Here is a 55,835-nt window from a genome sequence, read left to right as displayed (position 1 = left end):
CCGACGAGGGCCACGCAGTCCTCGCCCTCGCGCGGCGCGCAGTGCGGCAGCCAGCGCACCCAGTTCCACTCGTGCCCGGCGTTCTGGTCCGCGGACAGCACGACGATGGCCAGGTCGCGGGGGCTGTGCAGCGCGGCGGCCTGCGCGACCAGCCAGCGGGCCAGGGCGCGCGAGGCGTGCCGGGGCCCGGTCAGGCCGATGACGCCCAGCTCGGTGAGGGGCAGCACCACCGGGACCTGCCGGGCCTTCGGGACCCGGATCCCGTTCCCGCCGTGGGAGGACGGCTCCTCGGGCCCCGCCTGCCCGTCTCCGGGGCCGCCCGCCGCCTCGGTGTCCCCGGTCAGCTCGATGCGGGCGGGCAGGTCGGCGAGGCCCACCCGCAGGTGGAGGACGTCGGGGTCGTCGCGGCGGCGCTCCCACAGGCGGCGCCGCGGGCCCGTCGCGGTGAGCAGGACCTCGGCGGGGTCGGGGTGCAGCGCGCGGCGCTCGGCCTCGTCCTCGCGCCGCAGCCGCTCCAGCTCGCCGTCGAACTCGCCCGCCTTGCGGTGGTACTCCTTCAGCGACTTCTTGTAGGACTTGCGGCCGTGCATCCGGTCGCCGAGCCACTCGCCGAGCGTCATCACCGGCCAGGCCAGCGCGAACAGCGCCCACCACCACTGGCCGAGCCCGAACGCCATGGCGAGCCCGAACGCCGAGAACAGCAGCGCGCCGAAGAGCCGGAGCCGCTCGCGCGGGTTGCGCTCGGGACGCTTCGGGACCTCCAGCGTCCGCGCCCGCCGTGGCCGGTTCAGCCGCGGCGGCCGGTTGAACGCGAGGCCGCCCTCGGGCAGCGGCTCCAGATGGGTGTCGGGGGCGGCGCACGGCGCGAGGGCCAGCACGCTGGCCCCCACCGTCAGCAGCGCGCCCATCGGCCACGCCGTCTTCGCGCCGAGAGGCGTCCCGTCCAGCACGACCGCCCCCTGCATCGTCAGGGCGGACGCCTCGACCTGGACGGCCGCGCGCTCGACCGTGAGCCGCAGGGACCGGGCCGGGACGGACGGGTCGTCCAGCACCACGTCGACGTCGTGCCCGGACCCGATCGTGCAGACGCCGAGCCCCAGCCGGTGCACGGACCCGGCCGCGGGGCCGCCGACGACGCGCACCTCGACCAGCCCGGTCGGCTCGGTCAGCACGGTCGCGGCGGCGCCGCGCCGCTCGACCGCCACGACGGCGCCGTCCCGCAGCTCCTTCACCGCCAGCGCCTGCGGGTCCAGCATGCGGCCGTCCATCCAGAGGGCCTTGCGCGCGCCCCTGGACAGCAGCGCGTCCTTGGAGAAGCGCGGCGCGGGCACGGCGGGACGGCCGTCCAGCGTGGCGGCGAGCGTCTGGGCGACGCCGTCGACGGTGGCCTCGGAGTCGAGGTTCAGCACGACGTCGCGGGGGCCTCCACCGGTCAGTGCCGTGAACGAGATCCGCATCCGAGCCCTCCGACGTCCTCGGGACAACCGGGCCTAGCTTAATTACCCGCCCCCTCCGCCATCCGGGAAGCCGACACGACCGTCTTCAGGGCGTCGTCCAGCGGCGTCGGAGCCATCCCGAAAGTCGACTCGAACGCCGAAGAGTCCAGGATGTAGGGCTTGTCGAACTGGTACCGGGTCTCCCGCAACTCCCGGAGCATCGGCGAGAGGTACCCGGCCGCGTGGAAGACCGCGCGGGGCACCTCGCGGATGCGCGGCGCCGGCGCCCCCGCGATCTCGCACAGCCGCTCGCCGACCTCGACCGTGGACACCGCCGGGCCGGTGGGGACGTGCCAGGGCCGTCCCCAGGCGCGCTCGTCCGTCCCGGCGATGGCGAGGGCCTCCGCGACGTCCGGCAGGTACGTCCACGCGTGCGGGACGGACGGGTCGCTGAAGTACGGGACGCGCCGGCCCGCCAGCAGCGGCTTCACGAACCGCGACTCGCCGATGTACGCCTGGTCGGTGCTGCGCGGCCCGTAGTAGTCGGATCCGCGCAGCTCGGTGACCCTGGCGCGGCCCGCCTCGTGCGCGGCGAGGGCGTCCTTCCACATCTTCGCCCGCACCCGTCCCTTGGTGCCGGTCGCGGCGAGGGGCAGGTCCTCGGTCATCGGCCCGTCCACCGGCCCGTACCCGTACAGGCAGCTCAGCGTCACGAGGACGGCCCCGGTGTCCTCGGCGGCCCCGAGGAAGGACGCGGCCATCGGCGGCCAGTCCTGCGCCCACCGGTGGTACTGCGGGTTGACGCAGTTGTAGAGCGCGTCGGCCCCCTTGGCGATCCGGGTGAGGCGCTCCCGGTCGGCGACGTCCGCCGCGATCCGCTCGACCCCGTCCGGGCCCGACCCGGACCGCGTCACGACGGCCACGTCGAGCCCCCGCCCGGTCAGCAGTTCGGCGAGGTGCGTCCCGACCTGCCCGGCTCCGACGATCACGTGCTTGCCCATCATGCTCTCCTTGCGATGCAGTGCTCCGTTACGAGAGCAATGCTCTCCATAGAGAGCGATGTTGTCAAGAGCAGTGCTCTCGCGATAGCTCGCCGCTCTTGGATGAGCGCGGCGCTCTGCTAGCCTCCGGGGAGACGGGCAGAGCGAGGGGGCGGCCGGAGACCGTCCCCGAGGAGGTGGGCATGGGCGCGGGGCAGACGGCGCGCGAGCGGGTCCGGGCGGAGCTGGTCCGGGAGATCACCGAGATCGCGAGGCGGCAGCTCGCCACCGAGGGCGCCGCGGGGCTGTCGCTGCGCGCGGTCGCCCGCGAGATGGGCATGGTGTCGTCGGCGATCTACCGGTACTTCCCGAGCCGCGACGACCTGCTGACCGCGCTGATCATCGACGGATACAACGCGGTCGGCGAGGCCGTCGAGCGCGCGGACGCGAAGGCCGGAGCGGAACGCCACGGCGGACGCTGGCTCGCCGTGTGCAGGGCCGTCCGGGAGTGGGCCCTCGCGCACCCGCACGAGTACGCGCTGCTCTACGGGTCGCCGGTGCCCGGCTACAAGGCCCCGGAGGACACCGTCCCCGCCGCCATGCGCGACACCGTCGTGATGTCCCGGATCGTCTCCGAGGCGCACGCGGCCGGCGCGCTCGACCCCGCCGGGCCCTGCCCGCCGCCCCCGCCCGCCAGCGCCGAGGACATGGCCCGCGCACGCGCGATGCTCCCCATGGACGTCCCCGACGACGTCATGGCGCGGGCGTTCACCGCGTGGGCCGCTTTGTACGGGACCGTCAGCTTCGAATTGTTCGGCCAGTACAACAACGTGATCGAGGAACGGGCCGCCTATTTCGACCACACGATGACCCTGCTCGCACGCCTCGTCGGCCTGGAGCCGTGACCCGGCGGGGCTTCCGGACCGTCCGGGCGGGGGTCAGTGACAGATGTGACTGGTGGTAAGTAGTCATGTGATCCGTGAATTCGCAGGTCATCGCCGTCTGCTCGGATATGGAGGCGCTTGGCTCCCGCGAATCCATTGACGCGGCCTCTCCACCCCCGCGAGCATGGATCGCTCGAAGACGCGGACTCCGGTGGGACGGGGCCGCGTCAGGGCGGGAAGGAGCGCGTGGGCAGCGCGATGAAGGCCAACCAGTCGACCATCTCCGGCGGCGGCACGGCGGGCTCGTCCGGTGGGACGGGACTCGGACGGTCGGGGCTCGGCACCTCGGGCGGGCAGCGGCTCCCCGCGTCGTCGCGCGAGCGCAAACCGGCGCTCGCCGCGCTCGCGGTGCTGCTGATCCTCGGCGGCGCCCTCGCCAGCGCCTACCTCGTGATGGCCAGCGGCGAGCGGGTGTCGGCGATCCGGATCGCCCAGCCGGTCGCGGCCGGGCAGCGGATCCCGGCGAGCGCCCTCGAAGAGGTGCAGATCGGCGACACCGGCATCCAGTACCTCAAGTGGACCGAGCGGGCGAAGGTGAGCCGGTACTTCGCGGCCGTCCCGCTGGTCAAGGGCGCGCTGCTGACCAACTCCATGATCAGCCCGGCCGACGCGCCCGCCAGCGGCCGGCTCGTCGTCGGGCTCGCTCTCAAGCCGGGCCAGATGCCCTCCGGCGACGTCTCGCGCGGCGCGCACGTCACCCTCTTCGCGGTCGGCGGCGGGACGGGCGGCGGGCCGCGCGCCGGGACCGTCCTCGCGCGGGACGCGGTCGTGCTGAACGTCGGCGGCGGGGACGACGGCGGCCCGACGCGGCTGCGCTCGGAGCAGACGAGCGTCGACGTCGCCGTGCTCCCGACGGACGCGGCGCGGGTGACGCAGGCCGCCTCGGCCGGGACGGTCGCGCTCGCGCTGATCCCGCCCGGTACGAACGTCTCGGTGCCGCCCGCGGCGCCCGAGGGGCCGGACGGCGGCGGCGTCCAGCCCGTCCCCGGAACCGGCACCCCGGGCCCAGGCACGGGCGGCGGTAACTGACGGTGGCACTCATCGCGCTCGCGGCCGACAAGGGGGCGCCGGGCGTCACGACCGCGGCGGTCGCGCTCGGCGCCGTGTGGCCGCGTCCCGTGCTGGTCGCCGAGTGCGACCAGGCGGGCGGCGACCTGGTCTACCGGCTGCCCTCCGCCCAGCCCGACGGCGACGCCGACGGCGGCACGCTCAACCCCTCGCGCGGGCTGCTCAGCCTCGCCGCCACGGCCCGCCGCGGGCTGCGCCCCGACCAGGTCGCCGAGCACTGCCAGCGGCTCGTCGGCGGCCTCGACGTGCTCGTCGGCGTCACCAACGCCGAGCAGGCGCAGGCGATGACGTGGCTGTGGGGGCCGCTCGGCCGGGCGTTCGCCGGCCTCGCCCCCGTCGACGTGATCGCCGACTGCGGGCGGCTCGGCGCGGCCAACCCGCTGGTCGACCTGATGCACGAGGCCGACCTCGTCGTCCTGCTCACCAGGGCCACCCTGGAGCAGGTCGCCCACCTGCGCGAGCGCGTCGCCGCGCTGACCGCGGAGCTGCGCGGCGGGCCGCCCGTCGGCGTGCTGGTGCTCGCCGACCCGCGCGACTTCCGCGGCTCCATCGCCGAGGTCGACCGGATCCTCGCGGGCGTGCGCGGCCGCGCCTCCGACGCCGCGCAGGGGCCCCCGCCCCCGGACGTCACCGTCCTCGGCGGCCTGGCCCTCGACCCGAAGGGCGCCGACCTGCTGTCCGGCAGCTGGGGCGGACGGCTGGACCGCTCGCTGCTCATCCGGTCGGCGCGCGAGGTCGCCGCCGACCTGACCGGGCGCCTGCCCGCCGCGCCCTCCGCCATGCCCCCTGCCGGGCACCCGGGGGCGCCGCCCGCGGGGAAGGCCGTCCCGTCCCCGCCGGGAAGGCCCGAGCAGCCACCGCCGCCGGGACCGCAGCCACCCCCGCAGCAGGCGCCCCACGTGCCCGCGGGCGGCGGGCCCGAGGAGGGGAGGCGCTAGATGGACCACGCTCTGGTCAAACGTCTCCGCCAGGAGGTCGGCGACCGGCTGGCCCGGCAGCGCAGGCTGGACGCCGCCAACGGGCTGCCGCCGATGTCCGGCGAGGACGAGCGCCAGTTCGCCCGCGCCCTGATCGGCCAGGTGCTGGAGGAGTACGCGCGCGGCGAGATCACCTCGGGGCGCCGGCCGCCGAACGCCGAAGAGGAGGAGGCCCTCGCCGCCGGCGTGCACGCGGCCCTGTTCGGCGTCGGCCGCCTCCAGCCTTTGCTGGAGGACCCCGAGGTCGAGAACATCGACATCAACGGCTGCGACCGCGTGTTCCTCGGCTACGCCGACGGCCGCGAGGCGATGGGCGAGCCCGTCGCCGAGAGCGACGAGGAACTGGTCGAGCTGATCCAGATCCTCGCCGCCTACAGCGGGCTGTCCTCGCGCCCGTTCGACACCGCGAACCCGCAGCTGGACCTGCGCCTCCCGGACGGCTCGCGGCTGTCGGCGGTGATGGACGTGACCGTCCGGCCCGCGCTGTCGATCCGCCGCGCCCGCCTCGGCAAGGTGTTCCTCGCCGACCTGGTCGGCAACGGCACGATCACGCAGGAGGTCGGGCACTTCTTCCGCGCCGCGGTGCACGCCCGCAAGAACATCATGATCGCGGGCGCGACCAACGCGGGGAAGACGACGCTGCTGCGCGCCGTCGCCAACGAGATCCCGCCGCACGAGCGGCTGATCACCGTCGAGCGCGCCCTCGAACTCGGCCTCGACGCGTTCCCCGAGCTGCACCCGAACTGCGTCGCGTTCGAGCAGCGGCTGCCGAACTCCGAGGGCCAGGGCGCGATCTCGATGGCCGAGCTGGTCCGCCGGTCGCTGCGGATGAACCCGTCCCGGGTGATCGTCGGCGAGGTGCTCGGCGACGAGATCGTCACGATGCTGAACGCGATGACGCAGGGCAACGACGGGTCGCTGTCGACGATCCACGCCAACTCCTCGGCGGAGGTGTTCAACCGCGTCGCCACGTACGCGATCCAGTCGGAGGAGCGGCTGCCGGTCGAGGCGACCCACATGCTGATCGCGGGCGCGATCGACTTCGTCGTGTTCATCGAGAAGCGCAACGAGTACGCCTCCGGCGGCCGGCTGCGCCGCTACGTGGCCAGCGTCCGGGAGGTCACCGGCGTGGACGGGCGCGTGCTGTCCTCGGAGATCTTCGCGCTCGGGCCCGCCGGATACGCCGTGCCCGCGGCCCCGATCGCGTGCATCGCCGACCTCGTCGACCACGGCTACGACCCGGCCGCCGGGGGTGCCTGGTGAGGCGCGGGGGTGGTGGGTGATGTTCGCGCCGGACGTGATGCTCGCCGTCGTCACCGGCGCCGCGGTCGGCGGCGGCCTGCTGCTGCTGATCGTCGCGCTGCGCGGGCTGCCGCCGCGCCGCGGCCCCGCCCGCGGCCGCAGTCGCGAGGACCTGATCCGCACCCTCACCACCCGTACCGCCGTCGCCGTCATCGTCGGCAGCGTCGTGCTGATCGTGACGCGCTGGCCGATCGCCGCCGCCGGCACCGGCGCGCTCGTCCTCGCCTGGAACGGCCTGGCGGGCGGCGCCGCCGAAGAGCGCAGGGGCATGGCGCGGCTGGAGGCCCTCGCCGCGTGGACGGAGTCGCTCCGCGACACCATCGCCGGCGCCGTCGGGCTGGAGCAGGCCATCCCCGCCTCGCAGCGGGCCGCCGCGCCCGCCCTCCAGCAGCCGCTGCGCAACCTCGTCGACCGGCTGCACACCCGCGTCCCGATGCCGGAGGCGCTGCGCCGGTTCGCCGACGACCTGGACGACCCGTCCGCCGACCTGGTGATCGCCGCCCTCATCCTGAACGCCAAGCTGCGCGGCCCCGGGCTGCGCGACATGCTCGGCGCCCTCGCGAACTCGGCCCGCGCCGAGCTGGACATGCGGCGCCGCGTGGAGGCCGATCGCCGCGCGACCCGGCGCAGCGTCCGGATCGTCGTCGCCGTCTCCGTCGGGACGGCCCTGGCGCTCGCCGTGTTCAACCACTCCTACGTGGAGCCGTACGACGACGTGCTCGGGCAGCTCGTCCTGTGCATCGTCGTCGCCCTGTACGGCGCCGCGTTCCTGTGGCTGCGCCGCCTGTCGCGGTACGAGATGCCCGGACGGTTCCTCAGCGAGCCGCGCGGGGCCGCCCAGCCCGGCGTGCCGGGCGAGGTGCCGAGCACCGTCGCGGGCTGGCAGGGCCCGACCGCCGAGGGCGGTGGCGCGACGTGAACGGCGCGATGATCGCCGGCGCCGTCGTCGGCTTCGGCCTGTACGTGCTCGTCCGGGCGCTGTTCCCGTCGCGTCCGGGCCTCGCCGCGCGGATGGCCGCGCTCGACGCCGCCCGCCGCCGCGACCTGGAGGAGCAGCGGGCCGGGACGGCCTCGCCGACGCTGGAGCGGGTCGGCGGGACGCGGGCGAAGATCGGACGGGAGCTGGCGCGGGTCTGCGAGGCGCGCGGCTGGCGGCTGCGGTCGGTCCGCGCCGACCTGGCGATCACCGAGCGGTCGCTGGAGGCGTTCCTCGCCACGAAGTTCCTGCTGCCCGCCGCGGCGCTGCTGTTCATCCCGCTGATCGTCGCCTACTTCACGCTGCTCGGGCTCGGCTCGTCCGTCGCCGTCCCGGTGTGGATCTGCGTGCTGTTCGCCGCCCTGTTCTTCTTCTTCCCCGACATGCAGCTCCGGCAGGAGGCGCAGTCGCGCCGGCAGGACTTCCGGCATGTCGTCGGCGCGTTCCTCGACCTGGTCTCGATGAACCTCGCGGGCGGCCGCGGCGTCCCCGAGGCGCTGATGACCGCCTCGAACGTCGGCGAGGGCTGGGCCATGCACCGCATCCGCGACGCCCTGTCCAACGCCCGCATCACCGGCCAGACGCCCTGGCAGGCGCTCGGCGGGCTGGGCGAGGAGGTCGACATCGCCGAGCTGCGCGACCTCGCCGGCGCGCTCGCGCTGGTGTCCGACGACGGGGCCCAGATCCGCAAGTCCCTCGCCGCCCGCGCCGCGTCGATGCGCAGCCGCGAGCTGTCGGACCTGGAGGGCAAGGCGGGCGAGCGCTCCCAGTCGATGCTCATCGCGCAGCTGTTCCTGTGCGCCGGCTTCCTGATCTTCCTCGCCTATCCGGCCCTGATGCGGGTGCTCGCCTCATGACCGCGATCCGTCCCCGCCGAACCACTCTGGAGGTGTCACGATGAGTCCGCTCAATCCCCTGAACGACCCGGCCGTCGTCTACTTGCGCGCCCTGCTCGGCACCCGGCTGGCGCGATTGCGAGACGAGGAGGAGCGGTGCCGCGGTGCGTCCGCGATCGAATGGGCGATCATCACCGCGATCCTCGCGCTGATCGCGATCACGATCGGGGCGGTGATCCAGAAGAAGATCCAGGACAAGGCCAACAGCATCAACACGGGCTGACCGCGGTGCGGCCCAGGGAACCCGGCGTCTCCTCCGACGCGGGTGCTTCGTCGATGGAGTGGGCGCTGCTCACTCCGGTCCTCATCCTGATGATGCTCGCCGCGGTGCAGTTCGCCATGGTCTTCCACGCCCGGCACGTCGCCCTCGCGGCGGCGCAGTCGGGCGCCCGCGTCGCGCGCACGTCCCCGGTCGGCGGCGGCTGGGAGGGCGCGGCGACCGCGAAGGCGTCCGGCAGCGTGCGCGAGATCGGGCCGAACCTGCTCGGCGGGCTCCAGGTCCGGGCGGGGGAGGAGAACGACGAGCGCTGGGTCGAGGTCAGCGGCGAGGCCGTCCAGGTCGTCCCGTTCATGAGGTTCCACGTGTCGCAGCGCTCACAGGGCCCGATCGAGTGCTTCCGTCCCGACGTCGGTTCCGGGACGGCCTGCCAGCGGGGGGCCGGCTGATGAGGGTCCGCGTGCCGCGTCCCGCCGCCGACGGCGGTTCCATGTCCCTGGAGATGGTCCTCGTCACGCCCATCTTCGTCGCGTTCCTGCTGTTCCTCGCGGGCGCCGGGCGGATGGTGGACGCCAAGAGCCAGGTGGACGGCGCGGCCCGCGACGCCGCCCGCGCCGCGTCCATCGCCCGCAGCGCGGGAGCCGCGCAGAGCCTCGCCGCCGACACGGCGTCCGCCGGGCTGCGCGGCACCGCCTGGTGCTCGGGCGGTCCCTCCGTGCAGACCGACGTGTCCCGCTGGGGGCCGGGCGGCAGCGTCGGCGTCACCATCACCTGCGACGTCGACCTCGGCGACCTCGCGTTCATCGGGCTGCCCGGCAGCAAGCGGCTCCAGGGCCGCGCGATCGCGCCCGTCGACACCTTCACCTTCCGCGGGACCGACGGCGAGCAGCCGGGGGACGCGCCATGACGGGCCCACGCACCGCGCCGGGGGCGCGGGCCGCCGGCGACGGCCGTGACCGGGGCACGATCGCGATGTACACGGTGCTGTTCACCCCGGTCGTCATCCTGCTGGCCGGGCTCCTCGTGGACGGCGGTCTCGCCATCCACGCCCGGCAGCGCGCCGCGGACATGGCCGAGCAGGCCGCCCGCGCCGGGGCGAACCAGATCGACACCGACGTGCTGCGCCAGACCGGCGAACCCGTCCTCGACCCGGGCCGGGCCCGCGCGGCGGCGTGCGACCTGCTCGCCTCCTACAGCGACCAGGTGACCGGGTCGCAGTGCGACGCCGACGAGCAGGAGGTCGCCGTCAGCGTGCGGATCAGCGTACGGCCCCAGCTGCTCGGGATCATTCCGGGCTTCGGCGAGTTCCAGCTGACCTCCAGCGCGACCGCCCGCCCCGTTACGGGCGGACCGGGAGGAATCAACCCGTGAGCATCAGCGAGAACAGATCTACCATGAGGACGACGTCCAGGGACCGGAGAACGGCAGGGGCGCGATGGTGACGCGGCAGGGGCGCAGGACACCCGTCCGGGTGAGAAGGCAGCGCAGCGCGGGCGACGTACTGGCCGGGATCGGGGCGCTCGTCCTGCTCGCCGCGCTGATGGCCGGCGTCCCGTTCGCGCTGCTGACGATCTTCGGTTCGCCGCTGCCGGACCACGTGCCGTCGGCGTCCGACCTCACGCACAAGGTGGGACCGGGCTCGCTCATCGCGATCCTCGTGGTGCTGGTGTGGCTCGCCTGGATCCAGCTCGCGGCGTGCGTGGTCGTCGAGGTGTACGCGGGGATCCGCGGCGTCGGCGTCCCCGCCCGGGTGCCGCTCGCGGGCGGGACGCAGTCGCTCGTGCACCGGCTCGTCGTGGCCGCGCTGCTGCTGTTCACCGCCACCACAGCGATCATGCCGGCGCTCTCCGGCGGCGGGCTGTCCCAGCGCCCGCCCGTCGTGCAGATGCAGCCGCAGTCGCAGGAGTTCCACCACATCCCCGAGGCGCCGGAGCGTCCCGCCGCCGCCCCGGCCGCCGAGAACCTCGCCGCGCATCCGGCGGAGAAGGCGGCCACCACCAAGATCTACCGGGTGCACCCGCCGGAGGGCCGGCACCACGAGTCCCTGTGGGAGATCGCCGAGAAGTGCCTCGGCGAGGGCCGCCGCTACAACGAGATCTACTCCCTCAACAAGGGCCACATCCAGCCGGACGGGACGCGGCTGACGATCGCGAGCCTGATCCGTCCCGGCTGGATCCTGGAGATGCCCGCGGACGCCAAGCACGCGCAGGTCATCCCCACCAAGGACCTCCACGACTACTTCAAGCACGGGCACGCCGTCCCCGACGCGCCCGCCAGGCCGAGCCCGGCCCCGCCCACGGCGCCGAAGCCCACCCCGCCGGCGCAGCAGACGCCACCGCCGCAGCAGGCACCGCCGCAGCAGGCACCGCCGACGCAGCAGGCGCCACCGTCCCATCAGGCGCCGCCCACGCACCAGCCGCCCACGCACGAGGCGCCGCCGACGCAGCCGCCCGCCTCCCAGGCTCCGCCGGCCGTCCCGCGGCCGTCGGCCCCGCAGACCCCGGCGCCGCAGCACACCGAGCCGAAGACGCCCGCGCCGGAGACGCCCGCGCCGGAGAAATCAGAGACCGCGCAGCCGCCCGCGCACGACGGCGGGACGGAAAGGCCCACGGGCGAGACCGGCGGCACGTTCGACGTGAGCTGGCCGCACGGCCTCGCGGCGGCGTCGCTGCTCGCCGCCGGGGTGCTCGGCGCGCTCGGCCGGCGGCGCCGCACCCAGATGTGGAACCGCGCGTTCGGGCACATGATCGTCCGGCCGGAGGGGGCGGCCGCCGAGGCGGAGCGCGCGCTGCGGATCGGCGCCGACGACGACGCGGCGCGGCTGCTCGACCTCGGGCTGCGGCACATGTCCAAGTCGATGGCGGCGGGCGGGCGCGCCCTGCCGACCATCTACGGGGTGCACCTCGGACACGGCAGCCTCGACCTGTGGATCGCGCCCGCCGACCGGAACCCGCCCGCGCCCTGGCAGGCGTTCGACGACGGGCAGGTGTGGCGGCTGAGCGCCGACGCGCTGCCGGGCCTGGAGGCCTCCGACCTCGTCGACGTCCTCGCCCCCTACCCCGGCCTGGTCTCGATCGGCACCAACGACAACGGCCGCATCCTCGTCGACCTGGAGGCCGCGCACGGGCTGATCGCGCTGCGCGGGCCCGAGGACATCCGCCGCGCCGTGCTGTCGGCGGTCGCGCTGGAGCTGGCCACCAACCGCTGGTCCGACCACATGCGGATCACGCTCGTCGGGTTCGACGCCGAGCTCGGCGAGGGCCTGGCGGAGATCGCCCCGGACCGTGTCCGGTCCGTCCCGACGCTGGAGGACGCGCTGCCCGAGCTGGAGGGGCGCAGCGAGGAGGTGCGGCAGGCGCTCGCCGCGTCCGGCGTCGACTCGGTGCTCACCGGGCGCTGCCGCGGCGTGTTCGGCGAGGCGTGGATGCCGCACTACCTGATCATGGCGGACCAGCCTCCGGAGCGGGAGGCGGACCGGCTCGTCGCGCTGGCCCGAACCGGCACCCGGATGGCCGCCGGCTACCTCGTCCCCGGGGACGTGCAGGGCGCCACCTGGACGTGGGACGCCGACGCCGCCGGCCGTCTGCAGGCGGGCGTGCTCGGCTTCGACGTCGAGGCGCAGCTCGTCGGCGACGACGACTACCGCGGCGTGTTCGAGCTGTTCCGGACGGCCGCGCGGCTGGAGCCGGTGGAGCTGCCCGGCCTCGCCGGAGGCGAGGAGCCGCCGACCGCGCAGCAGTCGTCGGTGGAGGTCCGGCTGCTCGGCCCGATCGAGGTCGAGGCGCCGGGGCCGATGGACGAGTCCCGCCGCGAGCTGTGCACGGAGCTGCTGGTGTACCTCGCGGCGCACCCGGAGGGCGTCCACCCGACGGTGCTGTCCGGCGCGGTCTGGCCGCGCGGCGTCAGCACCGGGGTCCGCGACGCGTGCGTGGCCCGCGTGTCGGACTGGCTCGGCCGCGACGCCCGCGGCCGTCCCAACCTGTACTACGACGACCGGGGCCGGATCCGGCTCGGCTCCGAGGTGCGCGTCGACCTGAACGTGTTCCGCTGGCTGATCTGGCGGTCCGCGGCCGAGCCGGCGTCCGAGACCGCCTACATGGCCTACGCGCTGGACCTCGTCCGCGGCCCGCTCCTCGCCGACCGGCCGCGCGGGCGGTACGCCTGGCTCGCCGACCACGACCTGGAGTTCGAGGCGCCCGCGCGGGTCATCGACGTCGCGCACCGCCTCGTCGTGCTGCGGCTGGAGGAGGGCGACCCGCGCGGCGCGGTGAGCGCGGCCCGCGCCGGGCTGCGGCTCGCCCCCGAGGACGAGGGCCTGTGGCGGGACCTGCTCCGCGCCACCCACGCGACCGGCGACGTCGCGCAGGTCCAGGTGGCCGTGGACGAGCTGCGCGGCCGCGTCGGCCGGGATCCGCTGTTCGACGGGCTCCAGCCGGAGACGGAGGCGCTCGTCGAGGAGCTGCTCCCCGACTGGCACCACGTCGGTTCGCGCTAGCCGGTCCGCGCTAGCGGTACAGGCCGGTGCCGCCCAGGGAGTAACGGCCGGGCTGCGGATGCACGCACAGCCCGGCCGGGCGCCCGCCGACCCGGACGGACTGGACGACCCGCCCGGTCCGGGTCGAGACGGCGTAGACGAGCCCGGCGGGGTCGGCGAGCCACAGCGCCGTCCCGTCCGAGGAAACCCCGCCCGGCGCCGGTGATCCGCCGCCGGGCAGCGGCCAGCGGGCCGTGACCCGCCGCGACCCGAACTCGACGGTGGTGACGGCGCCGCCGCCCACGACGAAGAGCCGGTGCGCGTCCCTGCTGATCGCCAGGCCCCGCGCGCCGTGCCCCGTCCGGACGAACCCCACCAGGGCGAACCGGCGGGCGTCCACCAGCCACACTCCGCCGCGGCGGGCGTCCGCGACGTAGAAGGCGGACCCGTCGGGGGAGAGCCGCAGGTCGCCGGGCCGGGCCCCGTCCGGCAGCCGGACCGTGCCGGTCACGGCGCGGCCCGCCAGGTCGACGCGGGCGAGCAGGCCGGCGGCGGTGCACGTGGCCACCAGGGACGCGCCGTCCGGGGTGAAGTCGGCGTGGCCGGCCGCGCACGGCAGGGGCGCCGATGCCCGCGGCGCCATGGTGCGCGGGTCGCGCAGGTCGATCCGGTCCGGACGGCGCGCCAGGACCAGCGCGTCGCGCCCGTCGGGGGAGAAGTAGAGCCTGGTCGGCGCGGTGACCCCGACCGGGCGGCCCCGCCTCCCGCTGCGCGGCCCGAGCGGGACGAGCAGGCCGTTCACGCGGTCGGTGGCCCACAGCCGCCGCAGATCCCACGACGGCGCCACCCCCGCCGCCGTCGCCCCGGTGTGGAACCGGCCGACGAGCCGGAGCCCGGCGGGGTCGAGGACGTCGATGTACGGGCCGTTCGGCACGTACAGCCGCGGCGGCAGCCCGCGCGCCGTCGGCGCGAGCATCCCGGGGCCGGTGGCGGCGTAGACGCGTCCGCCCGCGGGCGCGACGGGCACCCCGCCCGGCGGCGCCGACTCGGACGCGCGCGGAGCGGTGCCGCCCGGGTGCGCCGGCAGGTAGGGCGCCGGCCCGCCGAGCCCGACGACCGGGCCGTCCGGGGCGCCCTCCCCGGGCCGGTAGAAGGGGACGGGCGACTCGCATCCGGCCAGGCCGGTCAGCGCGAGGACCGCGGCAAGCGGCAGCGCGACGGCCCGTGATCGTCCCTGGTGAGGTTGCATGCGAAGGTCTCCCCCTGTCACGGCGGGGACCTTACCTAGGGACGACGCTCGGTATCCGGCTCATTGCCAAACGCGTTCTCTGCGGCGGCGGTAACGCGGTATCGGCTAGTCGGACTTGCCGATGCCTATGCCGAACTCGCGGTAGACGCGCTCCCAGAAGCCGTCCCGCAGCCAGGTGCGGGCCTCCTGGTAGGGGCGCAGCGAGCCGCCGAGCTCCTTCTCCGCCTCGATCAGCAGCTCCTTGTCGATGACGGGCGGCAGGATCGGGCCGGGCAGCAGGTCGCGGATGTTGTCCCGGCCCCGCTCGAAGATCCACTTCTGGGCGACGTGCTCGCCGATCTCCAGCATGTGGTCGCGGTCGGGGCCGAGCTTGCCGTCGGACGGCGCCGCCGTGGCGGAGTTCAGCGACGCGGCCACCGTGGCGGGCGTGGCGGCGCCCGGCACCGGGACGGCCGCACGGGCCGCCGCGGGCGTCGGCTTGACCGACGGGGGACGTCCCGCGAACACCTGCGACGGCGACGGGACGGGGCTGGAGCGCTGCGCGGCGGCCGCGGCGTCGCGGACCGCGGCGGCGGAGCCCGGCGCGGGCGCCGGCAGCACCTTGGCCTTGGTGAAGTACGGGCGCAGGAACTCGGCGGGCAGCACCTCGACCGTGTCGGACTCCCACACCAGCCACTCGGCCTGGTTGGAGCCGTGCGTCGGCTCCACGCCCCACAGGTGCACGCGGACGCCGTAGCGCTGCGCGGCCTCCACGGCGGGCAGCATGTCCTCGTCGCCGGCCAGCAGCACCGCGTCGGTGATCGCGCGGTGCCGGGCCAGGGCCTCCAGGTCGGCGCGCAGCTGGGCGTCAACGCCCTTCTGCTGTCCCTGCGCGTTCAGGTTGCCGAGGCGCAGCTTCACCAGCGGCAGGTTGGCGATCACGCGCTGGTCGACGGTCGGCTGGCGCTTCGGCGCGGCGTCGAACCAGTACACCCGGAGCAGTTCGCCGCGCCGCTGCTCGTCGGCGTGGTCGGTGAGCGCCTTGATCAGCTTCTCGGCGGCGACCCGGTACTCACGCCGCGAACCACAGCCGAGCAGCAGGGCCCCGGAGGCCGCGTAGAGGTATCCCGCGTCGACGAAGATCGCATATCGCGCGGGCTGTGGGACGTACTCCGAGGTGGCCATGGCCTTCCACCCTATTCGTGCGGAGCGCCCCGCCGGGTGCGAACCACGGTTACATGTCGCGGGGCGCCCCGGCGAGGCCCGCGTCGGGCGTCAGCGCGGCAGGCCGCTCGCCTTCCACGCGCCCGGCCCCCGCGGCCTCGGCCCGCCCGCGAGGGTGGCGCGGACGAGCCGGGAGCGGTCGGCCCAGCGCGACGGCGCGGGCGGGGCCGCGCCGTCCGGGGACGCGGCGGCCGCCCTGGCGCGGGCGGTCAGCACGGCGACGAGCGCCGCGACCTCCTCCGGCCCCGGGTCGCCGCGGACGACCCGCAGGAACGGCTTGCTGTCGGCGGTCACGAGATCTCCCACCTTCCGGGCGTGTTCCCGCTAGAGCGGGATGTTCCCATGCTTCTTGGGCGGGAGCGTCTTGCGCTTCTCCCGCAGTGCCCGCAGCGCCCGCACCACCTGCCCGCGCGTCTCGGACGGCTTGATCACGTTGTCGATGTAGCCGCGCTCCGCCGCGATGTAGGGGTTGGCGAGCGCGTCCTCGTACTCGGTGATCAGCTCGGCGCGGCGGGCGTCGGAATCGTCCGCGGCGGCCAGCTCGCGCCGGTACAGGATGTTGACCGCGCCCTGCGCGCCCATCACGGCGATCTGCGCGGTCGGCCACGCCAGGTTGATGTCGGCCCCGAGGTGCTTGGACCCCATGACGTCGTAGGCGCCGCCGTAGGCCTTGCGGGTGATGACCGTGACGAGCGGGACGGTGGCCTCGGCGTAGGCGTACAGCAGCTTCGCGCCGCGCCGGATGATCCCGTTCCACTCCTGGTCGGTGCCGGGAAGGAAGCCGGGGACGTCCACGAAGGTCAGCACCGGGATGTTGAAGGCGTCGCACGTCCGGACGAACCGGGCGGCCTTCTCGGAGGCGTCGATGTCGAGCGTCCCGGCGAACTGCATCGGCTGGTTGGCGACGATGCCGACCGAGTGGCCCTCGACCCGGCCGAACCCGACGATGATGTTCGGCGCGTACAGCGCCTGGACCTCCAGGAACTCGCCGTCGTCCAGCACGTGCTCGATGGCGGTGTGCATGTCGTACGGCTGGTTCGGCGAGTCGGGGATGAGGGAGTCGAGCTCCGCGTCCACCTCGGAGGGGTCGACGGGCACGTCGAACGCGGGCGCGTCGGACAGGTTGTTCGACGGCAGGTACGACAGCAGCGCCTTGACGTACTCGATCGCGTCGTCCTCGTCCGACCCCTGGTAGTGGGCGACCCCGGAGCGCGCGTTGTGCGAGTGGGCGCCCCCGAGCTCCTCCATGGTCACCTCCTCGCCGGTGACCGTCTTGATGACGTCCGGCCCGGTGATGAACATGTGGGACGTCTGGTCCACCATGACGATGAAGTCGGTGATCGCGGGGGAGTACACGGCCCCGCCCGCGCACGGTCCCATGACCAGTGAGATCTGCGGGATGACGCCGGAGGCGTGCACGTTCCGCTTGAAGATCTCCGCGTACAGGCCGAGCGCGACCACGCCCTCCTGGATCCGCGCGCCGCCGGAGTCGTTGATGCCGATCACCGGGCAGCCGGTCGTGACCGCGTGGTCCATGACCTTGCAGATCTTCTCGCCGAAGACCTCGCCGAGGGAGCCGCCGGAGACGGTGAAGTCCTGGCTGAAGACCGCGACGGGACGTCCGTCCACCGTGCCGTGCCCGGTGACGACGCCGTCGCCGTAGGGGCGGTTCTTCTCCATCCCGAAGTTGGTGGAGCGATGCCGCGCCATCTCGTCGAACTCGACGAACGAGCCGGGGTCCAGGAGCGCGTCGATCCGCTCCCGGGCCGTCATCTTGCCCTTGGCGTGCTGCTTCTCCACGGCGCGCGCCGAGCCGGCGTGCACCGCCTCGTAGCGGCGCCGTTCCAGATCCGCGATCTTTCCCGCCGTGGTGTGGATGTCGTAGTCCACCGGGGGTTCAGGGGCTTCCGTCGCCATGCGCGCCAGGGTAACCGCCCGCTGATACCGCGCTCGCCGCCGGGGCCCGCTGACCGGGACGGACGCGGGCCCGGGGGAGGCGCGGCCCGGTGGGCAGGCGCCTCGCGGCCTCTCGTTACCCTTGGGCGGGTGGCTACGAAGACGCGAGACAACCTCCGGCAGGACATGCCCGAACCGCTGCGCCGCGACGTGCGGCTGCTCGGCGCCATGCTCGGCGACTCCCTCGTGGAGTACGGCGGCCAGGGGCTCCTGGACGACGTCGAACGGCTCCGCCACGCGGTGATCGCGGCCCGCCGCGGCGAGACGGGCGGGGACGAGGTCGCCGCCCTCGTCGACGCCTGGTCGCCGGAACGCGCCGGGCAGGTCGCCCGCGCGTTCACCGTGTACTTCCACCTGACGAACCTGGCCGAGGAGCACCACCGCATCCGGACGCTCCGGGAACGTGACACCGGCGGCACCGTCGCCGGGTCGGTGGCCGCCGCGGTCGAGGAGATCCGCGCCGGGGGCGACGGCCGGCTCGACGCGGTCGTCGAGGGCCTGGAGTTCCGGCCCGTCTTCACCGCCCACCCCACCGAGGCCCGCCGCCGCGCGGTCGTCACCGCCATCCAGCGGATCAGCGACCTGCTGGCGCGGCTGAACGGCGACCCCGGCGCGAGCGAGCGCGAGGAGATCGAGCGCAGCCTCCGCGAGGAGATCGACCTGCTGTGGCGGACCGCGCTGCGCCGGGTCTCGCAGATGGACCCGCTGGACGAGGTCCGCACCGCGATGGCCGCGTTCGACGAGACGATCTTCCGGGTCGTGCCGCACGTCTACCGGTCCCTCGACCGCGCCCTGGAGGGCGACGCCGCCGGCGAGACCCTCGGCGCCCGCCCCCCGAAGGCCCGCCCGTACCTGCGGTTCGGCAGCTGGATCGGCGGCGACCGCGACGGCAATCCCCACGTCACCGCGCAGGTCACCCGGGACGCCGTCATGATCCAGGCGGACCACGTCCTGCGCGCCCTGGAGGCGGCGTGCGCCCGGATCGGCCGGGAGCTGACCGTCCACGAGTCGACCACCCCCGCGTCCGGCGACCTGCTGAACGCCCTCGCCGCCGCCCGCACCGCCCACCCGCGGCTGGTCGGGGGGACGGCCAAGCGCTCGCCCGGCGAGCCGCACCGCCAGTTCCTCCTGCACGCCGCCGCCCGCATCTCCGCGACCCGCGAGCGCGACGCCGACCTCGCCTACTCCTCCCCGGAGGAGCTGCTCGCCGACCTGCGCACCGTCCAGGACTCCCTCGCCGCCGCGGGCGCCCCCCGGCAGGCCTACGGGCGCGTCCAGCAGCTCATCTGGCAGGTCGAGACGTTCGGCTTCCACCTCGCCGAGCTGGAGATCCGCCAGCACTCCGAGCTGCACGAGAAGGCCCTTGCGGAGGTCCGCTCGGGAGGCCCGCGCTCGGAGATGACCGAGGAGATCCTGGAGACGCTCCGGGTCATCGCCTGGATCCAGCAGCGGTTCGGCGTCCGCGCCTGCCACCGCTACATCGTGTCCTTCACCCGCTCCGCCGAGGACATCGCCAACGTGCACGCCCTCGCCGAGACCCTCGGCGGCGGCGCCCCCGTCCTGGACGTGATCCCGCTGTTCGAGACCGGCGAGGACCTGGAGCGCGCGCCCTCCGTCCTCGACGGGATGCTGGAGATCCCGGCCGTCCGGCGCCGCCTGGAGGACACCGGCCGCCGCCTGGAGGTCATGCTCGGCTACTCCGACTCCGCCAAGCAGCTCGGCCCGACCAGCGCCACCCTGCGGCTGTACGACACGCAGGAGGCCCTCGCCGCGTGGGCGGCCCGGGGCGGCGTCACCCTCACGCTGTTCCACGGCCGCGGCGGCTCCCTCGGCCGCGGCGGCGGGCCCGCCAACCGGGCGATCCTCGCGCAGGCGCCGGGCTCGGTCGGGGGCCGCTTCAAGGTCACCGAGCAGGGCGAGGTCATCTTCGCCCGCTACGGCCACGCCGAGATCGCCAAGCGGCACGTCGAGCAGGTCACCAGCGCCGTCCTGCTCGCCTCGACCGACGCCGTCCAGGACCGCGCCCGCGAGGCCGCCGCCCGCTTCCGCCCCCTCGCCGACAAGATCAGCGAGGCGGCCAGGGCCGCGTTCCGCGCCCTCATCGAGACCGAGGACTTCGCCGTCTGGTTCGCCCGGGTCAGCCCCCTGGAGGAGATCGCCCAGCTGCGCATCGGCTCCCGCCCGGCCCGCCGCAAGGCCGCCCGCGGCCTGGAGGACCTGCGCGCCATCCCGTGGGTGTTCGCCTGGACGCAGACCCGCGTCAACCTCCCCGGCTGGTACGGCCTCGGCAGCGGCCTCGCCGCCGTCTCCGACGACGGCCGCGACCTCGCCGAGCTCCGCGAGGCCTACGAGGCGTGGCCGCTGTTCAACACCCTCCTCGACAACGCCGAGATGAGCCTCGCCAAGTCCGACCGCGCGATCGCCGAGCGCTACCTGGCCCTCGGGGAGCGCCCCGAGCTCTCCGAGACCGTCCTGACCGAGTACGACCGCACCCGCCGCCTCGTCCTGGCGGTCACCGGCCACGACCGCCTCCTGGAGAACCGCAGGGTCCTCTCCCGCGCGGTCGAGCTCCGCAACCCCTACGTGGACGCCCTCTCCCACCTGCAGTTGCGGGCCCTGAAGGTGCTGCGCGCCGGCGTGCAGGACGACGCGGAGCGCGCCCACCTGGAGGAACTCCTCCTGCTGTCGGTCAACGGCGTCGCCGCCGGACTCCAGAACACGGGATGACGATGATCAGACCGGCCGCCCAGCCCGACCGCCCCCGCATCGAGGAGATCGTCGAGGCGGCCTACGCCCCCTGGGCCGAGATCATCGGCGCGCGCCCGATCCCCATGGACGCCGACTACACGACCCTGATCGCCGCCGGCCGGGTCTTCGTGACCGACTCCGGGGACGGCCTGATCGTCCTGATCCCCGAGGACGGCACCCTCCTGATCGAGAACGTGGCCGTGGACCCGGCCCGCCACGGCCAGGGCGTGGGCCGCACCCTCCTGGCCTTCGCCGAAGACCACGCCCGCGCTCTGTCCCTACCAAGCCTGCGCCTCTACACCAACGAGCTGATGACCCCCAACATCGCCCTCTACGAGCGCCTCGGCTACCAGGAGACGACCCGCGAGGACATAGGCGGCCGCAACGTAGTCCACATGGCCAAAGACCTCGCCCCGAACCCCGACTGAAGGCTCCCGGCGCGGTCGCACGGCCCGTCGAGCCGGGCGACCGCAGCGACACGACACGAACCCGCACGGGCACGAGAACCCGCACCGTGGCGTGAGGATCGCCCGGCTCGTGACGGGGGTTCCAGGGGGTGCCCCCTGGGAAAAGGCGTCTAGCCGCCCCAGTTGGGTTTGCGCTTTTCGTTGAAGGCGGCGATTCCTTCGCGGCGGTCGGCGGAGAAGGCGGCCGTGCGCCAGGCGTTCTCTTCGAGCTCGAGGGCGGTGTCCAGGGTGGTGCCGCCGCCCAGGCGCATGGCGCGCTTGGCGGCGCGGACGGCGGTGGGGGAGTTGCGGGCGATCACCTGGGCGATGCCGAGGGCCTCCTCGCGGGCGGTGCCCGCGGGGACGCGGCGGTCGGCGAGGCCGTAGGCGAGGGCCTCCTCGATGCCGAGGCGGCGGCCGGTGAAGACCAGGTCGGCGGCCCTGCCGGGGCCGAGGCGGCGCAGGGCGAGCTGGGTTCCGCCGCCGCCGGGCACGAGGCCGACGCTCACCTCGGGGAGGCCGAACACGGCCGACTCGTCCGCGACGATCATGTCGGCGGACAGCGCGAACTCGCAGCCGCCGCCGAGGGCGTAGCCGTGCACGGCCGCGACCACCGGCTGCGGGAGGTTCAGGACGCCGCCGAACGCGGCGCGGAAGACGGGGCGCTGCGCGAGGATCTCCTCGTCGGTCATCGCGTTGCGCTCCTTGAGGTCGGCGCCCACGCAGAACGCCTTCTCCCCGGCGGCGCTGAGGACCACCGCGCGGACCACCGCGTCCGCCGCGATCTCGGCGCACGCGTCCGCGAGGCGCCGGGCCATCGCGGTCGACAGGGCGTTGAGGGCCTCGGGGCGGTCCAGCACGATCTCCGCGACGTGCCCGTCGCGCCGCAGCGTCACACCATCCATAGGGGGCACCCTAACGAGCGCGGCCGCCGCGGCCGGACGCCGGTCCCAAGATCGAATTCGTCATGGGGTTGGATTGGTGGTGTGAGCGAATCACGGTATGGGGATCTCGGCCGGCCGCCGTTGCACGAGGCGGCGCTGCGGCGGGCGCTCGTGCGGGAGGGCGGGCTGTGGCGGGACGTCCGCGTGGTGGAGGAGACCGGATCCACCAACGCCGACCTCGCGGAGCGGGCGCGGGAGGGCGCGCCGGAGGGGACCGTGCTGGTCACCGAGCTGCAGACGGCGGGCCGCGGGCGGCTCGGGCGGACCTGGACGGCGCCGCCGCGGTCGGGGCTGATGTTCTCGATGCTGCTGCGCCCTCGGCTGCCGGTGGCGCGGTTCGCCTGGGCGTCGTTGCTGACGGGCGTCGCGGTCGCCACCGCCCTCCGGCGGATGACCGCCTGGTCGCAGGCGGGGGAGGGGTTCCTCGGCGACGGCGGCGGCGACGGCGGCGGCGAGGCCGGTGACGCCGCGGTGGACGTGCGCCTCAAGTGGCCGAACGACGTGCTGGTCGGGGACCGCAAGCTCGCCGGGATCCTCGCCGAGATGGTCGACGACGGGCTCGTGGTGGGGGTGGGGCTGAACGTGGGGCTGCGCGAGGAGGAGCTGCCGGTGCCGACCGCGACGTCCCTCGCGATCGAGGACGCGCCGCACAGCGACCGGGCGCCGCTGCTGCGCGCGATCCTGCGCGAGTTCGGCACCTGGTACCAGGAGTGGACGGCGCTCGGCGGTGATCCGGAGAGCAGCGGGCTGCGCACCGCGTACCGGGACCTGTGCTCGACCCTCGGCCGCGAGGTGCGCGTGGAGATGCCCGGCGGCGAGCGGCTGACCGGGACGGCGCGGGACGTGGACGAGGCGGGGCGGCTCGTGGTGGCCGGACCGGACGGCGACACGGCGGTCAGTGCGGGCGATGTGGTGCACGTCCGGTGAACGGGACAGGACGATCCGGCATCCGGCCGTTGACGTTGATGCTGATCTGCGACGATATGTGCGGGTACCGATCCACGACGCCGCCGCCACGGCCCACGGCGGCTGCGGACTGAGGGGCGGATGATGGCGGCCGGATTGCCGGATCCGAAGGAGATCGAAGAGCTCCTGCTCGGAGGCGAGCTGCGGTACAACCGCGTCGAGGCGGTCCGCCTGTCCGGGGTGTCCCGGGACTTCGCCGGCCGGATCTGGCGGGCGTTCGGCTACCCGTCGATGCCGGACGAGACGATCGCCTACACCGAGGGCGACGTGGCGGCGCTGGACCGCCTCCGCAGGCTCGTCGATGACGGGGTCCTGGACGAGGACGGCGTGATCCGCCTGGTCAGGGCGTTCGGCCAGACGATGACCAGGCTCGCCGAGTGGCAGGTCAACCTGCTGCGCAGCATGCTGACGCAGGACCTGACCGAGACGCCGTCGGCGCAGGCGGTGGACACGGTGGTGGACATCGCCGAGAAGCACATCGGCGACTTCGAACCGCTGGTGCTGCACGCCTGGCGGCGGCAGCTCGCGGCCGCGGGGACGCGGGCGCTGGCCGCGGCGGCGAGCCGGGAGAACGGCGATTCCGCGGGCCGGCCGATGACCACGGTCGGGTTCGCGGACATGGTCTCCTTCACCCAGGTCAGCCGGGAGCTGGAGGAGATCGAGCTGGCCCGCGTGGTGGAGTGGTTCGAGGAGACCGCCGCCGACATCATCGCCTCCTGCGGCGGCCGGCTGGTGAAGACGCTCGGCGACGAGGTGCTGTTCAGCGCGGGCACGCCGGAGATCGGCGCGGAGATCGCGCTGACGGTGGCGGCGGCGATCCAGGACGAGACCGAGGTCCCGGACGTGCGGGTCGGCGTCGCCCACGGGCCCGTCCTGCCGCTGATGGGCGACGTGTTCGGCACGACCGTGAACCTCGCGGCCCGGCTCACCTCCCTCGCCCGGCCGGGCGCGGTGGTGATCGACGCCGAGCTGGCGGCGTGCCTGGAGAAGGCGCCGGGCTACGAGGTCACGCGGATCGTCAAGCGCCCGGTGCGCGGCCTCGGCATCGTCCAGCCGTACGTGCTGCGCAGGAGCGGTGGGCGGACGACGTAGGGCTCAGACGGGGCTCGGGCCGCCCTCGCCGGGCGAGTCGGTGAGGCGCTGCAGGTAGTTCTGCTCGCCGAGGGCCTGGACGAGGCTCAGCTCGGTCTCCAGGTAGTCGATGTGCTCCTCCTCGTCGGCGAGGATGTCCTCGAAGATCCGGGCGGAGGTGACGTCGCCGCGCGAGCGCATGAGTTCGATGCCGGGCCGCAGCCGGGCCACGGCCTCCATCTCGACCTCCAGGTCCGCCTTGAGCTGCTCGACGATGGTCTGCCCGATGCGCAGGGTGCCGAGCTTCTGGTAGTTCGGCAGGCCCTCCAGGAACAGGATCCGGTCGGTGAGCCGCTCCGCGTGCCGCATCTCGTCGAAGGACTCGTCGCGGGTGTGCTTGGCGATACGGGTGAAGCCCCAGTTCTCCTGCATCTTGGCGTGCAGGAAGTACTGGTTGATCGCCGTGAGCTCGGCGGTGAGCTGCTCGTTCAGCAGAGCGATGATGTCGTTGTCGCCTTCCATGGCCCCATGCTTCCATGCCGGACCGGATCCGGGACAGTACCTATTCGCACACAGTGCGTTCCGATATAGAAACGGACGGTAAGGAAAGGGGTGCTCAGGCGGCGGTCGAGGAGGCGGGGTCGCTGCCGCCCACCCCGTGCACGACCTGCGCGGGAGCGGGAAGCGGCGAGCTCGCGAGGGGCGCCTCGGGGACGGCCGCCAGGGCGTGCGGGCCACCGGCCAGGGCGTCCGCCAGGGCGGTGGAGTCGCGGTACTCGCTGACCATCGCGTGGATGCGCTTGGTGCACAGCCCGCAGCCCGGCTTGAAGCCGCAGGCGGCCTTGACGGCCTTGGCGGTCGTGCAACCGCTCGCCATGCAGCCGTGAACGTCGTCCTCCGTGACGGCGTTGCAGATGCAGACGTACATTCCGGTGGGAGACCTTCCGTGCGGCTCGTCGTCTTCGCAGCGTGCCCCACCGGCACCGGTAAGGGCGCCCTCATTAAGGTAAGGCTCCCCTAACGTAACCCACTGATGTCCGTTCTGGCCAGTGGGGTCCTGATCGGTGTGATCTATCCCCTAGGGGGAAGAGCTTCGGGGGTGCGGCCGGCGGTACGTGCGCGGTCGGGCGCGCGGCGCCGCACCCTACGAAGGGCGGAACAATTGGCTCAGGTTTGGCCGGGTGACGCCTACCCCCTGGGGGCCCGGTTCGACGGCGCGGGGACGAACTTCGCCGTCTTCTCCGAGGTGGCCGAGAAGGTGGAGCTGTGCCTGTTCGACGGACCGGCGGGCGACGGTGAGGAGACGCGGCTGACGCTGCCGGAGGTGGACGCCTTCGTGTGGCACGGCTACCTGCCGGGCGTCATGCCGGGACGCCGGTACGGGTTCCGCGTGCACGGCCCCTACGATCCGCCGCGCGGGCTGCGCTGCAACCCCGCGAAGCTGCTGCTCGACCCGTACGCGCAGGCCGTCGAAGGACAGGTCGACTGGGACGAGGCTTGCTTCGGGTACGACTTCGGCGACCCCTGGTCGCGCAACGACGCCGACTCGGCGCGCCACACGATGCGGTCGGTGGTGGTCAGCCCGTACTTCGACTGGGGGGACGACCGCCCGCCCCGCACCCCCTACCACGAGACGGTGATCTACGAGGCGCACGTCAAGGGGCTGACCGCCCGGCATCCGGACATCCCGCCGGCGATGCGCGGCACGTACGCGGCGCTCGGCCACCCGGTGATCACCGACCATCTCCGCTCGATCGGGGTGACGGCGGTCGAGTTGATGCCCGTCCACCAGTTCGTCCACGACGACGCGCTGACGAGCCGGGGGCTGCGCAACTACTGGGGCTACAACACCATCGGCTTCTTCGCGCCGCACAACGAGTACTCCTCGTCCGGGCACCGCGGCGAGCAGGTGCTGGAGTTCAAGGCGATGGTGAAGTCGCTGCACGCGGCCGGGATCGAGGTGATCCTGGACGTCGTCTACAACCACACCGCCGAGGGCAACCACCTCGGGCCGACGCTGTCGTTCCGCGGCCTCGACAACGCCTCGTACTACCGGCTCACGGAGGACGACGCCCGCTACTACATGGACACCACGGGCACCGGCAACAGCCTGCTGATGCGCAGTCCCCACGTCCTGCAGCTGATCATGGATTCGCTGCGGTACTGGGTGACCGAGATGCACGTGGACGGGTTCCGCTTCGACCTCGCCGCGACGCTGGCCCGCGAGCTGCACGCGGTGGACCGGCTGTCGGCGTTCTTCGACCTCGTCCAGCAGGACCCGGTGGTCTCGCAGGTCAAGCTGATCGCCGAGCCGTGGGACGTCGGGGAGGGCGGCTACCAGGTCGGCAACTTCCCGCCGCTGTGGACGGAGTGGAACGGCCAGTACCGGGACACGACGCGCGACTACTGGCGCGGGCAGCCGGGCACGCTGCCCGACTTCGCCTCCCGGCTGACGGGCTCGTCCGACCTGTACGCCGACGACGGCCGCCGCCCCATCGCCTCGATCAACTTCGTGACCTGCCACGACGGCTTCACGCTGCACGACCTCGTCTCCTACGACGGCAAGCACAACGAGGCCAACGGGGAGGGCAACCGGGACGGCACCGACGACAACCGGTCGTGGAACTGCGGCCACGAGGGCGCGACGGACGACCTGGACATCATCTCGCTGCGCGAGCGGCAGAAGCGCAACTTCCTGACCACGCTGTTCCTGTCGCAGGGCGTGCCGATGCTCCTGCACGGGGACGAGATCGGCCGGACGCAGCGCGGGAACAACAACGCCTACTGCCAGGACGGCGAGCTGTCCTGGGTCGACTGGACGGGTCTGCGCGACGACACGTTCTTCGACGAGCGCGGCCCGCTGCTCGACTTCGTCCGCCGGTTGTCCGCACTGCGCACCGAGCATCCGGTGTTCCGGCGGCGCCGCTTCTTCCGCGGCGGCGACGACGGCTCCAAGCGCACCCGCGAGGGGACGAGGCCCGAGGATCTGCCGGACCTCGTCTGGTTCACGCCCGGCGGAACGGAGATGACCGGCGGGGACTGGTCCGCCGGCTTCAACAAGTCGCTGACCGTGTTCCTGAACGGCGACGCGATAGGCGAACCGGACCGGCGCGGACGGCAGGTCAGGGACGCCTCGTTCCTGCTGCTCGTCAACGCCCACGACGGGGACCTGGCGTTCGCGCTTCCGCCCGTGCTGTACGGGCAGATGTGGATAAAAGTGCTCGACACCGCCGACCCGCTGCTCGCCGAGGAGGAGTCGCCCGTCGTGAAGTCCCGCGAGAACGTGCCGGTCGGCGCCCGCTCCATCCAGGTCATGCGCCGGGTCTGAGGCAGGGATGACGCAGATGGACGACGACACGCAGACGGAGGGCGCGCCGGCGGACGACGGCACGCAGGCCGAGCCCGTCCCCGAGGAACCGCTTCCCGTCGCCGAACCCCCCGAGGAAACCGTGTCCGAGGACCACAGGCCCGAACGGGCGGAGACATCCGAACACGTGGACAGGGGCGTCCCGGAGGAGGACGCCCTCGCCGCGCCGCCGACCGGCACCTACCGCCTCCAGCTCCGCGGGACGCCCGAGGAGCACTTCGGATTCGCCGACGCCGCGGCGCTCGCCCCCTACCTGGCGGCCCTCGGCGTGTCGCACGTCTACCTGTCGCCGGTCCTGCAGGCCGCGCCGGGCTCCACGCACGGCTACGACGTCGTCGACCACTCCCGGCTGTCGGAGGAGCTGGGCGGGCCCGAGGCGTTCGGCTCCATGGTGACCCGGTTCCGGGCGCACGGCCTGCGGGTGCTGGTGGACGTCGTCCCGAACCACATGGCGATCCCGGAGCCGGCCGAGCTGAACCTGCCGTTCGCGGACGTCCTGGCGGAGGGGCCGCGGTCGCGGTTCGCCGGGTGGTTCGACATCGACTGGGAGGCGGGCGGCGGGCGGATCGTGCCGCCCGGCGAGGGCGAGCCCAACTACCGGCGCTTCTTCGACATCTCCGGCCTGATCGGGCTGCGGCAGGAGGACGCCGAGGTCTTCGAGCGCACGCACGCGCTGCTGCTGAACCTGGTCCGGGACGGCCTGGTGGACGGGCTGCGCGTCGACCATCCCGACGGGCTCGCCGACCCGCGCGGCTACCTGCGGTGGCTCTCCGAGGCCGCCCCGGACCGCTGGCTGCTCGTCGAGAAGATCACCGAGGGGGAGGAGCGGCTGCCGCCGGACTGGCCGTGCGCGGGCACCACCGGCTACGACGCGCTCGGAATGATCGGCGGGCTGTTCCTCGGCCCCGCCGGGGAGAAGCCGCTGACCGACTACTACGTGTCGCTCACGGGCGCCCCGGCCGGCTTCGAGGAGGTCGAGCGCGACGCCCGGATGCACGCCGCCACGCACAGCCTCACCCCCGAGATCGGGCGGCTCCAGCGCGTGCTCGACCGGGTCGTGGGCGAGCGCCGTCCCGGCCTTGAGCGGGCGCTGGTCGAACTGCTGGTCGCCATGCCCGTCTACCGCGCGTACGTCGTGCCCGGGGAGGACGCCCCCCAGCAGGCCGTGGACATCGTGAACGAGGCCGCCCGCCGTGCGCGCGCGCACCTGCCGGAGGACATGCACGGCGACCTGGAGGTCATCGTGGATCTGGCCCTCGGCCGCGGTGAGCGCACTGACGCCGAGTTCATCGTGCGGTTCCAGCAGACGTCGTCCCCGCTCGCCGCCAAGGGCGTGGAGGACACGGCGTTCTACCGGTGGAACCGCATGGCCGCGCTGAACGAGGTCGGCGGTGCGCCAGGGCGGTTCAGCGTCGGCCAGCCCGACTTCCACTCGTTCTGCATACGGCTTGCCCGCGACTGGCCGTTGACGATGACGACGCTGTCCACCCACGACACCAAGCGCGAGGAGGATGTGCGCGCCTGGCTGGCGGTGTTGTCGGAACTGCCCGCGGAGTGGGCCGCATCGGTGGATCGGTGGCGGAACTGGGGTCCCGGCACATCACCCTTGGAACCGGACCTGGAATACCTGTTCTGGCAGACGCTCGTCGGTGCGTGGCCGCTCACCATCGGACGACTGGAGGAATTCCTCACCAAGGCGATGCGCGAGGCCAAGACGCGCACTTCCTGGGCCGAACAGGATCCCGACTACGAGGAGGCCGTCCTGAAGTACGCTCGCGGCGTCCTGGCCGATCCGGACCTGGTGACCGACATGACGTCGTTCGTCGCGAAGCTGGCCCCGTACGCGCGCGTGAACACGCTCGGGCAGAAGCTCGTCCAGCTGGCGATGCCGGGCGTCCCGGACGTCTACCAGGGCTGCGAGATGACGGGCCTGTCGCTGGTCGACCCCGACAACCGGCGGCCGGTCGACTACGGGCGGCGCCGCGAGCACCTGTTCCGGCTCGACACTGGGCGGCAGCCGAAGGAAGTGGACGACGAGAAGCTGCTGGTCACGTCCCGGGCGCTGCGGCTGCGCCGGTCCCATCCGGAGTGGTTCGGCCCCGGTTCCCGGCATGAGCCGGTCACCGCGCGCGGGCCCGCCGCCGACCACGTCGTGGGGTTCGCCCGGGGCGAGGCCGTCGCGCTGGCCACCCGGCTCCCCGTGGGCCTGGAAGGCCGCGGCGGCTGGAAGGGCACGCGCGTGGACGTCCGCCGCCAGGGCTGGCGGGACGTCCTGACCGGCTGCACGCACATGGGCCCGATCCTGGACGCCTCGCGTGTGTTCGAGCACCTTCCCGTCGCGCTGCTCGTCCCCCGGGAGATCGATCGGTGAGCACCCGTTTCGAGGTGTGGGCCCCGGCCGCCGGCCGCGTGGACGTCGAGGCCGGCGGCGCCCGTCACGCCATGGAGGCGCGGTCTTCCGGCTCGGTGTCCTCCGGATGGTGGGAGGCCGAAGTCGAGGACGTCTCTCATGGGACGGACTACGGGTTCGTCTTGGACGAGGCGGACGAGGTGCTGCCCGACCCCCGTTCGCCCTGGCAGCCCAAAGGCGTCCACGGGCGGAGCCGCGTCTACGACCACGGACGGTTCGCCTGGACCGACCAGCACTGGCACGGCCGCCCGCTCGCCGGCAGTGTCCTGTACGAGATGCACGTGGGCACGTTCACGCCCGAGGGGACGTTCGACGCGGCGATCGAGCGGCTCGACCATCTGGTGGCGCTCGGCATAGACGCCGTGGAACTGCTGCCGGTCGCGTCTTTCCCCGGCAATCACGGCTGGGGTTACGACGGAGTTCACCTTTGGGCGCCGCACGAGCCCTACGGCGGCCCGGACGGTCTGAAGCGTTTCGTGGACGCCGCCCACGCGCGCGGCCTGGCCGTCGTCCTGGACGTCGTCTACAACCACCTGGGGCCGGACGGGAACCGCCTGGGAAGCTTCGGCCCGTACTTCACCAGCGCCCATGCCACCCCCTGGGGCGACGCCGTGAACTTCGACCAGGAAGGGTCGGACGAGGTCCGCGCGTTCGTCGTCCAGAACGCGCTGATGTGGTTGCGCGACTACCACTTCGACGGACTGCGCCTCGACGCCGTCCACGCCATCACCGACCACGGCGCGGTCCACCTCCTGGAAGAGATGGGACGCGCCGTGGCTGCGCTTTCGGCTCATCTTGGCCGGGAACTGTTCCTCATCGCCGAATCGGACCTGAACGACCCGCGCCTGGTGACGTCCAGGGAAGCGGGCGGATACGGCTTGGACGCCCAGTGGAGCGACGACTTCCACCACGCCCTGCACGCGGCGCTCACAGGTGAGAGGCAGGGCTACTACTGCGACTTCGGCTCCCTGGAAACGCTGAAGAAGGCTTTCACCGGGGCGTTCGTCCACGACGGGACGATGTCGACCTACCGGGGGCGGCGCCACGGCCGTCCGGTGAATGTCCGGGAGACGCCCGCGCACAGATTCCTCGGTTTCCTGCAGAACCACGACCAGGTGGGCAACCGCGCGGCGGGCGACCGCATCGGCGCCCTTCTGCCGTCCCCCGGCCTGCTCAAAGTCGGTGCGGCGCTGCTCCTGCTCGGGCCTTTCACGCCCATGCTCTTCATGGGCGAGGAATGGGGAGCGACGACCCCGTGGTGCTACTTCACCGACCACCAGGACCCGGAACTGGCACGCGCGGTCAGCGAGGGACGGCGGCGCGAGTTCTCCCGGCACGGCTGGAGCGGCGAGGTCCCCGATCCACAGGCTGTGGACACGTTCCGCCGGTCCGTCCTCGACTGGGCCGAACCGGACCGGCCGCCGCACGCCGACCTGCTCGGATGGCACCGCGACCTGATCGCGCTGCGCCGCTCCCGCCCCGAGCTGAACGACCCCCGGCTGACCGCGACGACGGTCGAGACGCACGAGGGGGCGGACAACGGGACGGGCAACGGGACGGGCAACGGGACGGCCGGTGAGGCGGCCGATGTCGCGGCGCGCCGGCTGACCGTGCGGCGCGGCTCGGTGTGCGTGGCGGCGAACCTCGGCGACCGGCCCGTCCTGGTTCCGTTGCCCGGTCCCGGCGGGGCCGCCCCGGGGCTGCTGCTCGCGTCGGATCCGGCTATTCACCTCGACCCGGTCGGTCTCGGCGATTCCGGAACGGCGTCGGTGGTGCTGCCGGGCGCCTCGGTCGCGGTACTCGACCTGGCCGGGGTCCCAGCACTGCGGGCATGATACGGCCTACCTCCCGATCGCACCCGAAAAGCGGTGTTCGTGGATGTACTACGAGTGGCAAACCGCAGGTCAAGAGCGCGGCGGCAGCCGTGCAAAGGTCAAGATTGGTCATACGATCGGTTCATGACCTCAGTACTGCTCGCCGAGGACGACACGTCCATCTCCGAGCCTCTCGCCCGCGCGCTGCGTCGCGAGGGGTACACCGTCGAAGTCAGTCCCGACGGCCCGCAGGCGCTGGAGCGGGCGCTCGGGGGCGGCGTGGACCTGATCGTCCTCGATCTCGGCCTTCCCGAACTGGACGGCCTTGAGGTGGCCCGCCGGGTGCGGGCCGAGGGGCACGGCGTGCCCATCCTGATCCTGACCGCCCGTGCCGACGAGGTCGACACCGTCGTCGGACTGGACGCGGGCGCCGACGACTACGTGACCAAGCCGTTCCGGCTGGCCGAGCTGCTCGCGCGGGTGCGGGCTCTACTGCGCCGGGGCAGCACCGAGACTCCGATCGTCCAGGGGGTGCGGATCGACGCCGAGTCGCGCCGCGCCTGGATGGGCGACCAGGAGCTGCAGCTCACCACCAAGGAGTTCGACCTGCTGCGCGTCCTCGTGCGGGACGCGGGCAAGGTCGTGACCCGCGAACAGATCATGCGCGAGGTGTGGGACACCAACTGGTGGGGTTCCACCAAGACCCTCGACATGCATATTTCCTGGCTGCGCCGCAAGCTCGGCGACGATGCCGGCAGTCCCCGCTACATCACCACGGTGCGGGGCGTCGGCTTCCGGTTCGAGCGCGGCGACTAGCACCGGCCGCCGCGGCCCGGCGGGACGCCGGGGGCCTTCCCGAGAGGCCCCCGGGGCGCGTGCCGCACGGTCCGCGGCCCCACCCTCGAAGGAGCCCTGATGAGGCGCCGACTGCTCCTGTCGACGCTCGCGGTGGCGGTGGTCGCGCTGCTCCTGCTCGGCATACCCCTCGCCTACGCCGCGCACAAGCTCGTCTACGAGGAGGCCGGCCGGTCGCTCGACCGGGAGGCGTCCTCCATCGCCGGCGGCGTCGGCTACAGCCTGGAGGCGCGCCAGCCGGTGACCCCGGCGGTCCTCGCCCGGGAGTACCCGGGCCGGCACGTCTCGATCACGTTGCCGGACGGCCGGACGCTCACCGCCGGGCCGCAGCGGCGCGGGCGCGTCCTGTCGTCGACGGCCGTGCACGGCCGGGTCCGGGTGCGGGTGTCGCGCCCGGAGGCCCAGGTCCGCGACGCCGCGTTGCGGCTGCTCCTGCTCGTCGGCAGCCTGGCCCTGCTCGGCGTGGCCGTCACGGTCTGCCTGGCGATGGTGCAGGCCCGCAGGCTGACGCTGCCGCTGGTCGACCTCGCCGAGACCGCTGACCGGCTCGGCAGCGGCAACGCCCGGCCGCGCCCGCGCCGCTACGGCATCCCCGAGGTCGACCGGGTCGCCGAGGTGCTGGACCGCAGCGCCGTCCGCATCACCGACCTGCTGGTCGCCAGCCGCGAGTTCGCGGCCGACGCCAGCCACCAGCTCCGCACCCCGCTGACCGCGCTGTCCATGCGGCTGGAGGAGATGATCGAGGCGGCCGACTACCCCGACGTCGTACGGGAGGAGGGCGCGGCGGCGCTCGCGCAGGCCGAGCGGCTCGTCGCGGTCGTCGAGCAGCTGCTCGCCCGCGCCCGGCACGACCGGACCGGCGGCGCCGTCCCGTCCCCGATCGACGAGATCATCGCCCAGCAGGTCGAGGAGTGGCGGCCGAGCTTCCGCAAGGCCGGCCGGGACGTGCGGATCATCGGCGAGCAGGGCCTCGTCGGCATGACCCACCCCGAGGGCCTCTCCCAGATCGTCGCCACGCTCCTGGAGAACTCCCTGACGCACGGCGCCGGCATCGTGACCATCCACACCAAGCCGGGCGCGAGCTCGGTGGTGGTCGAGGTCGGCGACGAGGGCGAGGGGATCCCGTCGGAGCTGGAGCCCCGCATCTTCGAGCGCAGCGTCTCCGGGGGCCTCGGCACCGGCCTCGGCCTCTACCTGGCCCGCTCCCTGGCGGTGGTGGACGGCGGGCGCCTGGAGCTGATCCAGTCGCGTCCCGCGGTGTTCGGGGTCTTCCTGCGCCAGGCCGCCGAGGTCCGGCTGGCCGCCGAACGCGTGGTCATGGGCCCCGCCTGAGAGCCGGCCGGGCTCCGGTCAGATCTCGGCGTAGTCCTCGGCGGTGCGGTCGAGGGGGTGCGGGAGCCGGGGCGCGGAGCCCGGGGCGGTGGCGCGGGTCGCGCCGGGGCCCTCGGGGGCGGGCTCGTCCGCGGGGGCCTCGGGCAGCCCGGACGCCGGGTCGACGTGAGGGGCGCTCGCCGGCAGGAACACCCACTTCTTGTAGGACCAGAAGCGGAACAGCGTCGCCACCCCGGTGCCGACGACCAGCGCGATGTTGAAGAACACGGCGCCGTCCAGCCCGAGGACGTAGTGCGAGAAGCCGATGAACAGCTCGGTGATCACCAGGCCGACGCCGTTCAGCGCGAAGAACAGCACGTACTCGCGGCCGAGGCCGGTGCGGTCGCGGTGCCGGAACGTCCAGTAGCGGTTGGCCAGGTAGGAGAACGTCGTCGCGATCACCGTGGCGACGCCGTTGGACGTGAGCGGGCCCACCCCCAGGCCGGTGTGCAGGCCGTTGCCGATCGCGAACGTGATGACGAACGCGATGGCGCCCACGCTGCCGAACTGGGCCAGTTCCCGCACGAGGTGCGCGAAACGCCGGTGGATCTTGGCGACCAGGCTCACGAAGCGAAACCGTCCTTCCGGGCTTGCACTGTGGGGCGCGGCCGGCGGCCGGCGACTGCGGGGGAGGCACCACGAGGATAGACGCCCGTGGCCCCCGGGACGTCGGAACATGAACGTTTCACGCTCACGCCCCGTTCCGTGCCCACTGCGGAGCCGCCCACACACCGTTGATGATCCTCACGCACCTTCGACGCGGACGCCGCGTGATTCGTTCGCCCGTCCGCCCGATAGCCTTTCGACGTGAAGGTTCGTGAGATGCCCGTGGTCGGGATGGCGGGCGGAGGGCAGCTCGCAAGGATGACCCAGCAGGCCGCGATCGCGCTCGGCGTGCCGCTGCGCGTGCTCGCCGGGGCGCCGGAGGAGTCGGCGGCCCGGGTCGTCTCGGACGTGCGGGTCGGCAACGACCGCGCGCTCGACGACCTGCTGGCCTTCGCCCAGGGCTGCGACGTGGTGACGTTCGACCACGAGCACGTCCCGGGGCCGCACATCCAGAAGCTGGAGGCCACGGGCGTCCCGTGCCGGCCCGGGTCGGCCGCCCTCGCGCACGCCCAGGACAAGCTCGTCATGCGCGAGCGCCTGTCCGAGCTGGGCGTTCCCTGTCCCGCCTACGCGCCCGTCCCGTCGCCCGAGCCGCGGGCGTTCCTGGAGGTGTTCGGCCGCGAGCACGGCTGGCCGCTGGTCCTGAAGTCCACCCGCGGCGGCTATGACGGCAAGGGCGTCTGGGTCGTCGGCGACCTTGCGGAGGCCGAGGTCGCCGAGCGGCTGCAGGCCGAGGGCGTCGACCTGATGGTGGAGCAGCACGTCGCCTTCGGCCGCGAGCTGGCCGCGCTCGTCGCGCGCTCCCCCTACGGGCAGGGCGCCGCCTACCCGATCGTGGAGACCGTCCAGGAGGGCGGGATCTGCACCGAGGTGATCTCGCCCGCCCCCGGCCTGTCGAGGGACCTCGCCGCCGGCGCGCAGAGCCTCGCCCTGCGCGTCGCGGACGAGCTGGGCGTCGTCGGCCTCCTCGCCGTCGAGCTCTTCGAGACGGACGGCGGCCTGCTGGTGAACGAGCTCGCCATGCGCCCGCACAACTCCGGGCACTGGACGATCGAGGGCGCCCGGACGTCGCAGTTCGAGCAGCACCTGCGGGCCGTCCTCGACCTGCCGCTCGGCTCCACCGAGCCCACCGCCCCGTACACGGTGATGGCCAACGTCCTCGGCGGCGACGACCCGGACGTCTACCCCCGCTACATCCACGTGATGGCCCACGACCCGGGCGTCAAGGTGCACATGTACGGCAAGGAGTCCCGTCCGGGACGCAAGATCGGCCATGTGACCGCGCTCGGCGCCGACCTCGCCGAGGTCCGCGAGCGCGCCCGGCACGCCGCCGACTACCTGCGCTGGGGCCCCGCCATGAAAGATCATCAGTGAGCGAGTTCGAGGGGAGGCGCGCGTGAGCGACCCGGTCGTCGGCGTGGTGATGGGGAGCGACTCGGACTGGCCCGTGATGGAGGCCGCCGCCAGGGCGCTGGAGGAGTTCGGCGTCCCCTACGAGGCCGACGTGGTGTCCGCGCACCGCATGCCGCACGACATGATCGCCTACGGGGAGGACGCGGCGGCCCGCGGCCTCCGCGTGATCATCGCGGGGGCGGGCGGCGCCGCGCACCTGCCGGGCATGCTGGCCTCGGTGACGCCGCTGCCGGTGATCGGCGTGCCCGTCCCGCTGAAGTACCTGGACGGGATGGACTCGCTGCTGTCGATCGTGCAGATGCCCGCGGGCGTCCCCGTCGCGACGGTGGCGGTCGGCGCGGCCCGCAACGCGGGGCTGCTGGCCGTCCGGATCCTGGCCGCCTCCGACACCGACCTGCGGGCCAAGATGACGGTGTTCCAGCAGGACCTCTACGGTCAGGCCAAGGCGAAGGGCGCGCGGCTGCGAGAGCGGCTCTGAAGCACGCTCGCCGCCGCGGGATCGCTCAGCGCCGCAGCGCCCACTCGACGGCGGGGCAGCGGTCCATGACGACGTCGAGCCCGGCGTCCCTGGCGCGCCGGGCCGCCGCCTCGTCGATCACCTGGAGCGGCAGCCACACCGCCTTGGCGCCCGCCGCGATCGCCTCGTCCACCGCCTGCCCGGCGTGCTCGGCACGGCGGTAGACGCCCACCACGTCCACCTCGGAGGCGTCCGGGACGTCGGCGAGGGAGGCGTACCCCTTCTCGCCGAGCACCTCCCGCGCCGCCGGGTGCACGGGGATGATCCGCTTCCCGCGCTGCTGCATCAGCCGCGCCTGGCTGTGGACCTCCCGCTCCGGGTTGTCCCCGAGGCCGACGAAGGCCCACGTCCTCGACTCGTTCAGCAGGCGGCGGATCACCGCCTGGTCGGCGAAGTCAGTGGTCATGTCCGCCACAACACCGCCCGCGGCCGCTTTAGTTCCGTTTTGGATCCGCTTTGGATCCGCGTCAGGGACGTCCGAGGGCCCGGTAGTTCCACCCGGCCGCGCGCCACAGTTCGGGGTCGAGCGCGTTGCGCCCGTCCACGATGTTGCGCTCCGCCACGGCCTCGGCGACCGTGGCCGGGTCCATGTCCCGGAACTCCGCCCACTCCGTCAGCAGCAGGACGGCGTGCGCGTCCTGGACGGCCGACATCGCCGACTCGCCGTACTCCAGAGTCGGCTGGGCGCGGCGCGCATTGCGCATGGCCTGCGGGTCGTAGACGGTCACCCTGGCGCCCTGGGCGCGGATGGAGGCGGCCACGTCCAGCGCGGGGGAGTCGCGCACGTCGTCGGAGTTCGGCTTGAACGCGGCGCCGAGGACGCCGACCGTCCGCCCGGCGAAGGAGCCGCCGAGCAGCTGCCGGGCGAGGTCCACCATCCGGATCCGGCGCCGGATGTTGATCTCGTCGACCTCGCGCAGGAAGGTCAGCGCCTGGTCGGCGCCGAGCTCGCCCGCCCTGGCCATGAAGGCCCGGATGTCCTTCGGCAGGCAGCCGCCGCCGAACCCCAGCCCCGGGCCGAGGAACTTGCCGCCGATCCGGTCGTCGTAGGACAGCGCCTCCGAGAGCTTCGTCACGTCCGCGTGCGCGGCCTCGCACACCTCCGCCATCGCGTTGATGAACGAGATCTTGGTGGCGAGGAACGCGTTCGCCGACACCTTGACCAGCTCGGCGGTCGGGAAGTCGGCGGTGATGAAGGGCGTCCCCTCGGCGATCATCGTCCGGTAGACCTCGCGGAGCACCTTCTCGGCGTGCTCGGCGGCGCCCCGCTCGGGGGGCAGCCCGATCACGATCCGGTCGGGGTGCAGGGTGTCCTGGACGGCGAAGCCCTCGCGCAGGAACTCGGGGTTCCACGCGAGCACGGCGTCCTCGCCCGCCGGGGAGGCCTTGGCGAGCGCCTCGCCGAGCCGCGCGGCCGTCCCGACCGGCACGGTCGACTTGCCGACGACAAGGCTGGGCCGCTCCAGCAGCGGCGCCAGCGACGCGATCGCGCCGTCGACGTAGGTCAGGTCGGCCGCGTACTCCCCGGCCTTCTGCGGGGTCCCCACGCACAGGAAGTGGACGTCGCCGAACTCCGCGACCTCCTCGTAGGACGTGGTGAAGCGCAGCCGCCCGGTCTCCAGCCCCCTGCGCAGCACGGGTTCGAGCCCCGGCTCGTACACGGGCAGGTCGCCGGCCGAGAGCCGCGCGATCTTCTCCTCGTCCACGTCGAGACCCAGTACCTCGAAACCCAGGTCGGCCATGCACGCCGCGTGGGTCGCGCCGAGGTAACCGGTTCCGATGACCGTCAGCCGGTGGGACAAGGCCTGCTCCTCTCCGTTCGCTGTCGCCGACTAGCGGCCTTATTGGACACGTGCCCGCTGCGGGCGGGTACCCGCGTCGCCGGCCATTGCCTACTGGCCGGTAGCATCGGCGCCATGGATGCTGACTTTCCCGCGTACGCGCCGTCTGAGGAGCATGAGCTGTTGCGGCGGACGGTGCGTGAGCTGGCCGAGGCCAAGATTGCTCCTTTCGCGGCGGAGGTGGATGAGGAGTCGCGGTTCCCGCAGGAGGCGTTGGACGCTCTGGTGGCCAATGGTCTTCATGCGGTGCACGTGCCCGAATCGTACGGGGGTGCGGGGGCGGATGCGTTGGCGACGGTGATCGTGATCGAGGAGGTGGCGCGGGTGTGCGCGTCTTCTTCGTTGATTCCGGCGGTGAACAAGCTGGGGACGGTTCCGGTTCTGCTGGCGGGGTCGCAGGGGTTGCGGGAGCGTTTTCTCGGGCCGGTGGCGCGGGGGGAGGCGATGTTCTCGTATGCGTTGTCGGAGGCGGATGCGGGGTCGGATGCGGCGGGGATGCGGACGCGGGCGGTGCGTGATGGGGATCACTGGGTGCTGGACGGCGCGAAGATGTGGATCACCAATGCGGGGGTGTCGCGGTTCTACACGGTGATGGCGGTGACCGAGCCGGGTGCGGGGGCGCGGGGGATCTCGGCGTTCGTGGTGGATTCCGAGACCGATGCGGGGGTGTCGTTCGGGGCCAGGGAGCGCAAGTTGGGGATCAAGGGGTCGCCGACGCGTCAGGTGGTCCTGGAGGGGGTGCGGGTTCCGGCGGATCGGATGATCGGGGCTGAGGGGACGGGGTTCAAGACGGCGTTGGCGACGTTGGACCATACGCGGATCACGATCGCGGCGCAGGCGTTGGGGATCGCGCAGGGGGCGCTGGATTTCGCGGTGGGGTATGTCAAGCAGCGGCGGCAGTTCGGTCGGGCGGTCGCTGATTTCCAGGGTGTGCAGTTCATGCTGGCCGATATGGCGATGCGGTTGGAGGGTGCGCGGCAGTTGACGTATCACGCGGCGGTGAAGTCCGAGCGGGCGATGGGGGGTGAGCGTGTGCCGGATCTGACGTTCGTGTCGTCGGCGTGCAAGACGCTGGCCTCGGATGTGGCGATGGATGTGACCACTGATGCGGTGCAGTTGCTGGGCGGGTACGGGTACACGCGGGAGTTCCCGGTGGAGCGGATGATGCGCGACGCCAAGATCACCCAGATCTACGAGGGCACCAACCAGATCCAGCGCATGGTCATGGCCCGCCAGCTCCTGAAGTAGCCCCCGGCGGCGCGGTCGAGGGGCGGGCCGTGCGGCCCGCCCCTCGGTCTCAGCGCCGTGCGCCGGCTCAGTCGTGCGAGATGTCGAGGATCATGGCGCCGTTCTTGGCCCGGTGCGGCCGCAGCGTGAGGCCGTCGTAGTTGGCGTTGGAACGGGGCGAGGCCGCGTCGATCGAGGTGATCATCACCCCGTGGCGGCCGCGCGAGGAGAAGGTCACCCGGCTGCCCTCGATCTTGATGTGCAGCGGGTCCATCCCCAGCTTCGGGTCGAACGTGATGGTCTGACCGTCCTTGACCTCGACCTGACACTCCGCGTCCTCGCAGGCCTTCAGGTCGGTGCCGTCCTTGGCCTCGGACGTCCCCTTGGGGGCCGCGGCGTCCTGCTCCGGTGCGGTGTTCGGCTTCGGCTCGGCGTTCGCCGCCGGGTTCGCCGGGTTTGCCGGGTTCGCCGCCGGGTTCGCCGCCGGGTTCGGGTTCGCGTTCGGTGCCTGTACCGGTGCCGGTTCGGACGCCGTGTTCACGGTGAACGGGTCCATGTCGAACGCCGGGTTGGTGCCGGATGGGGCGTTCGCGCGCGGCGGGGCCGGCGGCGGCATGGTGCGCGCGACGCTCGCGGCGGCGACGCCGCCGCCGAGCGCCACGGAGATCGCGGCGGTCGTGGTGAGCAAGCCGAGCATCCTTGTGGACATCTCTGCACTCCTGACGAGGTGGGAACTCTGCTCTCTGTCGCCCAGGCGCTACTCACAGTAGCAGAATAGTGACACAGAGTGGCGATCCCGCTCTTCCGGGCCGCGTTCAGCCGGGCGGGCGCTCGTCCACGAGGAGGGTCTGCAGGACGCGGCCGAGCTCGCCGGAGCGGTCGGCGAGCGTCCCCTGGCAGAGCGCGCTGCCGCCCGGTGCGGCGTCCAGGGACGCGGCGAGGCACAGCCACTCGCCCACGGGATCGCGGTGCAGCGCGACGGTCACGTCGGTGTTGATGATCAGCCACTCGGCCGGGTCGAGCTGGCTGCCGATGCCGGACGCGCTGTCGGCGAGCGTCAGCGCGCGGACGAGGGGGGTGTCGGCCTCGCCCGCCACCAGCGGGATCCGCGGCCGCGCCCAGACCGTCCCCGGGCCGGGCGCGCCGAAGGCGCCGCGGACGAGCCGCCACTCCAGCGCGGACAGGTAGCCGTCCCGGTGCATGCCCGCCCACTCGCCGAACGGCTCCGGCGTCCCGGGCAGGTCAGGCGGCGCGGCGGCGTGCACGACGGGCTCCAGCCGGGAGGGGGCCGCCATGATCCGCCAGGCGCTCGCGCGGGCGACCGGCCGCCCCTCGTGCGTGATCTCGCCTTCGAGGAAGGCGACCCTCCTGCCGGGGCGGACCACGCGCACGCCGACCTCCAGCTCCGCCACGGGCACGGGACTGAGGATCTCGACCGTGACCCGCGCCAGCCGGGTGCCGGGGGCGGGGTCGTGCCGCTCGAAGGCCCGCCCGATGAGCGCCGAGAACGGCCCGCCGTGCTGGAGGCCCGGCGACCAGGGGCCCGCCGTCGCGGCCGTGGAGGCGAACCTCCCGCCGCCGAGCGGCTCGTAGAACGACTCGGCGGGCACGTCCTCGCCCATGCTGCTTCCTCCCCGCTCGCGACTAGAAATGCATTCTAGAAGGCGGGGGCGGCGGCGGGGACCGTCCCGCTCAGCCGCAGAGCTTCTGGGTGGCCGTGCCGGTCTCGATGGCGGACCCTCCCGACGGCTGCGCGCTCGGCGACTCCTTCACCTCGACCTCCTTCACGCCGGCCCAGTCCGCGCCGTCCCAGTCCGCGCCGACCATCACCTGCACCTGGGAGCCGAGCGAGGAGACCTTCTTGCGCTTGGCGTCCGGGATCGCGGCGGCGAGGGTCTTGGCCGAGTCCTCCCGTCCCGGCCCGTAGAGGATCTGCGTCGTCTGCTGCCCGCGCCGCGCCACGCCCGGTACGACGGTCACCTTGAAGCCGGCCTCGCGGAGCTCGCCGCCCGCCTTGGTGGCCAGGCCGCGGGTGCCGATCGCGTTGAGGACGCGGACGGAGATCTCGTCCGGCGGCACCGTCGGCTCGTCCCCGGACTTCTTCGTCGGCGTGGCGCTCGGCTTCGGGCTCTGCGTCGCGAGCGGCTGGTCGCGGCGGAGCCGGGTGAACAGGTCGCGCGCCTTGTGCTGGTCCCACTGGACGGTCGACTGCGCCGACGGCGCGTTCCACAGCACGGCGTTGTAGGCCGGGTTCGAGAGCGGCACCTTCGCGAACGTGAGGTCGTCGGTCGAGAGGTTCTTCATCTGGTCGGCGAGCCCCGGCAGGTTGTCGGCCAGCTTCTCGTCGACGCGCAGCGACTTCAGCGAGGCGTTCAGGAACCTCGTGGACTTGACCGGGTCGCCGAGCGTCTTCGTCGACAGCGCCTGCTTCAGCATCGCCGCCATGAACTGCTGCTGGCGGTCGATGCGGCCGAGGTCGCTGCCGCCGGTCAGGGAGTAGCGGGCGCGGGCGAACGCGAGCGCCTTCAGGCCGTCCACGTGCGACTTTCCGGCCGGGAGCCGCAGGCCGCTCTTCTTGTCGTCGACGGCCTGCTCGGTGCACACGTCCACGCCGCCGATCGCGTCCACCATGCGCACGAACCCGTAGAAGTTCACCTCGACGTAGTGGTCGATCGACACGCCGGTCGCCTGCTTGATCGTGCTGACGGTGAGGTCGGGCCCCCCGAACTGGTAGGCCCAGGTGAGCTTGCCCGGACGGGCCGGGACCCGCGTCCCCTTGGCGCCCTCCGACCCGTTGGACCGGTGCCCCGGGATCGTCACGTAGGAGTCGCGGGGAAGGCTCACGACCGAGACGCTGTCGTGGTCGCGGGAAACGTGCACCAGCAGCATCGTGTCGGAGCGCTCGCCCGCCTCGTGCCCGAGCTTGGCGGCCTTCTGCTGCTCCTTCGTCAGGCCCTCGCGCCGGTCGACGCCCGCCACCAGGATGGTCATGGCGCCCTTGGGTGTGTCCTTGCCCTTGCCGAGCCCGCCGACCGAGACCTTGTCGATCATGCCGGTGACGTAGTTCTGGAACGCCCACGCGCCGCCCGAGGTCAGCAGCACGAACGCCGAGGCCGTCCCGGTGAGGGTGAGGAAGCGCTTCTGCCTTCGCGCGCTCGTCGCCGCGCGCGGGCTCAGCCCCCGGCCGGGCCGGCGCGGCCCGCGCGGGCTCTCCACCGGGACGCGCGGCGCGGGCATCCCGTCGATGGTCACGCCCTCGATGTCGCCGTCGTCCTCGGCCGCGTGGGCGCCGGGACGCGGCCGGAAATAGCGCTCCAGGGGGTCGGCGTCGCCGCGACCCGAGTCGTGCCCGTCTGCCATTTCGGCCGCCGCCTCCCGATGATCACGTGCTGACGCGAGTCCACACCACTCTAAAGTGGGGGACACCCGTCCGTTCGCTACCTGGACCTCGTGTCCTTGCAGTAACGTGGCGCCGTCTTGACCACACCCCGGCGGCCCGCGCGCAAACCTGGGTGGCGTGGGCTGCGTCAGACAAGCGAGCAAGAGAGAGGAAGGGGCGCCTCCCTCCGGTCCGCCGGACGGGTGCGCCCGCGAGCCCACATGAATTCGTCTCCCCATGCCCAGCGCGCCATGAACCAGGAAACCCGCTACGCCGTGAAGCCCCTTCCCGACTCCGGTCAGCGCACGTGGCCCGCCGTCTCGGTGGTGATGCCGGTCCTCAACGAGGAGCGCCACCTGACCGACGCCGTACGCCGCATCCTCAGCCAGGACTACCCGGGCGAACTGGAGCTCGTGCTCGCCATCGGGCCGTCCCGCGACCGCACCGAGGAGATCGCCCGCAAACTGGCCGCCGAGGACGCGCGCGTCATCGTCGTCGCGAACCCGACGGGGCGCACCCCGCAGGGCCTCAACATCGCGATCAAGGCGTCGCAGTACTCGATCATCGTCCGGGTGGACGGGCACTCCCTGCTGCCCGCCGACTACGTCCGCGCCGCCGTCGAGACGATGGAGGAGACGGGCGCCGACAACGTCGGCGGGATCATGGCGGCCGAGGGCGTCACCCCGTTCGAGAAGGCCGTGGCGCGCGCGATGACCTCCAAGCTCGGCGTCGGCAACGCCCGCTTCCACACCGGCGGCGAGGCGGGCGAGGTGGAGACCGTCTACCTCGGCACGTTCCGCCGCAGCGCGCTCGACCGCGTCGGCGGCTACGACGAGACGTTCACCCGCGCGCAGGACTGGGAGATGAACCACCGCATCCGGCAGAGCGGCGGCCGCATCTACTTCACCCCCCGCATGCGCGTCACCTACCGGCCCCGGCCCAACCTGCGGGCCCTCGCCCGGCAGTACTTCCACACCGGGCGCTGGCGGCGCGTCGTCGGGCGCGAGCACCAGGGCACGCTCAACCTGCGCTACCTCGCGCCGCCGATCGCCGTCGTGGCGATGGCGGCGGGCGTGGTCGCGGGGCTGTTCGGGTTCTGGCCCGGCTGGATCCTGCCCGCCGGATACGCGGCCGCGATGATCGCCGGTGCCGCCGTGGAGGGGCGCGGACTGCCTCCGGCCGCCTGGATCCGGCTCCCGCTCGTCTTCGCCACCATGCACGTGACCTGGGGCGTCGGATTCCTGACCAGCCCGCCGCGGCTCGGCCAGCCCGCCCCGATCAAACCCGGCGAAACCGTCCAGTAGCGGGCAGAAAAGTACGATCACCACCGAACCGCCATGGTGCGCGGCCCGTCTGACCGTTAGGTTTGGCGGGATCTCGCCCGCCGCAGTTCGGAGGTGGCCATGTCCAACGGAGCGCGCCACGGTCTCGGCGTGTTGATCGGGCTCGTGGTGACCCCGGTGATCGCGCTGTGCCTGATGTACAGCACGACCAAGTTCACGGAGTACTTCCGGTACTTCTTCACCCGGGGCGGCGAGGACCGCTGGGTCGGCGCCGGGGTGGTCCTGGTGGCGGCGGTGCTGGTGGGCCTGGCCGCCGGGTCGCGCGTGTCGCCGCTCGCCTCGCTGATCCCGGGAGCCGCCTACACGGCGATCGGCTTCCTCTGGCTCGCGGCGCCGCGCTTCGCGTTCGAGCACTCGGGACGCGGCGTGCTGAGCCGCGAGCTCTACCTCGGCTACACGACGCTCGCCCCCTACGGGGTCTTCCTGCTCCTGGGCGTCGCGCTCCTGGTCGCCTCGCTCGCGCCGTCGCGCTGGAAGGCCCGGACGGCCGCCGCGCCCCGGTACGGCGGACCGCCTCCCGCGCCGATGGGCCCGCCGCCCATGCACGGCGGCCAGGCGCCCATGGGCGCGCCCCAGCCGCCTCCCGCGCCGGGACAGAGCCCGCCCTGGCAGGGCGGGCCGCAGTACGGGCAGCCGCCCGCTCAGCCGCACGGGCGGCAGCCCGGCTCGAACCCGCCTCCGCTGCCGCCAGCCCGGCGCGCCGAGGACGCCCGCTCCGAGCCGCCCGCCAAGAGCGGCTCGGACGACGAGGACCCTCCGGGCGAGTGGACGCAGATGTACGGCGGCAACCGCCCGAGCTGACCCCCGGCCGCCGGCGCCCCGCCGCCGGCGTCTAGACGGCCGCGAGCACGCCGGGGACGTCGTTGACCACCATCGCGTCGAACCCGGCCGCCGCGTAGGTCGGGGCGGCCTCGGCCGACGGGCACCAGGCGATCGCCTCCAGGCCCGCCTTGTGCGCGATCTCCACGCAGTGCTCCAGCGGCCGCAGCCGCGTGTCGGGGTGCTCGGTGCCGCACGACCCGGTGTGCACGGCGACGACGTCCATCCCGAGGCCCGCCGCGGCAGGGACGGCGTGCCACAGCGGGAACCGCAGCCACGTCAGCAGCCCGAGCGGGACGCCCGGCGCCTCCTCGCGCAGGAACATCAGCAGCGACGGGTCGAACGACGTGACGAGCAGCCGGCGCCGCTCCGCCTCCCGCCTCAGCACCGGGGCCAGGAGCGCGCCGGTGCGGCGGGACGGGTCGTCCAGCGCGTCCTCCAGCACGGTCTTCACGTCCACGTCCACCGCCACGTCCGCCGGCAGCGCGTCGAAGATCTCGGTGAGCAGCGGCAGGCCGCTCGCGGTCGCGGGCAGGTCGACCAGGTGGTCGCCGTCCACGGTCGTCGGGTCGTGCCGCAGGACGAGGACGTCGTCGGCGGTCCGCGTCACGTCGATCTCGATCCAGGACAGGCCCGCCTCCACCGCGGCGAGCATCGAGGGCAGCGTGTTCTCGGCGACGGCCTCCCGCGCCCCGGGCGGGGTGACCTCGCCCGATCCGAAGCCGCGGTGGCCGATGACGGTGGGGGTGTTCTCGAAGATCACGGTGCTTCCTCGCTGGCGAGATGTTCGGCGATGACGGCGTCGAGCGGCTGGGTGACCTTGAGGTTGCGCTCGCTGCCCGCCACGACCCGGATCGGGACGTCCGGCAGGTAGCGGTGCACGATCCCGCAGTCGTCGGTGGCGCGCAGCCCCGGGTCGGCGAGGGCCAGCTCGTAGGCCTTGCGGATCGTGCCGAGCCGGAACCCCTGCGGCGTCTGGAACCGGGTCAGCGTCTCGCGCGGCGGCATCGACGCGACCGTCCCGTCCTCGACCACCACGATCGTGTCGGACGACGGCACGCCGACCGCGACGGCCTCCCCGTCGTCCAGCGCGTCCAGCACGCGGTCGATGACCGGGCGGTCGACGAACGGGCGCGCCGCGTCGTGGAACAGGACGCGGACGTCGTCGGGACGGTCCTCCAGCAGGCGCAGCGCCGCCACCGTGGACGCGGTCCGGGTCGCACCGCCCTCGATCACCGCCGCCGTCTTGCCGAACGGCGCGGCGATCGCGGCCGCCTCGCGCAGATGCCCGGGCGCCATCACCACCACGACCTCGCCGATGCCCGGATGGGCGTCGAACGCGTGGACCGCGTGCGCCAGGATCGGCCGCCCGCCGACCTCCATGAGCTGTTTGGGGCGCCCGGCGCCCATGCGCTCGCCGACCCCGCCGGCGAGCACCACCGCAACCGTCCGCGTCGCCATTTCTTCCCGGTTTCCATGACTCTAGGTATTCGAGCCACTACGCTTTGCACTGCTCTGCTTCGACCGGCCCGGAGGCACCGATGGATCAGGCGCCCGCGCGTGAGCGGCCGGTCACGCTCAACGTACCGGACCACCCCGTGATCAACCGCCCGGATCGAGAGGCCGCCGATGCCGTGGACACCGTGGATGCGGATGTGGAGGGGGCGCGCCCGCGCGGCCGCGCCGAGCCCGGCGACGGCCTCGTCGCCGCCTACGTGACCGGACCCTGCGCCGCGGTCGTCGCCCGGTGGGCCGCCGAGCGCGGGATCACCGCCGGCGCCGTGTCGGCGTCCTCGCTCGCGCTCGCGGGCCTGGCGGCGGTGTGGTTCTCCGCCGGCGCGCGGAGCGGCCTCGTCGCCGGCGCGCTGCTGCTGACCGCCTCGCTCGTCCTCGGGCAGGCGGGCGCGGGCCTCGGCCGCCGGGCGAGCCCGTTCGCCGTCCGGCCGGACGCCGTCCTCGACCGCGTCGGGGAGCTCGCCGTCTACGCGGGTCTGGCGGCCGGGGCCGCGGTCTCCGGGGCGAGCGCGTGGTGGCCGGCGGTGGGCGCGGCGGCGCTGCTGTCCGTCCGCCACACGGTCTCGGCCTCGTACGCGGCGGGCCGGCACCCGCGCCGCGCCCGCCCGGCCCGGCGCGGCCGGCCGCTTCGGGGCGGGGCCGCGCGGCGGGCCGCCAAGAGCCTGCGGCTGCCGCTCGGGGAGCGGTTCGCGCTGATCGCCCTCACCGCCGCCCTCGCCGACGCGCGGCTGACGTTCGCCGCCCTGCTCGCGTGGGGCGCGGCCGCCGCCGCGCTGACCCTGGGCGGACGAGTGGCGAGGTCGCTGGCGCCATGACGACCGTGCGGACGTACCGCGACGACGGCCCGCTGTCGCACGCCCTCGGCCGGGTGGCGGGCGGAAGGCTCCCGCCGCTGCCGGTCGCCGTCCTCGCGGCGGCCGCCGCGGGCGTCCTGCTCGCGGCGGGGCCGCAGCCCGGAACGCGCCTCGGGCCCGAACCGGCGGTGTTCGCGCCGCTCGTCGTGCTGCTCCTGGCCGGGCCCGCGTCCGAGAGCCCGCACGCCGGGCGGCTGGACTGGCTGGTTCCGCCCATTCTGCGCGGGATCGAGTATGGTTACCTCGCCGTGTTGGGGGACGCGCGGGCAGTCCCGGCGCCGCTCGTCTACGTGCTGCTCACGGTTCTCGCGCTCCACCACTACGACGCCGCCTACCGCACCCGCCAGGGGCGCCGGCCGCCGCGGTGGGTCCGCCTCGCCGGGCTCGGCTGGGAGGGCCGGATGCTGTTCACCGCCTTCACAGGGGTGTTCGCGCCGCTTCCGTTCGCGTACGCGGCGCTGGCCGCCTACCTTGGCGTGTTGTCCGGCGGAGAGAGCGCCGCCACGTGGGCGCGGCACGGCCGCGCCGGCGGAGTGACGATCGACCTGACGAAGAAGTTGTCCGGGGGTGTGGGGGACGGCCCCCACGGCGAGAGGGAGAAGAGAGCATGATCGGCATGGTGCTGGCGGCGGGCGCGGGCCGGAGGCTGCGGCCGTACACCGACACCCTCCCCAAGGCCCTGGTCCCCGTGGACGGCGAGACCACCATCCTCGACATCGCCCTCGGCAACCTCGCCGAGGTCGGGCTGACCGACGTCGTGATCGTCGTCGGCTACCGCGCGGAAGCGGTGCGCGAGCGCAAGGCGGCCCTCGAGGAGCGGTACGGCGTGTCACTCACGCTCGTCCACAACGACAAGGCCGAGGAGTGGAACAACGCCTACTCCATGTGGCTTGCTCGGGAGCACTTCTCCAAGGGCGTCCTGATGGTCAACGGCGACACGGTCCATCCGGTGGGCGTCGAGAAGACCCTATTGGCGAACCGCGGACCGGACATCCTCCTGGCGGTGGACGACGTGAAAACTCTCGCCGACGAGGAGATGAAGGTGATCCTCGACGCCGAGGGCCGCCTGCGGACCATCACCAAGCTCATGGACCCCACCACCGCGAACGGCGAGTACATCGGCGCCACCCTGATCGAGCCGGCCGCCGCCGGGCCGCTGGCCGACGCGCTCAAGGCCACCTGGGAGCGCGACCCCGACCTCTACTACGAGGACGGTTACCAGGAGCTCGTGAACCGCGGCGGCCGCATCGGCGTCGCGCCCATCGGCGAGGTCGACTGGGTCGAGGTCGACAACCACGACGACCTGGAGAAGGCCCGCCGGATCGCCAAGGGCTACTGACCGCACGCCCGGCACGACGCGAGGAGGCCCATGCCCCTGCTGACGCGGATGCTGACCGCGCCGCTCTCCATCGACGTGCGGCGCGGAGCCGTGGCGACCCTGGGCGAACTGCTCGCCGACAGGCGGATCGTCACCGAGGGCCGCGTCGCGATCGCCGTCGGCCCCGGCCAGGGCGACCAGATCGCCGAGCACGTCCGACCGTCCCTGTCGGCCTGCGAGGTGTTCCACGTCGCGGGCGGCACCGTGGACGCGGCGGTCGACCTGGGGTCCCGGCTGCGCGCCGGGTCCTACGAGGCGGTCGTCGGCATCGGCGGCGGCCGGACCATCGACGCCACCAAGTACGCGGCGACGCTGTCGGGCATCCCGATGGTGTCGGTCGCCACGAACCTGTCGCACGACGGGATCTGCTCGCCGGTCGCCTCCCTCGTCCACGACAAGGGCAAGGGCTCGTTCGGCGTCGTGATGCCGCTGGCGATGATCGTCGACCTCGACTACGTGCACGCCGCGCCCGACCGGCTCGTCCGGGCCGGGATCGGCGACGTGGTGAGCAACTTCTCCGCCGTGGACGACTGGCTCCTCGCCGCCGAGGAGACCGGCGAGCGGGTCGACCGGATGGCGCTCACCGTGGCGCGCACCGCCGCCGAGGCCCTGCTGCACCAGCCCGGCTCGATCGACTCGGACCGGTTCCTGACCGTCCTCGCCGAGGGGCTCGTGCTGTCGGGGATGGCGATGGCGTTCGCCGGGGACTCCCGCCCGGCGTCCGGCGGCGACCACGAGATCCTGCACGCGATCGACCACCTCTTCCCCGACACCGCCAACCACGGCGAACTGGCCGGGATCGGCGCCGCGTTCTGCTACCACCTGCGCGCCACCCGGCTCGGCACGGGGCACGAGCGGCTCGAAGAGATCCTCACCTGCCTCGGACGGCACGGACTGCCCCGGTTCCCGGCCGACATCGGGCTGTCCCCCGAGCAGTTCGCGGAGGCGGTGCGGTACGCCCCGCAGACCCGCCCCGGCCGCTATACGATCTTGGAACACCTCAGCCTCGACGAGGACGAGACGCGCAAGGCGGTGCACGAGTATGTCCAGGCCCATGGAGGCTGAGCTGTCCGGGCAGAACCCACCCCCGCAGCCCCCCGGCTCCCCCGAACCATCCGGCGGCGCCGAGCCCCCGGGCGGCGACCACCGGCCGCACCGCAAGGGTGCGCGGATCGCCGACATCCGCCGGTACGGCCAGCCGCCCGGTCTGAAGGACCGGCGCAACGAGGAGCACTGGGCGGGCCGCCTCTACATGCGCGACCTGTCCCCGTTCTTCGGGTGGATCGCGCTGCGGCTCGGGTTCAGCCCCAACCAGCTGACCTACATGATGATGCTCAGCGGCGTCCTCGCCGGCGTCGCGGTGTCGCTGCCCGCCGACCCGCTGTGGACGGCGCTCGCCGGCGCGTTCCTCATCCAGGTCTACCTGCTGCTCGACTGCGTCGACGGAGAGGTCGCCCGCTACCTGCGGCAGACGTCGGTCGCCGGGGTGTTCCTCGACCGGATCGGCCACTACCTGTCGGAGGTGTCGCTGCTCGCCGGGCTCGGCTTCATGGCGCAGGGCGGCTGGGAGAACGGCGGCTGGGTCGAGCTCGGCCTGCTCGCCGCCCTCGGCGCCGCGCTGATCAAGGCGGAGACCGACAACGTCGTCGTCGCCCGCGCCAAGTCCGGGCTGCCCGCCGACCCGACCGGCGGCGACCGCGCGCTGCGGCCCCGCTCCACCGGCATCGCGCTGGCCCGGCAGGCGGCGTCCATGCTGCGCTTCCACCGCATCATCGGCGCGGTCGAGCTGTCGCTGCTGATCCTCGCCGCCGCCGTGATCGACACGCTCACGGGCGGGGACGACCCCGTCGCGGTCCGCGTCCTGATGGTCGCGGTCGCCGCCGTCGCCGTCCTCCAGACCCTGCTGCACCTGGTCAGCATCCTGGCCTCCCGGAGGCTGAAGTGAAACTGTCCGTCGTCGTCCTCACCATGGGCAACCGGCCGGAGGAGCTCGCCCGCGCCGTCAGCAGCGCCCTGGAGCAGGAGCACGTGGACGTCGAGGTCGTCCTCGTCGGCAACGGCGCCGACCCCGTCGGCGAGGCGGCGGGCGCGCCGCCGTTCGACGACGAGCGCGTCAAGACCCTCAGCCTCCCGAAGAACCTCGGCATCCCGGGGGGCCGCAACCGCGGCGTGGAGGCGTCCTGCGGCGACGTCATCCTGTTTTTGGACGACGACGGCTGGTACCGCTCGCCCCGCCTCGGCGCCCATCTGCGCGACCGCTTCTCCGCCGAACCCGACCTCGGCGTCGTCTCGTTCCGCGTCCGCGACCCCGAGGGCGGGCGCGGCGAGCGCCGCCACGTCCCCCGGCTGCGCGCGGGCGACCCGGAGCGCTCGTCCGCCGCCACCACGTTCCTCGGCGGCGCCTGCGCGATGCGGCGCGCCGCGTTCGACGCCGGCGGCGGCCTCCCGGAGGACTTCTTCTACGCCCACGAGGAGACCGACCTCGCCTGGCAGATCCTCAACGCCGGCTACCGCATCGTCTACGACGCCTCGGCGGTGATGTTCCACCCCGCCGTCCTGCCGACGCGGCACGCCATGTTCTACCGCTACAACGCCCGCAACCGCGTGTGGCTGGCCCGCCGCAACCTGCCGTGGCCCCTGGCGCTCACCTACCTCGCCGTGTGGGTCGGCATGACCGTCCTGCGCGAGCGCAAGCCGAGCGCCCTCAAACCCTGGTTCAAGGGCTTCCTGGAGGGCTGGCGCAAGCCCGCCGGCCCCCGCCGCCCCATCTCCTACCGCACCGCCTGGCGCATGACCCGCACAGGCAGGCCCCCGATCATCTAGGGGTTCGTCACTGCGGCCACGATGAGGTGGGTCAGTTCGGCAGTGATGTCGTCCAAGGGGACGTTCTGGTCGCGGGCGGACCAGTGGTGGACGAGGTTGTTCACTGCGCCGATGACGGCGATCATCGTGAGGCGATGGTCGCGGTCGACGGCCTCGCCGCGGGCGGCGGCCTCGCGGACCATCGCGAGCATCGCGTCCTCCCACTGGCCGCGCCAGCGGAAGCGGTGCCGCTCCAGGCCGGCGCTGACGCCGATCACCTCGACGAACGCGATGCGGGCCCAGCGCGGGTCGCTCGCGGTGACGGTGACGAACGCGCGGACGGCGCCCTCGACGCGGGCCGGGAAGCCGGCGTCCGCCGCCTGCGCGTACGCGGCGGAGACGGCCTCGGCGGCGCGCTCGTTGATGCCGCGGTGCAGCGTGGTGAGCAGCTCCTCGCGCCCGGAGAACTCCTCGTAGAAGTTGCGGGTCGACACGCTCGCCGTCGCGCACAGCCGTTCGATGGACGTCGCCGCGTAGCCGCGCGTCCCGAACAGTTCGAGCCCGGCGGCCAGCAGCCGGTCGCGCCGCTCCGCGCGCCGCTCCTCGGCCGACCGGCCCGCATAGCTGCGCCTGGGTGCGGGATTGCGGCCGCTCATCGATCTCCGTTCACCCGTGCGGATGGGGCAGCGTCAGCCTAACCCCGGAGGGGATCGGCGGAGGCCCCGTCAGCCGGTGAGCAGGGTGTCCTTCCAGCGGGGGTCGGCGGTGAGGACGGTCAGGCGCTGGGTGGCCCGCGACACCGCCACGTACAGCACGCGCAGCCCGCGCGGGGACTGGGCGGCGACGGTCTCGGGCGCCACGATGACCGCCGCGTCGAACTCCAGTCCCTTGGCCTCCAGGACGTCCAGGACCTGGACGCGCTCGGGCAGTCCTGCGCCGAGCCGGTCGCGGTCGGCGGCGTCCCAGGCGGTGGCGGGGCCGTCGAACAGCGAGGCCTGGCCGCCGGACTCCTCCAGGGAGAGCGGGACGATCAGGCCGATGGTGCCCTCGACCTGGTCGAGCAGCTCCTCGACGGCGGCGCGGGCGGCGGGACCGAGATCGGGTTCGGGGACGACCCGGACGACCGGCTCGATCCCGGACGTGCGGACGGCGCGGGCGGGCCTGGCCTCGGGCAGCGCGCGGGCGAGCACCCGCGCGGAGACCGCGGCGATCTCGGTGGAGTTGCGGTAGTTCGTGGTCAGCTCGTACTCGTGCCGGGCGCGGGGAGGGGGCGCCTTGCGGTTCCGGCGGCGGCCCCGGGACGCGGGGCGCTCGCCGCCGAGCGCGGCCTCCATGGCCCGGCGGGCGGCGGCCAGGTCCTCCCAGGCGCTCTGGGCGGGGTCCTCGACGATCGTCCAGCTCGCCTGGCGGCCGCGGCGGCCGAGCATCCGCCACTGCATGGGGGACAGGTCCTGCGCCTCGTCCACGACGAGGTGCGCGTACTCGGGACGCTCCTCGACCACGCCGTCGTCCACCCGCCGGGAGCGCTCAAGCCGCTCCATGGACGTGGTGAGCTCCTGCATCTCCGGTTCCCACGTCTCGTCCACGACCTCCTCGCCGGTGAGGATGTTGACGCCGTCCACGACGAACGGGTCGTCCTCGGACGGTGGCCTGCGGCGGCGGGACGGGCGGGGCGGGGCGCCGAGCAGCGCGTCGAGCTCGTCCAGCAGCGCGACGTCCTGGTAGCTGAGCGGCGCGCCGTCGCCGGCCCAGGACGCGGCGAGCGGCTCGACGTCGGCGCGGTCGAGGTCGCGTCCGGCGGCGCCGCGGAGCCGGGCCGGGTCGCCGAGCGAGCGCAGCACGTCCAGCGGGCGGCGGATCGGCCACCAGGCGACGAGGAAGTCGGTGAACGCGCGCTGCTCGCGGACCCGCGCGTCGAACTGGGCGCGCTTCGGGTCGCCGTTGCCGGCGCCGTTGCCGCGCGCGGGCTCCTCGTCGAGGGAGGCCAGTCCGTCGGCGGCGAGGATCGCGTTCCACAGGCCCGCCTCGGCGCCCTCCTCGGCCTCGGCCGCCTCGGGGCCCCCGATCTCGGCGAAGCGGCGCCAGAGGGCGTCCAGGAGCATCTCCGCGGCCCGGCCGCGCGCCGCGTTCACGCTGCCGCGGCTGCGCCGGTGGACCTCGTTCCTGATGCGGTCGAGGCGGGCGCGGTCGAGGGTGACGACGACGCCCTTGAACACCACGCGCAGTTCGTCCGGGGCGCCGGGGGCGTGGTCGGCCACGGCGCGCCGCAGCACCGTCACCATCGCCTCCGCGCCCTTGACGCGGGCGAGTCGCGGTGTGTCGTGGACGGTCGCGGTGGCGCCGTCGACGAGGTCGCCGAGCGAGCGGAGGGTCGCCGAGCCCTCGCCGAGCGAGGGCAGCACCCGCTCGATGTAGGCGGTGAACCGGCGGTTCGGGCCGACGACGAGGACGCCGCGGGACCCGAACCGGCGGCGGTGCCGGAACAGCAGGTAGGCGACGCGGTGCAGCGCCACGGCGGTCTTGCCGGTGCCGGGGGCGCCGCGCACCAGGACCGTCCCGTCGGCGGGCGCGCGGATCACCTCGTCCTGCTCCCGCTGGATCGTCGCGACGATGTCGCGCATCGCGCCCTCGCGGGTGCGGGCGAGCGAGGCGAGGAACGCGCCGTCGCCGACGACGGTCATCCCGTCGGCCGCCTCCGGGTCGAGCAGGTCGTCCTCCAGGTCGACCACGGTGTGGCCGCGCGAGTGCAGCACCCGGCGGCGCACGACGCCGCGCGGGTCCTCGGGGGTGGCGCGGTAGAAGTCCTCGGCGGCGGGCGCCCGCCAGTCGATGACGAGGGAGTCGTGCTCGCTGGTGCGGACGCCGACGCGGCCGATGTAGCGGGCCTCGCGGGAGGCCAGGTCGAGCCGGCCGAACACCAGGCCGTCGTCGGCGACGTCGAGGGCCTGGACGCGCAGGGCCGCCTGGTGGACCATCGCGTCACGGTCCACGAGCGAGGCCTTGGTGCCGGCGAGCGACTGGCGGTAGCCCTCGCGGATCATGGCCTGGGCGTCCGCGCGCATCTCCTCCAGCCGCGCGTAGGCGGTGTCGACGTAGCGCTGTTCGACGGCGATCTCCCGGTCCTTCACCGTGCCGCCGGGACCGGTCGGCCGCCCGTTGACCTGGGAAGACATGCAGGCTACTCCTCGCGCGTGTGTCCTGCCGGGGACATCCCCCGGCACCCCGATGGCGAAGAGACAGCTTATGCGGTTCCGACGACGTTCAGCGTCGGGCGAGCGCCGCCGGGAACGGTCGGCGCGCCGGCCGGACCCGTACGTGGACGCCCCGGGCGGGGCGCGCGAGCGAGCGGTCCATCGCGTCGAGGACGAGGCCGTGCGGCGTCCCGGCCGCGGCGTGGACGCAGCGCAGCGTCACGCCCCGCCCGCCGTGCTCGGCCCACAGCGCGTCGGCGTAGGCGGCCACGGCGGCGGCGGACGGGCTCGCGGGCGGGCCGGAGGCGTCCGGGCAGAGGAACACCTCCCCGGCCCGTCCCTGTGGGGGGCGACCCTCCATATCCCCTGGCGAGGGCGGGTTCGACCCGGGCCTTTCCGCTCCGCCGGCGCTCCGCTCCGGGGACCGGGCCGAACGTTCCAGCATCCCCGGCAGCGTGGCCTGGACGACGTTGACGGTGCCGAGGACGTTCCTCCGCAGGACGTCCTCCATCTCGCCGAGGGGCAGCGCCAGAACCGGCCCGGACGGCGCGGCGGACGCGGCGTGGACGACGCGGTGCACCGGGCCCGTCATCGCCAGCACCTGCGCCACGGCGTCGGGGTCGGTGACGTCGCACACACGCACGTGCGTGTTGGGGGAGCGCTGCGCCGTCTTGGCGAGGCCGAGCTCGTCCACGTCCACCGCGACCACGTCCCACGCCGCCGCGGCCAGCCGGCGCGCCGCCATGGCGCCGAGCCCGTGCGCGGCGCCGGTCACCAGCGCCGTCCGCTTCACGTGCGCACCTCCTCGGCGCCCTGGAACACCATCTGCAGATGCCCGACCGTGCTCGTGGTGAGCGCCCGCGCCCGGTCGAGCCCGAGGGCGCGCAGCTCGTCCGCCACCGGATGGTCGCCGAGGACGACGGTCGCGCCGCCCGGACGGGTCCGGACGCCGGACGGCGTGAGCGTCCACGGCGTCCGGCGCGTCACGCCGTCCAGGCAGGAGTAGGCGTCGACGCTCGGGGCCGCCGAGCCGGCCGGCATCGGCACGCCCGGCCGGATCGCCACCTCGATCGCCGTCCGCCCGCCGATCCGCACCGCGCAGCGCTTCACGCGCCCGGAGAGGTCCATGGGGATGCCGGCGATCTCCTTGGGGAAGCCCCAGATCGTCCGCCCGGCCTCCAGGGTGAACTCCTGGTTGACCGGCAGCCAGTGGATGAAGGCCCCGATCCCGCGCATCCGCCCGAGCACGCCCGGCGACGGAGCCGCGCCGGGCGGGCGCA

52 protein-coding genes (2 of these 52 only partly in view) are annotated in these 55,835 nt (G+C 73.7%); 31 read left to right on the top strand and 21 right to left on the bottom strand.

Features of this window, described 5'->3' with window-relative positions; translation table 11 throughout:
• On the bottom strand, window positions 1–1,457 hold the 5' portion of the coding sequence (locus BJ999_RS36945) for an FtsK/SpoIIIE domain-containing protein (RefSeq protein ID WP_179837543.1). It extends 3,070 nt beyond the left edge of the window; the window shows 1,457 of its 4,527 coding nt (coding positions 1–1,457); it begins with the start codon at window positions 1,455–1,457; the stop codon falls past the left edge of the window.
• Window positions 1,458–1,495: 38 nt separating this feature from the next.
• A complete protein-coding gene (locus BJ999_RS36940) occupies window positions 1,496–2,437 on the bottom strand; it encodes an NAD-dependent epimerase/dehydratase family protein (protein ID WP_179837542.1) in 942 nt (313 codons plus the stop codon).
• Between the two features lie 182 nt (window positions 2,438–2,619).
• Here BJ999_RS36940 and BJ999_RS36935 point away from each other — a divergent pair, with 182 nt between their 5' ends.
• The 11 genes from BJ999_RS36935 to BJ999_RS36885 all read left to right on the top strand — a co-directional run bounded on the left by BJ999_RS36935 (window position 2,620) and on the right by BJ999_RS36885 (window position 13,291).
• Window positions 2,620–3,321: a TetR/AcrR family transcriptional regulator gene (locus BJ999_RS36935; protein ID WP_179837541.1), complete on the top strand. Its 702-nt coding sequence runs from the start codon at window positions 2,620–2,622 to the stop codon at window positions 3,319–3,321.
• 225 nt (window positions 3,322–3,546) lie between these two features.
• Window positions 3,547–4,389 carry a CpaB family protein gene (locus tag BJ999_RS36930; RefSeq protein ID WP_179837540.1) on the top strand — a complete coding sequence of 281 codons (843 nt, stop codon included), beginning with the start codon at window positions 3,547–3,549 and terminating at the stop codon, window positions 4,387–4,389.
• Window positions 4,390–4,391: 2 nt separating this feature from the next.
• On the top strand, window positions 4,392–5,366 hold the full coding sequence (locus tag BJ999_RS36925; RefSeq protein ID WP_179837539.1) for a hypothetical protein: 975 nt from the start codon (window positions 4,392–4,394) through the stop codon (window positions 5,364–5,366).
• A complete protein-coding gene (locus tag BJ999_RS36920; RefSeq protein WP_179837538.1) occupies window positions 5,367–6,668 on the top strand; it encodes a TadA family conjugal transfer-associated ATPase in 1,302 nt (433 codons plus the stop codon).
• Between the two features lie 19 nt (window positions 6,669–6,687).
• Window positions 6,688–7,626 carry a type II secretion system F family protein gene (locus BJ999_RS36915; protein WP_179837537.1) on the top strand — a complete coding sequence of 313 codons (939 nt, stop codon included), beginning with the start codon at window positions 6,688–6,690 and terminating at the stop codon, window positions 7,624–7,626.
• The gene (locus tag BJ999_RS36910) at window positions 7,623–8,540 is read left to right on the top strand and encodes a type II secretion system F family protein (RefSeq protein ID WP_179837536.1); all 918 of its coding nucleotides are present in this window, start codon (window positions 7,623–7,625) and stop codon (window positions 8,538–8,540) included. Before BJ999_RS36915 ends, BJ999_RS36910 begins: the two co-directional genes overlap by 4 nt.
• Before the next feature lie 40 nt (window positions 8,541–8,580).
• Entirely contained in the window at window positions 8,581–8,802 is a 222-nt protein-coding gene (locus BJ999_RS36905) for a Flp family type IVb pilin (protein WP_089314798.1), read from the top strand.
• A gap of 53 nt (window positions 8,803–8,855) precedes the next feature.
• Window positions 8,856–9,245 carry a TadE family protein gene (locus tag BJ999_RS36900; protein ID WP_229810746.1) on the top strand — a complete coding sequence of 130 codons (390 nt, stop codon included), beginning with the start codon at window positions 8,856–8,858 and terminating at the stop codon, window positions 9,243–9,245.
• A complete protein-coding gene (locus tag BJ999_RS36895) occupies window positions 9,245–9,703 on the top strand; it encodes a TadE family protein (protein ID WP_229810745.1) in 459 nt (152 codons plus the stop codon). The genes BJ999_RS36900 and BJ999_RS36895 overlap by 1 nt, the downstream gene beginning before the upstream one ends.
• On the top strand, window positions 9,700–10,167 hold the full coding sequence (locus tag BJ999_RS36890; protein ID WP_229810744.1) for a TadE/TadG family type IV pilus assembly protein: 468 nt from the start codon (window positions 9,700–9,702) through the stop codon (window positions 10,165–10,167). Before BJ999_RS36895 ends, BJ999_RS36890 begins: the two co-directional genes overlap by 4 nt.
• Before the next feature lie 64 nt (window positions 10,168–10,231).
• Window positions 10,232–13,291 carry a bacterial transcriptional activator domain-containing protein gene (locus BJ999_RS36885; protein ID WP_179837534.1) on the top strand — a complete coding sequence of 1,020 codons (3,060 nt, stop codon included), beginning with the start codon at window positions 10,232–10,234 and terminating at the stop codon, window positions 13,289–13,291.
• A gap of 10 nt (window positions 13,292–13,301) precedes the next feature.
• On the opposite strand, the gene BJ999_RS36880 is transcribed toward BJ999_RS36885, so the two are convergent.
• The 4 genes from BJ999_RS36880 to BJ999_RS36865 form a co-directional block, all read right to left on the bottom strand.
• A complete protein-coding gene (locus BJ999_RS36880; RefSeq protein WP_179837533.1) occupies window positions 13,302–14,519 on the bottom strand; it encodes a YncE family protein in 1,218 nt (405 codons plus the stop codon).
• 105 nt (window positions 14,520–14,624) lie between these two features.
• On the bottom strand, window positions 14,625–15,683 hold the full coding sequence (locus BJ999_RS36875; RefSeq protein ID WP_179837532.1) for an NYN domain-containing protein: 1,059 nt from the start codon (window positions 15,681–15,683) through the stop codon (window positions 14,625–14,627).
• 90 nt (window positions 15,684–15,773) lie between these two features.
• Complete coding sequence (locus BJ999_RS36870; RefSeq protein ID WP_179837531.1) at window positions 15,774–16,016, bottom strand: acyl-CoA carboxylase subunit epsilon; 243 nt, start codon at window positions 16,014–16,016, stop codon at window positions 15,774–15,776.
• A 30-nt stretch (window positions 16,017–16,046) separates the two neighbouring features.
• The gene (locus BJ999_RS36865; RefSeq protein WP_179837530.1) at window positions 16,047–17,639 is read right to left on the bottom strand and encodes an acyl-CoA carboxylase subunit beta; all 1,593 of its coding nucleotides are present in this window, start codon (window positions 17,637–17,639) and stop codon (window positions 16,047–16,049) included.
• Between the two features lie 165 nt (window positions 17,640–17,804).
• On the opposite strand from BJ999_RS36865, the gene BJ999_RS36860 reads away from it, so the two are divergent.
• Window positions 17,805–20,405: a phosphoenolpyruvate carboxylase gene (locus BJ999_RS36860; protein WP_179839063.1), complete on the top strand. Its 2,601-nt coding sequence runs from the start codon at window positions 17,805–17,807 to the stop codon at window positions 20,403–20,405.
• A complete protein-coding gene (locus BJ999_RS36855) occupies window positions 20,402–20,854 on the top strand; it encodes a GNAT family N-acetyltransferase (protein WP_179837529.1) in 453 nt (150 codons plus the stop codon). The genes BJ999_RS36860 and BJ999_RS36855 overlap by 4 nt, the downstream gene beginning before the upstream one ends.
• Window positions 20,855–21,003: 149 nt before the next feature.
• On the opposite strand, the gene BJ999_RS36850 is transcribed toward BJ999_RS36855, so the two are convergent.
• Entirely contained in the window at window positions 21,004–21,777 is a 774-nt protein-coding gene (locus BJ999_RS36850; protein WP_179837528.1) for an enoyl-CoA hydratase/isomerase family protein, read from the bottom strand.
• Window positions 21,778–21,858: 81 nt separating this feature from the next.
• Here BJ999_RS36850 and BJ999_RS36845 point away from each other — a divergent pair, with 81 nt between their 5' ends.
• Complete coding sequence (locus BJ999_RS36845) at window positions 21,859–22,743, top strand: biotin--[acetyl-CoA-carboxylase] ligase (protein WP_179837527.1); 885 nt, start codon at window positions 21,859–21,861, stop codon at window positions 22,741–22,743.
• A gap of 123 nt (window positions 22,744–22,866) precedes the next feature.
• On the top strand, window positions 22,867–23,874 hold the full coding sequence (locus tag BJ999_RS36840; protein ID WP_179837526.1) for an adenylate/guanylate cyclase domain-containing protein: 1,008 nt from the start codon (window positions 22,867–22,869) through the stop codon (window positions 23,872–23,874).
• Between the two features lie 3 nt (window positions 23,875–23,877).
• Here the strand turns inward: BJ999_RS36840 and bfr are convergent, their stop codons facing one another.
• Together bfr and BJ999_RS36830 are read right to left on the bottom strand one after the other, a co-directional pair.
• The gene (gene bfr, locus BJ999_RS36835) at window positions 23,878–24,375 is read right to left on the bottom strand and encodes a bacterioferritin (protein ID WP_179837525.1); all 498 of its coding nucleotides are present in this window, start codon (window positions 24,373–24,375) and stop codon (window positions 23,878–23,880) included.
• 94 nt (window positions 24,376–24,469) lie between these two features.
• Window positions 24,470–24,781 carry a (2Fe-2S)-binding protein gene (locus tag BJ999_RS36830; protein ID WP_179837524.1) on the bottom strand — a complete coding sequence of 104 codons (312 nt, stop codon included), beginning with the start codon at window positions 24,779–24,781 and terminating at the stop codon, window positions 24,470–24,472.
• Window positions 24,782–25,015: 234 nt separating this feature from the next.
• Between BJ999_RS36830 and glgX the strand changes: the two genes are divergently transcribed.
• The 5 genes from glgX (at window position 25,016) to BJ999_RS36805 (ending at window position 33,631) form a co-directional block, all read left to right on the top strand.
• Window positions 25,016–27,181: a glycogen debranching protein GlgX gene (gene glgX, locus BJ999_RS36825; RefSeq protein WP_179837523.1), complete on the top strand. Its 2,166-nt coding sequence runs from the start codon at window positions 25,016–25,018 to the stop codon at window positions 27,179–27,181.
• A 16-nt stretch (window positions 27,182–27,197) separates the two neighbouring features.
• The gene (treY, locus tag BJ999_RS36820; protein WP_179837522.1) at window positions 27,198–29,591 is read left to right on the top strand and encodes a malto-oligosyltrehalose synthase; all 2,394 of its coding nucleotides are present in this window, start codon (window positions 27,198–27,200) and stop codon (window positions 29,589–29,591) included.
• The gene (gene treZ, locus BJ999_RS36815; protein ID WP_179837521.1) at window positions 29,588–31,465 is read left to right on the top strand and encodes a malto-oligosyltrehalose trehalohydrolase; all 1,878 of its coding nucleotides are present in this window, start codon (window positions 29,588–29,590) and stop codon (window positions 31,463–31,465) included. The genes treY and treZ overlap by 4 nt, the downstream gene beginning before the upstream one ends.
• 123 nt (window positions 31,466–31,588) lie before the next feature.
• Window positions 31,589–32,260, top strand: coding sequence for a response regulator transcription factor (locus BJ999_RS36810; protein WP_019629095.1), 672 nt, complete (start codon window positions 31,589–31,591; stop codon window positions 32,258–32,260).
• A gap of 99 nt (window positions 32,261–32,359) precedes the next feature.
• Window positions 32,360–33,631, top strand: coding sequence for an ATP-binding protein (locus BJ999_RS36805; RefSeq protein ID WP_179837520.1), 1,272 nt, complete (start codon window positions 32,360–32,362; stop codon window positions 33,629–33,631).
• Between the two features lie 18 nt (window positions 33,632–33,649).
• On the opposite strand, the gene BJ999_RS36800 is transcribed toward BJ999_RS36805, so the two are convergent.
• A complete protein-coding gene (locus tag BJ999_RS36800) occupies window positions 33,650–34,237 on the bottom strand; it encodes a GtrA family protein (RefSeq protein WP_229810743.1) in 588 nt (195 codons plus the stop codon).
• Window positions 34,238–34,492: 255 nt separating this feature from the next.
• On the opposite strand from BJ999_RS36800, the gene BJ999_RS36795 reads away from it, so the two are divergent.
• Window positions 34,493–35,650: a 5-(carboxyamino)imidazole ribonucleotide synthase gene (locus BJ999_RS36795; RefSeq protein ID WP_179839062.1), complete on the top strand. Its 1,158-nt coding sequence runs from the start codon at window positions 34,493–34,495 to the stop codon at window positions 35,648–35,650.
• Window positions 35,651–35,699: 49 nt separating this feature from the next.
• Window positions 35,700–36,167, top strand: a complete 468-nt coding sequence (gene purE / locus BJ999_RS36790) for a 5-(carboxyamino)imidazole ribonucleotide mutase (RefSeq protein WP_179839061.1) — start codon at window positions 35,700–35,702, stop codon at window positions 36,165–36,167.
• Window positions 36,168–36,192: 25 nt separating this feature from the next.
• Here purE and BJ999_RS36785 read toward each other — a convergent pair whose 3' ends face one another.
• On the bottom strand, window positions 36,193–36,612 hold the full coding sequence (locus tag BJ999_RS36785; protein ID WP_179837518.1) for a CoA-binding protein: 420 nt from the start codon (window positions 36,610–36,612) through the stop codon (window positions 36,193–36,195).
• Between the two features lie 61 nt (window positions 36,613–36,673).
• Window positions 36,674–38,008, bottom strand: a complete 1,335-nt coding sequence (locus tag BJ999_RS36780; protein WP_179837517.1) for a UDP-glucose dehydrogenase family protein — start codon at window positions 38,006–38,008, stop codon at window positions 36,674–36,676.
• Between the two features lie 114 nt (window positions 38,009–38,122).
• Between BJ999_RS36780 and BJ999_RS36775 the strand changes: the two genes are divergently transcribed.
• Window positions 38,123–39,295: an acyl-CoA dehydrogenase family protein gene (locus BJ999_RS36775; RefSeq protein ID WP_179837516.1), complete on the top strand. Its 1,173-nt coding sequence runs from the start codon at window positions 38,123–38,125 to the stop codon at window positions 39,293–39,295.
• 67 nt (window positions 39,296–39,362) lie between these two features.
• On the opposite strand, the gene BJ999_RS36770 is transcribed toward BJ999_RS36775, so the two are convergent.
• The 3 genes from BJ999_RS36770 to BJ999_RS36760 all read right to left on the bottom strand — a co-directional run bounded on the left by BJ999_RS36770 (window position 39,363) and on the right by BJ999_RS36760 (window position 42,634).
• On the bottom strand, window positions 39,363–39,983 hold the full coding sequence (locus BJ999_RS36770; RefSeq protein WP_179837515.1) for a hypothetical protein: 621 nt from the start codon (window positions 39,981–39,983) through the stop codon (window positions 39,363–39,365).
• Between the two features lie 106 nt (window positions 39,984–40,089).
• Window positions 40,090–40,896, bottom strand: a complete 807-nt coding sequence (locus BJ999_RS36765; RefSeq protein WP_179837514.1) for a thioesterase family protein — start codon at window positions 40,894–40,896, stop codon at window positions 40,090–40,092.
• A 70-nt stretch (window positions 40,897–40,966) separates the two neighbouring features.
• Window positions 40,967–42,634 (bottom strand): LCP family protein, encoded by a 1,668-nt coding sequence (locus BJ999_RS36760; protein WP_179837513.1) that lies wholly within the window; start codon window positions 42,632–42,634, stop codon window positions 40,967–40,969.
• Window positions 42,635–42,904: 270 nt separating this feature from the next.
• Here BJ999_RS36760 and BJ999_RS36755 point away from each other — a divergent pair, with 270 nt between their 5' ends.
• Together BJ999_RS36755 and BJ999_RS36750 are read left to right on the top strand one after the other, a co-directional pair.
• Window positions 42,905–43,957, top strand: a complete 1,053-nt coding sequence (locus BJ999_RS36755; RefSeq protein ID WP_179837512.1) for a glycosyltransferase family 2 protein — start codon at window positions 42,905–42,907, stop codon at window positions 43,955–43,957.
• Between the two features lie 99 nt (window positions 43,958–44,056).
• Complete coding sequence (locus BJ999_RS36750) at window positions 44,057–44,797, top strand: hypothetical protein (RefSeq protein ID WP_179837511.1); 741 nt, start codon at window positions 44,057–44,059, stop codon at window positions 44,795–44,797.
• Between the two features lie 31 nt (window positions 44,798–44,828).
• Here BJ999_RS36750 and BJ999_RS36745 read toward each other — a convergent pair whose 3' ends face one another.
• Together BJ999_RS36745 and ispD are read right to left on the bottom strand one after the other, a co-directional pair.
• Window positions 44,829–45,578: a glycerophosphodiester phosphodiesterase gene (locus BJ999_RS36745; protein WP_179837510.1), complete on the bottom strand. Its 750-nt coding sequence runs from the start codon at window positions 45,576–45,578 to the stop codon at window positions 44,829–44,831.
• Window positions 45,575–46,276 (bottom strand): 2-C-methyl-D-erythritol 4-phosphate cytidylyltransferase, encoded by a 702-nt coding sequence (gene ispD, locus BJ999_RS36740; protein ID WP_179837509.1) that lies wholly within the window; start codon window positions 46,274–46,276, stop codon window positions 45,575–45,577. Before ispD ends, BJ999_RS36745 begins: the two co-directional genes overlap by 4 nt.
• Before the next feature lie 80 nt (window positions 46,277–46,356).
• Between ispD and BJ999_RS43860 the strand changes: the two genes are divergently transcribed.
• From BJ999_RS43860 to BJ999_RS36710, 6 genes are read left to right on the top strand one after another with little or no spacing between them, the layout of a single operon-like run.
• Window positions 46,357–47,145, top strand: a complete 789-nt coding sequence (locus BJ999_RS43860) for a DUF5941 domain-containing protein (protein ID WP_179837508.1) — start codon at window positions 46,357–46,359, stop codon at window positions 47,143–47,145.
• Window positions 47,142–47,795 carry a DUF5941 domain-containing protein gene (locus tag BJ999_RS43855; RefSeq protein WP_179837507.1) on the top strand — a complete coding sequence of 218 codons (654 nt, stop codon included), beginning with the start codon at window positions 47,142–47,144 and terminating at the stop codon, window positions 47,793–47,795. The genes BJ999_RS43860 and BJ999_RS43855 overlap by 4 nt, the downstream gene beginning before the upstream one ends.
• Window positions 47,792–48,523: a phosphocholine cytidylyltransferase family protein gene (locus BJ999_RS36725; protein ID WP_179837506.1), complete on the top strand. Its 732-nt coding sequence runs from the start codon at window positions 47,792–47,794 to the stop codon at window positions 48,521–48,523. The genes BJ999_RS43855 and BJ999_RS36725 overlap by 4 nt, the downstream gene beginning before the upstream one ends.
• A 48-nt stretch (window positions 48,524–48,571) precedes the next feature.
• Complete coding sequence (locus tag BJ999_RS36720; RefSeq protein ID WP_179839060.1) at window positions 48,572–49,627, top strand: iron-containing alcohol dehydrogenase family protein; 1,056 nt, start codon at window positions 48,572–48,574, stop codon at window positions 49,625–49,627.
• On the top strand, window positions 49,617–50,507 hold the full coding sequence (locus BJ999_RS36715) for a CDP-alcohol phosphatidyltransferase family protein (protein WP_179837505.1): 891 nt from the start codon (window positions 49,617–49,619) through the stop codon (window positions 50,505–50,507). Before BJ999_RS36720 ends, BJ999_RS36715 begins: the two co-directional genes overlap by 11 nt.
• Window positions 50,508–50,530: 23 nt before the next feature.
• Entirely contained in the window at window positions 50,531–51,385 is an 855-nt protein-coding gene (locus BJ999_RS36710; protein WP_229810019.1) for a glycosyltransferase family 2 protein, read from the top strand.
• Here the strand turns inward: BJ999_RS36710 and BJ999_RS36705 are convergent.
• The 4 genes from BJ999_RS36705 to BJ999_RS36690 all read right to left on the bottom strand — a co-directional run.
• Entirely contained in the window at window positions 51,382–52,020 is a 639-nt protein-coding gene (locus tag BJ999_RS36705) for a TetR/AcrR family transcriptional regulator (RefSeq protein WP_179837503.1), read from the bottom strand. The genes BJ999_RS36710 and BJ999_RS36705 overlap by 4 nt on opposite strands.
• A gap of 69 nt (window positions 52,021–52,089) precedes the next feature.
• A complete protein-coding gene (locus BJ999_RS36700) occupies window positions 52,090–54,537 on the bottom strand; it encodes a HelD family protein (protein WP_179837502.1) in 2,448 nt (815 codons plus the stop codon).
• Window positions 54,538–54,625: 88 nt separating this feature from the next.
• Window positions 54,626–55,348, bottom strand: a complete 723-nt coding sequence (locus BJ999_RS36695) for an SDR family NAD(P)-dependent oxidoreductase (RefSeq protein WP_179837501.1) — start codon at window positions 55,346–55,348, stop codon at window positions 54,626–54,628.
• Window positions 55,345–55,835 carry the 3' portion of an acetoacetate decarboxylase family protein gene (locus tag BJ999_RS36690; protein WP_229810007.1) on the bottom strand. Its footprint extends 247 nt past the window's final position, so 491 of the gene's 738 nt are visible here — the last part of the coding sequence; the start codon falls outside the window, past its right edge; the stop codon is at window positions 55,345–55,347. Before BJ999_RS36690 ends, BJ999_RS36695 begins: the two co-directional genes overlap by 4 nt.

Source organism: Actinomadura citrea (assembly GCF_013409045.1).
GTDB classification, from domain to species: Bacteria; Actinomycetota; Actinomycetes; order Streptosporangiales; family Streptosporangiaceae; genus Spirillospora; species Spirillospora citrea.
Note: the sequence above shows the minus strand (reverse complement) of the source record. Positions and strands in the feature narration are given on the sequence as shown.

What these genes read in the sequence shown, in the direction of transcription:
- BJ999_RS36940 (WP_179837542.1), bottom strand. Translation starts at nt 2,437, where the DNA reads ATGGGCAAGCACGTGATCGTCGGAGCCGGGCAGGTCGGGACGCACCTC.
- BJ999_RS36935 (WP_179837541.1), top strand. Translation starts at nt 2,620, where the DNA reads ATGGGCGCGGGGCAGACGGCGCGCGAGCGGGTCCGGGCGGAGCTGGTC.
- BJ999_RS36920 (WP_179837538.1), top strand. Translation starts at nt 5,367, where the DNA reads ATGGACCACGCTCTGGTCAAACGTCTCCGCCAGGAGGTCGGCGACCGG.
- BJ999_RS36915 (WP_179837537.1), top strand. Translation starts at nt 6,688, where the DNA reads ATGTTCGCGCCGGACGTGATGCTCGCCGTCGTCACCGGCGCCGCGGTC.
- BJ999_RS36905 (WP_089314798.1), top strand. Translation starts at nt 8,581, where the DNA reads ATGAGTCCGCTCAATCCCCTGAACGACCCGGCCGTCGTCTACTTGCGC.
- BJ999_RS36900 (WP_229810746.1), top strand. Translation starts at nt 8,856, where the DNA reads ATGGAGTGGGCGCTGCTCACTCCGGTCCTCATCCTGATGATGCTCGCC.
- BJ999_RS36895 (WP_229810745.1), top strand. Translation starts at nt 9,245, where the DNA reads ATGAGGGTCCGCGTGCCGCGTCCCGCCGCCGACGGCGGTTCCATGTCC.
- BJ999_RS36890 (WP_229810744.1), top strand. Translation starts at nt 9,700, where the DNA reads ATGACGGGCCCACGCACCGCGCCGGGGGCGCGGGCCGCCGGCGACGGC.
- BJ999_RS36885 (WP_179837534.1), top strand. Translation starts at nt 10,232, where the DNA reads ATGGTGACGCGGCAGGGGCGCAGGACACCCGTCCGGGTGAGAAGGCAG.
- BJ999_RS36880 (WP_179837533.1), bottom strand. Translation starts at nt 14,519, where the DNA reads ATGCAACCTCACCAGGGACGATCACGGGCCGTCGCGCTGCCGCTTGCC.
- BJ999_RS36875 (WP_179837532.1), bottom strand. Translation starts at nt 15,683, where the DNA reads ATGGCCACCTCGGAGTACGTCCCACAGCCCGCGCGATATGCGATCTTC.
- BJ999_RS36865 (WP_179837530.1), bottom strand. Translation starts at nt 17,639, where the DNA reads ATGGCGACGGAAGCCCCTGAACCCCCGGTGGACTACGACATCCACACC.
- BJ999_RS36860 (WP_179839063.1), top strand. Translation starts at nt 17,805, where the DNA reads ATGCCCGAACCGCTGCGCCGCGACGTGCGGCTGCTCGGCGCCATGCTC.
- BJ999_RS36855 (WP_179837529.1), top strand. Translation starts at nt 20,402, where the DNA reads ATGACGATGATCAGACCGGCCGCCCAGCCCGACCGCCCCCGCATCGAG.
- BJ999_RS36850 (WP_179837528.1), bottom strand. Translation starts at nt 21,777, where the DNA reads ATGGATGGTGTGACGCTGCGGCGCGACGGGCACGTCGCGGAGATCGTG.
- BJ999_RS36840 (WP_179837526.1), top strand. Translation starts at nt 22,867, where the DNA reads ATGGCGGCCGGATTGCCGGATCCGAAGGAGATCGAAGAGCTCCTGCTC.
- bfr (WP_179837525.1), bottom strand. Translation starts at nt 24,375, where the DNA reads ATGGAAGGCGACAACGACATCATCGCTCTGCTGAACGAGCAGCTCACC.
- BJ999_RS36830 (WP_179837524.1), bottom strand. Translation starts at nt 24,781, where the DNA reads ATGTACGTCTGCATCTGCAACGCCGTCACGGAGGACGACGTTCACGGC.
- treY (WP_179837522.1), top strand. Translation starts at nt 27,198, where the DNA reads ATGGACGACGACACGCAGACGGAGGGCGCGCCGGCGGACGACGGCACG.
- BJ999_RS36810 (WP_019629095.1), top strand. Translation starts at nt 31,589, where the DNA reads ATGACCTCAGTACTGCTCGCCGAGGACGACACGTCCATCTCCGAGCCT.
- BJ999_RS36805 (WP_179837520.1), top strand. Translation starts at nt 32,360, where the DNA reads ATGAGGCGCCGACTGCTCCTGTCGACGCTCGCGGTGGCGGTGGTCGCG.
- BJ999_RS36795 (WP_179839062.1), top strand. Translation starts at nt 34,493, where the DNA reads ATGCCCGTGGTCGGGATGGCGGGCGGAGGGCAGCTCGCAAGGATGACC.
- purE (WP_179839061.1), top strand. Translation starts at nt 35,700, where the DNA reads ATGGGGAGCGACTCGGACTGGCCCGTGATGGAGGCCGCCGCCAGGGCG.
- BJ999_RS36785 (WP_179837518.1), bottom strand. Translation starts at nt 36,612, where the DNA reads ATGACCACTGACTTCGCCGACCAGGCGGTGATCCGCCGCCTGCTGAAC.
- BJ999_RS36775 (WP_179837516.1), top strand. Translation starts at nt 38,123, where the DNA reads ATGGATGCTGACTTTCCCGCGTACGCGCCGTCTGAGGAGCATGAGCTG.
- BJ999_RS36770 (WP_179837515.1), bottom strand. Translation starts at nt 39,983, where the DNA reads ATGTCCACAAGGATGCTCGGCTTGCTCACCACGACCGCCGCGATCTCC.
- BJ999_RS36765 (WP_179837514.1), bottom strand. Translation starts at nt 40,896, where the DNA reads ATGGGCGAGGACGTGCCCGCCGAGTCGTTCTACGAGCCGCTCGGCGGC.
- BJ999_RS36760 (WP_179837513.1), bottom strand. Translation starts at nt 42,634, where the DNA reads ATGGCAGACGGGCACGACTCGGGTCGCGGCGACGCCGACCCCCTGGAG.
- BJ999_RS36755 (WP_179837512.1), top strand. Translation starts at nt 42,905, where the DNA reads ATGAACCAGGAAACCCGCTACGCCGTGAAGCCCCTTCCCGACTCCGGT.
- BJ999_RS36750 (WP_179837511.1), top strand. Translation starts at nt 44,057, where the DNA reads ATGTCCAACGGAGCGCGCCACGGTCTCGGCGTGTTGATCGGGCTCGTG.
- ispD (WP_179837509.1), bottom strand. Translation starts at nt 46,276, where the DNA reads ATGGCGACGCGGACGGTTGCGGTGGTGCTCGCCGGCGGGGTCGGCGAG.
- BJ999_RS43860 (WP_179837508.1), top strand. Translation starts at nt 46,357, where the DNA reads ATGGATCAGGCGCCCGCGCGTGAGCGGCCGGTCACGCTCAACGTACCG.
- BJ999_RS43855 (WP_179837507.1), top strand. Translation starts at nt 47,142, where the DNA reads ATGACGACCGTGCGGACGTACCGCGACGACGGCCCGCTGTCGCACGCC.
- BJ999_RS36725 (WP_179837506.1), top strand. Translation starts at nt 47,792, where the DNA reads ATGATCGGCATGGTGCTGGCGGCGGGCGCGGGCCGGAGGCTGCGGCCG.
- BJ999_RS36720 (WP_179839060.1), top strand. Translation starts at nt 48,572, where the DNA reads ATGCTGACCGCGCCGCTCTCCATCGACGTGCGGCGCGGAGCCGTGGCG.
- BJ999_RS36715 (WP_179837505.1), top strand. Translation starts at nt 49,617, where the DNA reads ATGGAGGCTGAGCTGTCCGGGCAGAACCCACCCCCGCAGCCCCCCGGC.
- BJ999_RS36710 (WP_229810019.1), top strand. Translation starts at nt 50,531, where the DNA reads ATGGGCAACCGGCCGGAGGAGCTCGCCCGCGCCGTCAGCAGCGCCCTG.
- BJ999_RS36705 (WP_179837503.1), bottom strand. Translation starts at nt 52,020, where the DNA reads ATGAGCGGCCGCAATCCCGCACCCAGGCGCAGCTATGCGGGCCGGTCG.
- BJ999_RS36700 (WP_179837502.1), bottom strand. Translation starts at nt 54,537, where the DNA reads ATGTCTTCCCAGGTCAACGGGCGGCCGACCGGTCCCGGCGGCACGGTG.